The 57,671-nt window shown below is 48.9% G+C and carries 52 protein-coding genes and 1 riboswitch (2 of these 53 cut by a window edge); of the genes, 31 read left to right on the top strand and 21 right to left on the bottom strand.

Annotated elements, in window-relative coordinates; all coding sequences use genetic code 11:
- Positions 1–224 carry the end of a BON domain-containing protein gene (locus Q0V82_RS00270; RefSeq protein ID WP_297571725.1) on the top strand. It extends 361 nt beyond the left edge of the window, so 224 of the gene's 585 nt are visible here — the last part of the coding sequence; the start codon falls outside the window, past its left edge; the stop codon is at positions 222–224.
- A 57-nt stretch (positions 225–281) separates the two neighbouring features.
- On the opposite strand, the gene Q0V82_RS00275 is transcribed toward Q0V82_RS00270, so the two are convergent.
- Positions 282–983: an arylesterase gene (locus Q0V82_RS00275; protein WP_297571726.1), complete on the bottom strand. Its 702-nt coding sequence runs from the start codon at positions 981–983 to the stop codon at positions 282–284.
- On the opposite strand from Q0V82_RS00275, the gene Q0V82_RS00280 reads away from it, so the two are divergent.
- The 3 genes from Q0V82_RS00280 (at position 982) to Q0V82_RS00290 (ending at position 5,214) form a co-directional block, all read left to right on the top strand.
- Complete coding sequence (locus Q0V82_RS00280; RefSeq protein WP_297571727.1) at positions 982–1,692, top strand: ABC transporter ATP-binding protein; 711 nt, start codon at positions 982–984, stop codon at positions 1,690–1,692. The genes Q0V82_RS00275 and Q0V82_RS00280 overlap by 2 nt on opposite strands.
- An 8-nt stretch (positions 1,693–1,700) precedes the next feature.
- Positions 1,701–4,211, top strand: coding sequence for an ABC transporter permease (locus tag Q0V82_RS00285; protein ID WP_297571728.1), 2,511 nt, complete (start codon positions 1,701–1,703; stop codon positions 4,209–4,211).
- An 88-nt stretch (positions 4,212–4,299) separates the two neighbouring features.
- Positions 4,300–5,214, top strand: coding sequence for a phosphotransferase (locus Q0V82_RS00290; protein ID WP_297571729.1), 915 nt, complete (start codon positions 4,300–4,302; stop codon positions 5,212–5,214).
- 80 nt (positions 5,215–5,294) lie between these two features.
- Here Q0V82_RS00290 and Q0V82_RS00295 read toward each other — a convergent pair whose 3' ends face one another.
- From Q0V82_RS00295 to Q0V82_RS00310, 4 genes are all read right to left on the bottom strand, one after another.
- On the bottom strand, positions 5,295–5,768 hold the full coding sequence (locus Q0V82_RS00295; protein ID WP_297571730.1) for a universal stress protein: 474 nt from the start codon (positions 5,766–5,768) through the stop codon (positions 5,295–5,297).
- A 262-nt stretch (positions 5,769–6,030) separates the two neighbouring features.
- Entirely contained in the window at positions 6,031–7,821 is a 1,791-nt protein-coding gene (gene recQ / locus Q0V82_RS00300) for a DNA helicase RecQ (protein ID WP_297571731.1), read from the bottom strand.
- A 305-nt stretch (positions 7,822–8,126) separates the two neighbouring features.
- Positions 8,127–9,035 (bottom strand): 50S ribosomal protein L3 N(5)-glutamine methyltransferase, encoded by a 909-nt coding sequence (prmB, locus tag Q0V82_RS00305; RefSeq protein WP_297571733.1) that lies wholly within the window; start codon positions 9,033–9,035, stop codon positions 8,127–8,129.
- A 355-nt stretch (positions 9,036–9,390) separates the two neighbouring features.
- Positions 9,391–9,603 (bottom strand): hypothetical protein, encoded by a 213-nt coding sequence (locus Q0V82_RS00310; RefSeq protein WP_297571735.1) that lies wholly within the window; start codon positions 9,601–9,603, stop codon positions 9,391–9,393.
- Here Q0V82_RS00310 and Q0V82_RS00315 point away from each other — a divergent pair.
- Positions 9,593–10,954, top strand: coding sequence for a DEAD/DEAH box helicase (locus tag Q0V82_RS00315; RefSeq protein WP_308445208.1), 1,362 nt, complete (start codon positions 9,593–9,595; stop codon positions 10,952–10,954). The two genes, Q0V82_RS00310 and Q0V82_RS00315, sit on opposite strands and share 11 nt — an antisense overlap.
- A 234-nt stretch (positions 10,955–11,188) precedes the next feature.
- Here Q0V82_RS00315 and Q0V82_RS00320 read toward each other — a convergent pair whose 3' ends face one another.
- Both Q0V82_RS00320 and Q0V82_RS00325 read right to left on the bottom strand, forming a co-directional pair.
- On the bottom strand, positions 11,189–12,001 hold the full coding sequence (locus Q0V82_RS00320; RefSeq protein ID WP_297571736.1) for a MipA/OmpV family protein: 813 nt from the start codon (positions 11,999–12,001) through the stop codon (positions 11,189–11,191).
- A 26-nt stretch (positions 12,002–12,027) separates the two neighbouring features.
- Positions 12,028–12,339: a DUF2322 family protein gene (locus Q0V82_RS00325; protein ID WP_297571738.1), complete on the bottom strand. Its 312-nt coding sequence runs from the start codon at positions 12,337–12,339 to the stop codon at positions 12,028–12,030.
- Between the two features lie 94 nt (positions 12,340–12,433).
- Between Q0V82_RS00325 and Q0V82_RS00330 the strand changes: the two genes are divergently transcribed.
- Positions 12,434–12,754: a hypothetical protein gene (locus tag Q0V82_RS00330; protein WP_297571739.1), complete on the top strand. Its 321-nt coding sequence runs from the start codon at positions 12,434–12,436 to the stop codon at positions 12,752–12,754.
- Positions 12,755–12,824: 70 nt separating this feature from the next.
- On the opposite strand, the gene Q0V82_RS00335 is transcribed toward Q0V82_RS00330, so the two are convergent.
- The 11 genes from Q0V82_RS00335 to Q0V82_RS00385 all read right to left on the bottom strand — a co-directional run bounded on the left by Q0V82_RS00335 (position 12,825) and on the right by Q0V82_RS00385 (position 23,118).
- Positions 12,825–13,760: an HD-GYP domain-containing protein gene (locus Q0V82_RS00335; RefSeq protein WP_297571741.1), complete on the bottom strand. Its 936-nt coding sequence runs from the start codon at positions 13,758–13,760 to the stop codon at positions 12,825–12,827.
- 192 nt (positions 13,761–13,952) lie between these two features.
- Complete coding sequence (gene iscX / locus Q0V82_RS00340; protein WP_297571742.1) at positions 13,953–14,147, bottom strand: Fe-S cluster assembly protein IscX; 195 nt, start codon at positions 14,145–14,147, stop codon at positions 13,953–13,955.
- A gap of 289 nt (positions 14,148–14,436) precedes the next feature.
- Positions 14,437–14,775, bottom strand: a complete 339-nt coding sequence (gene fdx / locus Q0V82_RS00345; protein WP_297571743.1) for an ISC system 2Fe-2S type ferredoxin — start codon at positions 14,773–14,775, stop codon at positions 14,437–14,439.
- Positions 14,776–14,861: 86 nt separating this feature from the next.
- Positions 14,862–16,718: a Fe-S protein assembly chaperone HscA gene (gene hscA, locus Q0V82_RS00350; RefSeq protein WP_297571745.1), complete on the bottom strand. Its 1,857-nt coding sequence runs from the start codon at positions 16,716–16,718 to the stop codon at positions 14,862–14,864.
- 234 nt (positions 16,719–16,952) lie between these two features.
- Entirely contained in the window at positions 16,953–17,483 is a 531-nt protein-coding gene (gene hscB / locus Q0V82_RS00355; RefSeq protein ID WP_297571746.1) for a Fe-S protein assembly co-chaperone HscB, read from the bottom strand.
- A 135-nt stretch (positions 17,484–17,618) separates the two neighbouring features.
- On the bottom strand, positions 17,619–17,942 hold the full coding sequence (iscA, locus tag Q0V82_RS00360; protein WP_226763921.1) for an iron-sulfur cluster assembly protein IscA: 324 nt from the start codon (positions 17,940–17,942) through the stop codon (positions 17,619–17,621).
- 68 nt (positions 17,943–18,010) lie between these two features.
- The gene (gene iscU, locus Q0V82_RS00365) at positions 18,011–18,391 is read right to left on the bottom strand and encodes a Fe-S cluster assembly scaffold IscU (RefSeq protein WP_297571750.1); all 381 of its coding nucleotides are present in this window, start codon (positions 18,389–18,391) and stop codon (positions 18,011–18,013) included.
- Positions 18,392–18,650: 259 nt separating this feature from the next.
- Positions 18,651–19,865 (bottom strand): IscS subfamily cysteine desulfurase, encoded by a 1,215-nt coding sequence (locus Q0V82_RS00370; RefSeq protein ID WP_297571751.1) that lies wholly within the window; start codon positions 19,863–19,865, stop codon positions 18,651–18,653.
- Between the two features lie 56 nt (positions 19,866–19,921).
- Positions 19,922–20,398 carry a Fe-S cluster assembly transcriptional regulator IscR gene (gene iscR, locus Q0V82_RS00375; protein WP_297571752.1) on the bottom strand — a complete coding sequence of 159 codons (477 nt, stop codon included), beginning with the start codon at positions 20,396–20,398 and terminating at the stop codon, positions 19,922–19,924.
- Positions 20,399–20,597: 199 nt separating this feature from the next.
- Positions 20,598–21,356 carry a serine O-acetyltransferase gene (gene cysE, locus Q0V82_RS00380; protein WP_297571754.1) on the bottom strand — a complete coding sequence of 253 codons (759 nt, stop codon included), beginning with the start codon at positions 21,354–21,356 and terminating at the stop codon, positions 20,598–20,600.
- A gap of 133 nt (positions 21,357–21,489) precedes the next feature.
- Entirely contained in the window at positions 21,490–23,118 is a 1,629-nt protein-coding gene (locus Q0V82_RS00385) for an alpha-glucosidase (RefSeq protein WP_297571756.1), read from the bottom strand.
- Positions 23,119–23,284: 166 nt separating this feature from the next.
- Between Q0V82_RS00385 and glgB the strand changes: the two genes are divergently transcribed.
- The 7 genes from glgB (at position 23,285) to Q0V82_RS00420 (ending at position 35,302) form a co-directional block, all read left to right on the top strand.
- The gene (gene glgB / locus Q0V82_RS00390) at positions 23,285–25,477 is read left to right on the top strand and encodes a 1,4-alpha-glucan branching protein GlgB (RefSeq protein WP_297571757.1); all 2,193 of its coding nucleotides are present in this window, start codon (positions 23,285–23,287) and stop codon (positions 25,475–25,477) included.
- Positions 25,471–27,516 carry a glycogen debranching protein GlgX gene (glgX, locus tag Q0V82_RS00395; RefSeq protein WP_297571759.1) on the top strand — a complete coding sequence of 682 codons (2,046 nt, stop codon included), beginning with the start codon at positions 25,471–25,473 and terminating at the stop codon, positions 27,514–27,516. Before glgB ends, glgX begins: the two co-directional genes overlap by 7 nt.
- Before the next feature lie 10 nt (positions 27,517–27,526).
- Positions 27,527–29,167 carry an alpha-D-glucose phosphate-specific phosphoglucomutase gene (locus Q0V82_RS00400; RefSeq protein WP_297571760.1) on the top strand — a complete coding sequence of 547 codons (1,641 nt, stop codon included), beginning with the start codon at positions 27,527–27,529 and terminating at the stop codon, positions 29,165–29,167.
- Between the two features lie 88 nt (positions 29,168–29,255).
- A complete protein-coding gene (gene glgC / locus Q0V82_RS00405; RefSeq protein ID WP_297571763.1) occupies positions 29,256–30,530 on the top strand; it encodes a glucose-1-phosphate adenylyltransferase in 1,275 nt (424 codons plus the stop codon).
- Positions 30,531–30,685: 155 nt separating this feature from the next.
- Entirely contained in the window at positions 30,686–32,119 is a 1,434-nt protein-coding gene (gene glgA, locus Q0V82_RS00410) for a glycogen synthase GlgA (RefSeq protein WP_297571764.1), read from the top strand.
- 59 nt (positions 32,120–32,178) lie between these two features.
- Positions 32,179–34,632 (top strand): glycogen/starch/alpha-glucan phosphorylase, encoded by a 2,454-nt coding sequence (locus Q0V82_RS00415; RefSeq protein WP_297571765.1) that lies wholly within the window; start codon positions 32,179–32,181, stop codon positions 34,630–34,632.
- A 121-nt stretch (positions 34,633–34,753) separates the two neighbouring features.
- The gene (locus tag Q0V82_RS00420) at positions 34,754–35,302 is read left to right on the top strand and encodes an NUDIX domain-containing protein (protein ID WP_297571767.1); all 549 of its coding nucleotides are present in this window, start codon (positions 34,754–34,756) and stop codon (positions 35,300–35,302) included.
- Between the two features lie 63 nt (positions 35,303–35,365).
- Here the strand turns inward: Q0V82_RS00420 and Q0V82_RS00425 are convergent, their stop codons facing one another.
- On the bottom strand, positions 35,366–35,836 hold the full coding sequence (locus tag Q0V82_RS00425) for a DMT family transporter (RefSeq protein WP_297571769.1): 471 nt from the start codon (positions 35,834–35,836) through the stop codon (positions 35,366–35,368).
- 285 nt (positions 35,837–36,121) lie between these two features.
- Between Q0V82_RS00425 and Q0V82_RS00430 the strand changes: the two genes are divergently transcribed.
- Together Q0V82_RS00430 and Q0V82_RS00435 are read left to right on the top strand one after the other, a co-directional pair.
- Positions 36,122–36,445, top strand: a complete 324-nt coding sequence (locus tag Q0V82_RS00430) for a rhodanese-like domain-containing protein (RefSeq protein ID WP_226763908.1) — start codon at positions 36,122–36,124, stop codon at positions 36,443–36,445.
- A gap of 329 nt (positions 36,446–36,774) precedes the next feature.
- Positions 36,775–37,104, top strand: a complete 330-nt coding sequence (locus Q0V82_RS00435) for an antitoxin Xre/MbcA/ParS toxin-binding domain-containing protein (protein WP_297571770.1) — start codon at positions 36,775–36,777, stop codon at positions 37,102–37,104.
- 247 nt (positions 37,105–37,351) lie between these two features.
- On the opposite strand, the gene Q0V82_RS00440 is transcribed toward Q0V82_RS00435, so the two are convergent.
- On the bottom strand, positions 37,352–39,361 hold the full coding sequence (locus tag Q0V82_RS00440) for a U32 family peptidase (RefSeq protein ID WP_297571772.1): 2,010 nt from the start codon (positions 39,359–39,361) through the stop codon (positions 37,352–37,354).
- A 231-nt stretch (positions 39,362–39,592) separates the two neighbouring features.
- Here Q0V82_RS00440 and Q0V82_RS00445 point away from each other — a divergent pair, with 231 nt between their 5' ends.
- On the top strand, positions 39,593–40,471 hold the full coding sequence (locus tag Q0V82_RS00445) for a transporter (RefSeq protein WP_297571773.1): 879 nt from the start codon (positions 39,593–39,595) through the stop codon (positions 40,469–40,471).
- Between the two features lie 331 nt (positions 40,472–40,802).
- On the opposite strand, the gene thiC is transcribed toward Q0V82_RS00445, so the two are convergent.
- The gene (gene thiC / locus Q0V82_RS00450; RefSeq protein ID WP_297571774.1) at positions 40,803–42,728 is read right to left on the bottom strand and encodes a phosphomethylpyrimidine synthase ThiC; all 1,926 of its coding nucleotides are present in this window, start codon (positions 42,726–42,728) and stop codon (positions 40,803–40,805) included.
- Between the two features lie 96 nt (positions 42,729–42,824).
- Positions 42,825–42,980: riboswitch (TPP riboswitch) on the bottom strand.
- Positions 42,981–43,070: 90 nt separating this feature from the next.
- On the opposite strand from thiC, the gene Q0V82_RS00455 reads away from it, so the two are divergent.
- From Q0V82_RS00455 to Q0V82_RS00525, 15 genes are all read left to right on the top strand, one after another.
- Positions 43,071–43,712, top strand: coding sequence for a protein-L-isoaspartate O-methyltransferase (locus tag Q0V82_RS00455; RefSeq protein WP_297571775.1), 642 nt, complete (start codon positions 43,071–43,073; stop codon positions 43,710–43,712).
- A gap of 250 nt (positions 43,713–43,962) precedes the next feature.
- Positions 43,963–44,469 carry a Wzz/FepE/Etk N-terminal domain-containing protein gene (locus tag Q0V82_RS00460; protein WP_297571776.1) on the top strand — a complete coding sequence of 169 codons (507 nt, stop codon included), beginning with the start codon at positions 43,963–43,965 and terminating at the stop codon, positions 44,467–44,469.
- Between the two features lie 3 nt (positions 44,470–44,472).
- On the top strand, positions 44,473–45,033 hold the full coding sequence (locus Q0V82_RS00465) for a hypothetical protein (RefSeq protein WP_297571777.1): 561 nt from the start codon (positions 44,473–44,475) through the stop codon (positions 45,031–45,033).
- Between the two features lie 290 nt (positions 45,034–45,323).
- On the top strand, positions 45,324–46,457 hold the full coding sequence (gene rfbB / locus Q0V82_RS00470) for a dTDP-glucose 4,6-dehydratase (RefSeq protein WP_297571779.1): 1,134 nt from the start codon (positions 45,324–45,326) through the stop codon (positions 46,455–46,457).
- Positions 46,458–46,464: 7 nt separating this feature from the next.
- Positions 46,465–47,178 carry an HI0074 family nucleotidyltransferase substrate-binding subunit gene (locus Q0V82_RS00475; RefSeq protein ID WP_297571781.1) on the top strand — a complete coding sequence of 238 codons (714 nt, stop codon included), beginning with the start codon at positions 46,465–46,467 and terminating at the stop codon, positions 47,176–47,178.
- Positions 47,179–47,185: 7 nt separating this feature from the next.
- On the top strand, positions 47,186–47,542 hold the full coding sequence (locus Q0V82_RS00480; RefSeq protein WP_297571783.1) for a four helix bundle protein: 357 nt from the start codon (positions 47,186–47,188) through the stop codon (positions 47,540–47,542).
- Complete coding sequence (rfbD, locus tag Q0V82_RS00485) at positions 47,539–48,612, top strand: dTDP-4-dehydrorhamnose reductase (RefSeq protein ID WP_297571784.1); 1,074 nt, start codon at positions 47,539–47,541, stop codon at positions 48,610–48,612. Before Q0V82_RS00480 ends, rfbD begins: the two co-directional genes overlap by 4 nt.
- A 35-nt stretch (positions 48,613–48,647) precedes the next feature.
- Positions 48,648–49,529, top strand: a complete 882-nt coding sequence (gene rfbA / locus Q0V82_RS00490) for a glucose-1-phosphate thymidylyltransferase RfbA (protein ID WP_297571786.1) — start codon at positions 48,648–48,650, stop codon at positions 49,527–49,529.
- A 5-nt stretch (positions 49,530–49,534) separates the two neighbouring features.
- A complete protein-coding gene (gene rfbC, locus Q0V82_RS00495) occupies positions 49,535–50,077 on the top strand; it encodes a dTDP-4-dehydrorhamnose 3,5-epimerase (RefSeq protein ID WP_297571787.1) in 543 nt (180 codons plus the stop codon).
- Between the two features lie 85 nt (positions 50,078–50,162).
- On the top strand, positions 50,163–51,575 hold the full coding sequence (locus Q0V82_RS00500) for a hypothetical protein (RefSeq protein WP_297571788.1): 1,413 nt from the start codon (positions 50,163–50,165) through the stop codon (positions 51,573–51,575).
- Positions 51,553–52,989 carry an O-antigen ligase gene (locus Q0V82_RS00505; RefSeq protein ID WP_297571789.1) on the top strand — a complete coding sequence of 479 codons (1,437 nt, stop codon included), beginning with the start codon at positions 51,553–51,555 and terminating at the stop codon, positions 52,987–52,989. Before Q0V82_RS00500 ends, Q0V82_RS00505 begins: the two co-directional genes overlap by 23 nt.
- 5 nt (positions 52,990–52,994) lie before the next feature.
- Positions 52,995–54,956, top strand: coding sequence for an asparagine synthase (glutamine-hydrolyzing) (asnB, locus tag Q0V82_RS00510; protein ID WP_297571790.1), 1,962 nt, complete (start codon positions 52,995–52,997; stop codon positions 54,954–54,956).
- A gap of 37 nt (positions 54,957–54,993) precedes the next feature.
- Positions 54,994–56,280, top strand: a complete 1,287-nt coding sequence (locus Q0V82_RS00515; RefSeq protein ID WP_297571791.1) for a nucleotide sugar dehydrogenase — start codon at positions 54,994–54,996, stop codon at positions 56,278–56,280.
- Positions 56,281–56,308: 28 nt separating this feature from the next.
- Entirely contained in the window at positions 56,309–57,346 is a 1,038-nt protein-coding gene (locus Q0V82_RS00520) for an NAD-dependent epimerase/dehydratase family protein (RefSeq protein WP_297571793.1), read from the top strand.
- Positions 57,339–57,671, top strand: partial view of a glycosyltransferase family 4 protein gene (locus Q0V82_RS00525; protein WP_297571795.1) — the 5' end (the start) only. Its footprint extends 792 nt past the window's final position; only the first 333 of its 1,125 coding nucleotides appear in the window; the start codon lies at positions 57,339–57,341; its stop codon lies beyond the right edge, outside the window. The genes Q0V82_RS00520 and Q0V82_RS00525 overlap by 8 nt, the downstream gene beginning before the upstream one ends.

The raw sequence follows: 57,671 nt of genomic DNA on the forward strand, positions 1-57,671 counted from the left end.
TAAATGACAGCCAGCTAACGGCCAGAGTAAAAAGCGCTGTGATGTTGCAAGTGCCGGATGGCGCCAGCGTGCATGTGCAAATTGTGACTGAACGCAAAGTGGTGTATTTATTGGGCTTGGCGTCACCGCAAATTGCCGATCAAATCGCCAATATTGCCGCTTCGGTTTCGGGGGTGGCGCAGGTGGTGAAATTAATCGAGCCTAGCTTAGTCGCAACGCCATAGATCGATAGATGGTTTTTTGAAAAACAGCGCTCTCAATGAGCGCTGTTTTTGTTTGCACTATTTAAATAAGGCCGCTTGTTGCTTGAGTAAATCTTGCAGCACCCCTTGCATAATCAGCGGTTGCGCTGGCGCGGTGGGGTGTAATTGATCGGCTTGAAATAGCGCATTATTGTGAACAATCGGCGCTAATAAAAACGGCGTAAAACTCAGTTGAAACTCTTTGGCCAGTTTTTGATAACTCGCGGTAAATGCGCGGGTGTATTGCGGGCCAAAATTGGGCGGAATCTGTATGCCAACCAAATGTACCGCAGTGCCCTTGCTTTGTGCGCTGCGAATGATTTTTGCCAGATTGTCTTGCATGGTTTGCGTGGGCAGACCACGTAAACCATCGTTAGCACCCAGCGCCAAAATCAGTAATTGCGCGGGGTATTTATTTTGGATCGCAGCAAAGCGCGTTAGCCCACCGGCCGTGGTTTCTCCTGATACACTGGCGTTGATAATTTGAAAGCTTTTACCGCGCCGCTGTAATTCAGTTTCTAGCAAGCGTGGCCAAGCTTGCTCGGCTTTTAGACCGTATCCAGCCGAAAGACTATCACCAAAGACCAAAATAGTCGGCGTCTTGGCGGCAAATACCCCTTGGCTGGCGATGAGTAAGGCAGCAAGTAGCCAGGGTTTGGCCTTGCAAGATTTTTCACTGCGCCTTGTTATTTTGGCGCAAGCAGTACTGATTAACCATTTCAAACGGATTACTAGATTCATGACGATTCCTTTGCCTGTCGATACATTGGCGATATTGCAAGTGCAGCAATTGACTAAAACCGTTGCCAGTGGCAAATCGACGCTGACTATTTTGCACGATTTAAGCTTGAGTGTCGCTCATGGCGCCAGTTTAGCCATTGTCGGTAGCTCAGGCTCGGGCAAATCAACTTTATTGGGTTTGCTGGCCGGTTTAGATGTGGCTAGTTCAGGTGAAATCTACTTGGCGGGCAACGCTTTAAGTGGCTTGAGTGAAGATGGTCGGGCCTTATTACGCGCCAAAACAGCCGGTTTTGTATTTCAGTCTTTTCAGCTTTTGCCGGATTTAACCGCCTTAGAAAATGTCATGTTGCCGCTCGAACTCAGTGATCGTGTCGATGCGCGACATCTCGCCGAACAATGGCTGACTAAAGTCGGTTTAAGCGAGCGCATGCAGCATACGCCACGGCAACTGTCTGGCGGCGAGCAGCAGCGGGTGGCGCTGGCGCGCGCTTTTGCGCCGGGCCCAGCGATTTTATTTGCCGATGAACCCACCGGCAGTTTGGATTCGGCCACGGGGCTAGTGATTGCCGATTTATTGTTTACGCTTAATCGTGAAGCGGGTACCACGCTGGTGCTGGTGACGCATGATGAAACATTGGCGGCGCGCTGCCAATCGCAGCTGCGTTTAGCCGCTGGCCGAGTGGTGAGCCAGCAAGGTTTAGCAGCATGAAGTGGTCGATGAATTGGATGTTATTTCGCCGCAGTTTAGCCGCCGGTGAGTTTCGAACTTTGCTGTTGGCGCTGACGATTGCGATTGCTGCTTTAAGCAGTGTGGGGTCGATTACTGAGCGGGTGCAGCATTTATTGCTAGGGCAAGCAAACGAGACTTTAGGCGCTGATTTGGTATTGCGCTCAGATCATGAGATTGCCGCGCCGCTGAGCAATGCCGCGCAAGTTCAGGGTTTGCGCGTGGCCAAGACCGCCACATTTCCTTCTATGGTCGGCGTTCATCCGCAGGCTAGCGCGCCGGTCGCTGGCGAGATGCCCGCTGCCGCATCGTCAATCTCAGCCGAAACCGAGCCGGCAGCGCTGACTTTGGCCTCGGTCAAGGCGGTGAGCGGCTTATATCCTTTGCGTGGCGATTTGCGTTTACAAGATGGCTCGCGCATCAGTGCGCCGCAGGCAGGGCAGGCGCTGATTGATCAACGCTTGCAATCTATGCTGGGTATTGAAGTCGGTGCCATATTGGATGTAGGTTTGCTGCAATTACGGGTGGTGGGTATCTTAGGGCAAGAGCCGGATGCGGCGTTTGATTTCTCGAGTTTACAGCCGCGCTTGATGATGAATGACGCCGATTTAGCCGCCAGTGGTTTATTGGGTTTTGGTAGTCGGGTGAAATACCGATTAATGCTGGCTGGCGATGCCTTGGCGTTGGCGGAGTGGCGTTTGCAAGCCACGCCCCAATTAGAGCGCGGGCAAAAGCTAGAAAGCGTTAGCGACGCCAGACCCGAGCTGAAAGACGCCTTAGATCGAGCCAGCCGATTTTTAAAATTAGCCGCCTTATTGGCCGCTTGTTTGGCGGCGGTGGCGATGATTTTGGCGGCACGCCGCTTTGCACTACGCCATTACGATATGGTGGCGTTGCTGCGCACCTTTGGCGCAACGCGCCGCCAAGTGCAGCAGATTTTATTGGCGCAATTGGCTTTAGTGGCGGCGATGGCGGCGCTACTGGGTGGCGTTCTGGGCTGGTTGGCGCAAAGCGCTTTAGTGGCCTTATTAAAATCAAGTTTGCCCGCGTCTTTGCCAGCGGGCAGTAGCATCCCGTGGCTATTGGCGAGTGTGTTGGGCGTGGTGTTATTGATCGGTTGCGCAGGGCCGATGTTAATGGCGCTGGCACAAACGCCACCACTGCGCGTATTGCGGCGCGAGATTGAGCCCAGTACCCGTGTCGGTGTGCAATGGTTGGTGACGGCGGTATTGATGCTGGGCTTACTGTATTGGATTGCCAATGACATTCAACTGGCGTTAATGGTCGGGACTGGCGTGGTGCTGGCACTGGCTTTAGCAGGTGGTTTAGGCTTGTTATTGCTGCGCGGTTTGCAGCGGATATTGCCGGGGGCAACGGTGAAAATTGCTTTGCGCCAATTGCAGCGCCAGCGTGTGTTGGTGGCCGCCCAATTGGGGGCATTATCGTTGGGCTTGATGGGCATTGCGCTGTTAACCGTGGTGCAAAGTGATTTATTAAGCGCGTGGCAGCGGCAAATTCCAGCGCATGCGCCGAATCATTTTGCGATCAATATTCAGCCGGAACAAGCAAGTGCGGTGGCCCAGCAATTTAGCCAACAAGGTTTAGCTGCGCCGACTTTATTGCCGATGATCCGTGGGCGTTGGCTGGCGCTCAATCAGCAGCCGGTAGAGCCTGAGCGCTATGGCGAAGCGCGCGCGCAGCGTTTGGCTGAGCGTGAATTTAACCTGAGCGTGGCACCAAGTGCAGTCAGCGAACAAGGCAAAATTGTGGCCGGTCAGCCTTTACAAGCCAATATTCCGGCGTGGTCGGTGGAGGAGGGCTTGGCAAAAACCTTGGGTATTGCCGTTGGGGACACGCTCACCTTTGATGTCGGCGGCATACCCATCAGTGCACCTGTGGCTAATTTACGTCAGGTGGCTTGGGAATCGTTCCAAGTGAATTTTTTTGTCATGGGCAGTGCCAGCTTATTGCAAGCGCAGACCGGTAGTTGGATTAGCAGTTTTTATTTGCCACCTAATCAAACGCAATGGATCGCCAGCTGGGTGCGGGCCATGCCCAATATCACCGTGATTGATGTCGGGCAGGTACTCAATGAAGTGCAAAGAGTCATTACTTTAGCTAGCTCGGTGCTGCGTTTAGTGTTGATTTTATGCGTGCTGGCGGGCTTAACCGTGTTGATTGCCGCTTTGGATACCACTGAGAGTGAACGACGACGTGAGGCGGCGATTATGCGTGCTTTAGGCGCAACGTCAAAGCGGCTGGCAGCCGTGTGGTGGGTAGAAAGTCTCTTGCTCGGCGCAGTGGCCGGTTTGATTGCGGGGGTGTGTGCTAGTGTCTTAGGTTGGTGTTTGGCCACGCAACTACTGAATATCCCGATGGCGCTTAATCTTTTATTGCCGTTATATACCATACTGCTGGGCATGTTTTTGGCGGCATTAACGGTGTGGCGACGCTTGCGCGTTTTTGCACAAACCACCCCGATGGTGTTGCTTAAAGATTAAACCGCTGCATTGTTTGCGCCAAAGCAAAACCGTGTAAGTTTGTCTGGTGCATGCTGTGATGAAATAGGGTATTGAATGAGGTGGGGCAATGCTGATTTTGGATCAAGGACCCGTGGTTCGGCTGTGCCAAACTTATCTGGGTGGCACACCGCATCAGGTTGAAAAAGTCACCGGCTTTTATGCCGATGTGTATATGGTGACCGTAGGATCGGTACGAGCCGTGCTGAAATATTATCGCCTGCCGGGGCAGGCGCAGCTAGAGGCGGCAGGTTTGGACTTTTTGCGGCAGTATAGCCATGGCATCAAGATCCCAGAAGTGATTGCGCTGCATACCCCGGGTGACATCGGTGAAGCACTGATTATGACCTATGTCGCTGGGATTCCCGCCAGTCATGCGCTGGAATCGCCGGTGATGATCGATCGCTTTGCCGATGAATGTACTGATTTATTGCTGAGCTGGCATTCTGTTACCCGGCCCAGCGGTTTTAGCGGTTTGGATGGCTGCCAATACGCTGATTTTGCCAGCAGCTATCGAGTCTTTTTGCAGCAGCGTGTGCAATGGCTAAAAAGCAATTGGGCAACTCAGCATCTGGGCGTGCATTTGCGTGAAAGGCTGATTATGTTGGCTGAGCAATTTGACGCGCTGCCTGTGTCGATCGCCGGTTTGCCCACATTGATTCACGATGATTGCCATGCGGCCAATTTTTTAGTGGATCCGGATACTCAGCGTTTATGTGGCGTGATCGATCCATGTCATGCGCGATTTGCGCATAAGGATTTGGATTTATTTCACTTGCAGGATGTGCGGCCGGACTTTAATTTATTGCCAACCTATCTGGCCAAATCGCCACAAGACGCGGGCTTACGCACCCGATTGGCGTATTTCAGTTTGTTCGACGACATCAAGCACGCCGCCGCAACGCATTGGGAAGATGAAGAATGGCTGTGGCGCAAAGTCGATAAGCTCGACGTTTTGATGACACAACTGCCGCTGGTGGCTTGAGCGTGTAGATTGAAATAAAAAAAGCCGGTTCGTGATGAACCGGCTTTTTTATGCCCATTTTAAATCGCAATGATTGCAATCTAATCGTCATCCTCTTCATTTAAACGCACGAGTAACACCGGAATCGTGGTGCGGTGTAATAAGCTTTCGGCCATGCTGCCAAAGATTAAATTCATAAACCCAGAGTAGCCGTGCGTGCCCATTACAATCAAATCGGCATGAACCAGCGCAGCTGCTTTCAGTAGCGCATCAGCGGCATGGCCGCCGCGTTGCTCGATCAAGCGGTTGCTACATGCAACACCTTGGTTTTGCGCTTGCTGGCAAAAGCGATCAAGCATGGCTTGAATTTCGCCTTCAACGCGATCGCGTTGCGCGTCATAGCTCGGTAGATCCAGGCCGGGCATTACGCTACTGGCAATGGTGGCACGCGAAATATCGCTCACATGCAGCAAAATCAGCTGGCTTTTTGCCAGTTGGGCTAGGGCTAAAGCATGTTCAAATGCGGCGGCAGCCGTGTCGCTGTTATCGATGGGTACCACAATTTTTTGATACATATCGCGCTCCAAAAGTGACTAAATAGGCGAGGAACATCGTTTTGATCGTCGCTCGTCTAAGCTGCCAACGAGTCAATCAAACCCATTGGCAGGGGGGCTTTTTGATGTGATTCATTGTACAGAAAATGTCCATTTCAGGGGCAAACTGAGCGTGGTTTGCGGCGACGGTGTCGCACCGATAGCAGACGATGCCGCATTACTACGCCTTGATTCGCCGCGAAAAGCGCGTAAGCAGCGGCGACAAACCCAGCGCCAACAGAGCTTAGGGATAGGGGGCGTTTAAAACCGTCAAAAATGCATCGCCGTATTTATCCAGTTTGCGATCGCCAACGCCCGAAATGCGCGATAGCTCGTAATGATCGCGTGGGTGCAGTCGAATCATTTCTTTGAGCGTCGCGTCGCCAAATACCACATACGCCGGCACGTCTTGCTCGTCGGCGAGCTGTTTTCTGAGTCGGCGTAATGCTTGCCAGAGCGCCAATTCTTGCGGGTTGGCAAAATCGCTGTCTTTGTCGGTGTAATTAAATTTCTCGGTGCGCGCGCGTAAATACAGCGGTGTTTCGCCTTTTAAATACGGCCGGGCCAGATCAGTCAGTTGCAAACCGCCGTGGCCTTCGGGCGCCAGTTGCAAAGCGCCGCGCACGATAAGTTGGCGAAATACGGCGCGCCAACTTGATTCGTCTACGTCTTTACCAATACCAAAGGTGCTGAGTTTGTCGTGCAAAAATTCTTTGACTTTGGGCGTGGTTTTACCGCGTAACACATCCACCAAATGGCCAACGCCAAAGCGATTGCCGGTGCGATACACGCAAGACAAAGCTTTTTGCGCTGCCGCGCTCATTTCGACTAGTTTGGGCGGATTTAAGCAATTGTCGCAATTGCCGCAAGGGGTAATGGTTTCGCCAAAATAGGCCAGCAAGGTTTGTCGCCGGCAATCGGTGGATTCAACCAGACCGAGCATGGCATCGAGTTTACGGCGCTCGATGTGTTTTTGCTCATCGCTGCTACCGCCTTGCTCTATCATTTGCGCTAGCAAAATCACGTCGTTTAAGCCATACGCCAGCCAAGTATTGGCGGGTAAACCATCGCGGCCGGCGCGCCCGGTTTCTTGGTAGTAGTTTTCTATGCTTTTTGGCATATCCAAATGCGCGACAAAGCGCACATCGGGCTTATTAATTCCCATGCCAAAAGCGATGGTGGCCACCATGACTACGCCTTCTTCGCGCAGAAACGTTTGTTGATTTTTGGCGCGCACACTGGCGTCGAGCCCGGCGTGATACGGCAGCGCGCGAATTTCTTTTTCTCTAAGCCAAGCGGCAGTGTCTTCGACTTTTTTGCGCGATAGACAATACACAATGCCAGAATCTCGCTCGTGTTCCCGGCGCAAAAAAGTCAGTAATTGATCGCGGGCGGTTTTTTTCTCGACAATGGCGTAGCGCAAATTGGGGCGATCAAAGCTGGAGATATATTGCGCAGCGCCTTCTAGGCGCAAGCGCATGACCATCTCAGTTCGCGTGGCATGATCGGCCGTGGCGGTGAGCGCAATGCGTGGCACTTGCGGAAAATCATCAGCCAATACCGATAAGGCCAGATATTCGGGGCGGAAATCATGGCCCCATTGCGAAACGCAATGCGCTTCATCAATCGCAAACAGGGCGATATGCGCTTGGCGCAGCAAGGATTGAAAGCGAATCGTCGTCAGTCGCTCCGGCGCAACATACAGCAGCTTGAGTTCGCCAGCGACAAAAGCGCGCTCAACTTCACGCGCCGCATTGGCGTCTAGCGTTGAGTTTAAAAAAGCCGCCGCCACGCCCAATTCTTTGAGCGCATCGACTTGATCTTGCATCAGCGCAATCAGCGGCGAGACCACCACCGCGCAACCGTTTCGCACCAAGGCGGGGATTTGGTAACACAGCGATTTTCCGCCACCCGTGGGCATCAGGACGAGCGCATCACCACCGGCGCAAATATGGTCGACGACTTCACCTTGTTGGCCACGAAAAGCGTGATAACCAAAGGTGTGTTCAAGAATGTGCAGCGGAGTATTAGGCATATGGGCGTGAATTGTACTCTGTTCTCTCGCAATAGATGGTTTTTACCCCCGTTGTACTGGGCTGCTTTGCTTGAGTTGCGTAAGATTTACATCACTAGAGCATGCTGATGAAGCATGAAATAAATGTGAATACAGAGTCCAAAAGACGTTTTAAAAATAGCTTTGATTGAACGTGCTGATGCGGCTTTATATCGGGTAAAAGCGGCAGGGCGCAATGGTGTTGAAGTGGGTTAAGATAACTTGATTGATAGGTATATCGATCTAGACTTTATAAATAATTGCCTAGATCGATATACCCTTATTGATTACAAGCCGGCTTCAACTAGCATTTCCCGCGTGAGCAAGAATACAAAGCCGTCACCCGATTCGGTGCTTAGCCATACAAATGGCAGTGTTGGGAATTGCGCTTCGAGCTCGTCGCGGTTATGGCCGATTTCAACAACCAATACACCGCGTGGATTTAAGTGCTTGGTCGCTTGAGCTAAGATTTCGCGAGTGATATCGAGCCCATCTTCGCCGCTACCTAAGGCCATTTCTGGCTCATGCAGATATTCTGGTGGCAACTCGGTCACGCTGTGCGCATCCACATACGGTGGATTGGAAATAATCAAGTCGTAGCATTCATCTGGAATCGCTGCGAATAAATTCGAGTCGAGCAAATCAATTCGATCCCCCAAGCCGTATTCCAGGATATTGATTTCAGCCACATCGAGCGCATCGGGCGAGAGATCAATGGCATCAATGGCCGCATCGGGGAAGGCGTGCGACATTAAAATCGCCAAGCAAGCCGATCCGGTACACATGTCCAGCGCGCGGTGGATGAGTTCTGGATGTTCTACATACGGCTCTAAGCCATCGTTAAACAAAATCTCGGCGATAAATGAGCGCGGCACAATCACGCGTTCATCGACATAAAATTTAAAATCGCCCAAATACGCTTCTTTGGTTAAATACGCTGCAGGCTTACGCGTAACCACGCGTTCTTGAATCACATCGAGCACTTGGGCGATTTCTTCTGGCAGCAAATGCGCGTCAAACACCGGCTCGAGGCGGTCAATCGGTAATTTGAGCGTAGCTAAAATCAAATAAGCGGCTTCGTCCCACGCTTCAGTGGTGCCGTGACCATAAAATAACTCAGCGGTATTAAAACGGCTGACGGCAAAGCGGTGCAGATCACGCACGGTGCGTAAATGTTCACGGGCGATATCGTACATACGTTGGGCTCCAAAGTGGGGTAGTGACAGTGTGCTAGGGTCTGTTGGCATTTGGTTTTCCGCCGCGCTGGAGCGATTTTCGCGGCGAATCAAGGCGTAGTAAGCGATGCATAGTCATTCTATGTGAGCTTGCTACAACGCTGAGTCGCAGCGAAAAGCGCCCAGCCCCTTGGGTTTGGCGGCTTTTGGCCTGATGCTGCGTTACAAAGCGCTGGCGTAGAATGACTACGCTGCGCGCTTCGTGCCTTGCCTCAGGCCAAAATCCGCATAAACGCGGCTGGCAAACCAAGCGTCAACAGACCCTAGTTTACTGTGATTGGCTGAGCTTGCCGTCATTTCAACAGAATAATTTGATCTACCCCGTATTCGCTGAATAAATGGGTGTGCTCGATGGATGGGCCTTGGCTGGCCGACGATAGGGGGCAATCAGCGTTAAATCCTTGGTTTTAAGCTGGATTTTATCGCTGATCGGCGCCATTGGCTGCAGACGAAGGTAGGCATATTGCTGCGCTTGGTGTAAAGTGCTGCCTTTGTTTTGTCGCGTGTATTGGAGTGTAATGAGTATCACATTTGCATCATTAGGCTTGGCGCCTGAAGTATTAAAGGCGGTCGTTGCACAAGGCTATGAAACTCCTACTGCGATTCAAGCTGAAGCGATTCCAGTGATTTTGGCCGGCAAAGACGTGTTGGGCGCAGCCCAAACCGGTACCGGTAAAACCGCCGCGTTTACTTTGCCGATTTTGACGCGAATTATCCGTCACGCCAATCACAGCGCTTCTCCGGCACGTCACCCGATCCGCGCTTTGATTCTCACGCCAACACGTGAATTGGCCGATCAGGTGTACGCCAATGTGGCCACTTACAGCAAGGGCACGGGTTTACGTAGCCATGTGGTGTATGGCGGTGTGGATGTGAAAGCGCAAATTCCGGCGCTGCGTGAAGGGATCGAAATCTTGGTCGCCACGCCCGGTCGTTTGCTCGATCATATCCAGCAAAAATCAATTAATTTATCGCAAGTTGAAATTTTGGTACTCGATGAAGCCGATCGCATGCTCGATATGGGTTTCATTTTGGATATTCAAAATATTTTCAATTTGTGTACCAGTCGTAAGCAAACGCTATTGTTTTCGGCGACTTTTGCGCCAGAAATTATCAAGCTGTCTAAGCAATTTATGCATGAGCCAGTGAAAATTGAAATTTCACGCCAAAACTCAGCTAATGAATCGGTTAAACAAGAATTGCATCCGGTTGAAACGGCGCGCAAACGCGCTTTGCTGGCGCATTTGATTCGTGTGCATCAAATGACGCAAGTGATTGTGTTTTGCCGTACCAAGATTGGTGCCGATCAAGTGGCACGTGATTTGAAACGCGCTGGCTTTAATTGCGAAGCGATTCATGGCGACCGCGATCAACGCGCGCGCACTGAAGCGCTGACTAAATTCAAAGCGGGTGAAACGCAAGTCTTGGTCGCCACCGACGTGGCGGCGCGTGGTTTGGATATTTCTGATTTGCCGTATGTGGTGAATTACGAATTGCCGACCAATGCCGAAGATTACGTGCATCGTATTGGCCGTACCGGTCGTGCTGGTGCCACCGGTGTTGCGATTTCTCTGGTTGCGCCCGAAGAAGGCAAGGCTTATGAAGGCATCAAAAAGCTACTCAATCGCGAAATGCCGTTGATTCCAGTGCATGGCTTCTCGCCGGGTACGATTCAAGTGATCGACGAGCGACCAGCACGCGCTGAGCGCCGTCATCATGTTGATCCAACGACCGATAAAGGCGTAAAAGAATACCAACGCATGCCATCGCGCGCGCAGCGTGATGCCAGCGATGTGCCGGCTTTCCCAAGTAATTTGCCTAAATTACCCAAGCGTACCGCGCAAATTGCTGCGTTGTTCTTGCCAAAAAAACACGGTTAATTGTTGAATGGTTTAATGCTGTTTAAGCCAGCATTAAACCCGCCAACTTAGCAACGCAGAGCATATCGCCGCTTAAATCGTCTAATGGTTTGAGTTTTGAATTGGTTTTACTCTGCGTCTTTGCGTCAAAAAAATGTTCTTCAGTGACCGGCGTTACGATTTAATGTGGATTGAATGCAAAAGGGCCGAAAGGCCCTTTTTATTTGTTCGAAATCGGCAGAATAGCGCTTTAGGCTACCAGATATAACCCAGACCCAATCCGGCATACAACTCACCGCGATGCTGCACAATCGGGCTGTTTTGGATGTTTTTATCGTATAGCTCGTAATTGACTGCGGCCATGCCGATCCAGCTTTTATTGATTCGGTAGCTGCTAATGATGGCCAGCATCGGAGAGACTGTGCTGCCGGTATCCCAGCTTGGGCGGCTACTGCTCGCTTCTTGCGCTGAAACCCCACCAAAATAATAATTGGCCATTTTACTGCTGCGCACCATAACGCCCATACCGGGCATGATCAGTAGATTGTCACGAACAATCGGGAAATCAGTCCAAAATAGCGCTTCTTGCCCACGACTATTACCGGTGATATCGCTCGACACCCGCATACTCAGTAGCGCATAAGGCAACGCGTAATTGAGCCCCACACCGGCCTCAAATTGGCCTTTACGTTTGAGCATGCCGGCGAACGCCGCATTGTCCTCTGGGTCTAGATTGCCAAAGCGAACTCGGCCGTAAGCGTACAGCCCGAGCTTATTTTCTTTATAAAAATAATAGCGGGCTCGATCGCCCAGATACATCAAGCGATCGCCAAAATAAATCAGCCCCGGGATGGCATACCCCGTTGCATCTTGTGCCTGATAACGTGCTTGGCCACCGAATACAACAGCACCGACAATCAGTCCGCTGGGAATCGGACTCTGTGGATTGTCACTGGCTAAAAAATCCAAAGAACCTAAATCAATTTCAGCTTGAGCAGGTATTGCGCTCAAAGCCATGATGGATAATGCAAGGCGAGCAATACATCGATTAAATAAGGCAGAAGGCATAAGACGCTCGGATGGTGTCAGCAAGTTTAGGCGGCAATCAGGCGCACAGCTAAAGGCTGGCCACTGTCGGCGATCAGCAATAAACGGTCGATATTGGGGTGTTTACCGGGAAAAAGCTGTGCATCAGCAGTATGCTCGGCATACAGGCGTAAGCCTTTTTGCGCGGCGATATCGCTGATAGCGCCAAATTCTTGATACAAAGCGTGGTACAGCCGCACGCTACCCGCTTGGCCGGGGCGATTTTCAATACTGGCGATCACGGTTTCACCATCGAGTAATTCAATGGCGGATAAATGATCAATGGTGGGCATGAGGGCTAATTGTTCAGCAAAAGTCATTTTTTTATCCTAGTCGTCAACCGAATTGAAGGTTGCGACGTTATATCACACAGAACATGCTGCATAGTGCAGTTTGCTGGTTTGGAGAAATAAAATGCGCACCTCAATGAAAGCTTTGTTATTAGCGGCGACTGTTTTCACTACTTCGATGGCTTTTGCGGCCACGCCAACTTGCCCAAAAATGCCAAAAGGCGATATCACTAAGGCTGAGCATCAAAAAATGTCGGATGCCCGTTTTGAGCAAATGGATGCCAATAAAGATGGTACCGTGACTGTCGCTGAACGCCGTGCAGCACGCGAAGCCATGCGCGCCAATTGCTCAAGTAAAAAAGGTCATCGCGGAATGGGGCATGGCTCAATGCCAGCCCATGCGTCGATGCCAGCAAACGCTTCAATGCCAATGCATCACCAATAAGCGGGTTATTCAGCGTGCAAAAAAACGCCAAGTCAGCTTGGCGTTTTTTTATGCGGTAAAGATTAGCGCCTTAAATTTGCGCGTCAGGACCCCAGATTTGGCTCAGCGGCATGGCGCCAGCGATGATGCGGCTATCGAGTACTTTCAAAATTCTAAATTCAGCCAGTTGACCATTACGACGGATGGCTTGCGGATAGAGCTGATCGTCACGATCAAATAGCGCCAGAATATGCGGTGCAGCGGTGCCAATCGCTTGCTCCAGCACCACGCCAGATTCGCCATTATTGAGCAACACCACCGAGCCCGGTGGATAGCTACCAATCGTTTGGCTAAATAAATTCACCAGTTTTTGATCCAAACTACCGCCAGCGCTATTGAGTGAAGTTTGTAAGGCCACGTCGGCCGATTGGCTGGTGCGATAGGTGCTGTTCGAGAGCAAAGCGCAATAGCGATCAGCCAGACCAATCAAGCGGGCGGCGAATAACACCGTATCCCCAGCGAGTTGCTGCGGATAGCCGCTGCCATCGGGCGCTTCATGATGCTGTAAGACGCAATCGAGCCACATCGAGTCGGCCACGCCTAAGTTGCGTAGCGTTTCGCGACCTTGCGCGGGGTGGAGTTTAATTTGGCCGAGCTGTTCGGGGGTGAGGGCGCTACTTTGCTGGGATAATTCATTTTGCAGCGCATACATGCCGATATTCATCGTTAGTGCCGCAGCGATAAAATGCCAGCGCTCAGTCTCGCTATGCCCTAAGTTTTTGAGCGCTAAATTGACGACAATGGCGACATTGATCGGATGGCGTACGGTATAGGGGTCATTTAGATCAAGCTGTATCATCGCCAAGGCGACATGGCTATTTTGCTCGCAAGCGGCCAATAGATGCGTGATGACCACGTTGATTTGCGCAATAAAACTCGCCGGATTGGGCGTTTGCGCCAAGCAGGGGGCGAGTTGCTGACGAGCAGCCAAGATATGCTGCGCGCTAGAAAGTAAGTCTGTAGACATACACCATCATCAATTAGGACAATGGTGTTAGTTTAGCTGATTCTATTCTTGCATGACAGCTTAGGTTTTGTTGACGCTTGGTTTACCAACCACGTTTGGGTGGATTTTAGCCTGAGCCAAGACACAAAGCGCGTCATCGCGGCGGAAAACCTAAGGTCAACCTATTTTAGATTGGCTGAACGTGTTGTTGCTTTACTCTGCTTCGTCGATCCACGTCATTTGAATCGCTTCAAGGATTTTTTCACCGCAATGCTGGGGGTCATCGTTAAAGCAATCTAGCGCCAGCACCCAGTCGCGTAAATCAGTGAAACGAATGGTGCTTGGATCGGTATCAGGGAATTTTTCGCTCAATTGAATGGCGATTTCGCGGCTATCAGTCCATTTCATGATTTGCTCCTTGGGTATAGTTGGCTAGGCTTTTATTTTATTTGGCTGGATGCTTATACCCAGACTAATTAGGTGTTATTCAGATTACGTGTTGATGGTGATGAAAGCTTCGCGGTATTCCCTCTCCCTTGATGGGAGAGGGTTAGGGTGAGGGTGATACGCCGGCGTATATTTTAAGCTCAACACCCCCATCCCAACCTTCCCCCGTCGAGGGGGAAGGCGTTGAAGTCGATCTGCTCAAGCACTTGTGATACAAGCCATCAACATCAAATCTGAACAAAGCCGCGGATTAGTGTTGCTCACGCGCATGGTTGATGGTGTATTTAGGTAATTCAACCACCAATTCAGTGTCGGCCACTTCGGCTTGGCATGACAAACGTGAGCAAGATTCTAGCCCCCAAGCTTTATCCAGTTGGTCTTCTTCGAGCTCATCGGCTTCATTTAGGCTACTAAAACCTTCACGAATTAATACGTGGCAGGTGGTGCAGGCACAGGATTTTTCGCAAGCGTGTTCGATTTCGATGTCGTTCGCGAGTAGTGCATCACAAATCGTGGTGCCGGGCTCGACTTCAAGTACCGCCCCTTCTGGGCAGAGCGTCGGGTGGGGTAATACAACGATTTGAGTCATGGTCAATCCTTCATTCAAACAGCGCAATCTTTGCGGCTGGTTTTAGCAATAGCAAAAACAATCATTGAGCGCAGCGCGCGATGTCGTTAAATATCAGTAATTTTTTGGCCGCTTAAACCGCGTTTGACGGCGGCATTCATACGGCGGCTGGCAAATTCATCGCTGGCGGTATTCAATTGCTCGGTGCCGGCGATTAAGGCGTTGGCATCGTCGCCAGCAATCAGCGTTTGTAAGTGGGCCAGTGCTGCATCAATCGGCGCACGCTCACTTGGATTGAGTAAATGGCCGTCGCTCTCGAGTGCAATCAATACGGCGGCGACAATGCTGCTGGCTTCAACACGCGCTTCGGCGAGCTTTCTGGCTTGCAGATCCATATTGGCATGGGTCATTGATTCGGTGAGCATACGGCTGATTTCATTGTCGCTTAAGCCATACGACGGTTTGACCGCGATGCTCGCTTCAATGCCGCTCGATTGCTCACGCGCAGATACCGACAGCAAACCATCGGCGTCGACTTGGAAAGTCACGCGAATTCGCGCTGCACCGGCGACCATTGCAGGAATACCGCGCAGCTCGAACCGCGCCAAGCTACGGCAATCGCTAACGAGTTCGCGCTCGCCTTGCAATACATGAATCGCCATCGCAGTTTGTCCGTCTTTATACGTGGTGAATTCTTGTGCGCGGGCCGTTGGGATGGTGCTATTGCGTGGAATGATTTTTTCGACCAAACCGCCCATGGTTTCTAGCCCCAAAGACAGTGGAATCACATCGAGCAGCAACCAATCGTCGTCCCCTTTATTGCCCGCCAAGACATCAGCTTGAATCGCTGCGCCAATGGCAACGACTTTATCTGGGTCCAGATTGGTTAACGGCTCTTGGCCAAATAATTCACGCACCGCTTTACGGACATGCGGCATCCGCGTAGCGCCGCCGACCAGTACCACGCCCTTGACGTCTTCAATTTTAAGCTTGGCATCGCGCAGCGCTTTTTTGACTGGCAGTAGCGTTTTGCTGACTTGATGCGCGCTCATGGTATGGAATTGTTCGGCGCTCAGTTCCAAGTCAACAATGCTGCCATCGCTTAGCACCGCGGTAATCCGTGTGCTCAGGTGATCGGTCAGCGCTTCTTTGGCTTCGCGAGCTCGCGTTAGTAGCAGGCGGGTATCGTGTGGATTGGGGCCGTGAATGCCGGCCTGCTCTAAAATCCAGCAATAAATTCGGTGGTCAAAATCGTCGCCACCGAGTTGCGAATCACCCGAAGTGGCGCGCACTTCAAACACGCCGCGCGTGAGTTCGAGCACCGACACGTCAAATGTGCCGCCACCCAAGTCGTAAATCACATAGGTGCCTTCAGATGCGTTGTCCAAACCATAGGCAATCGCTGCAGCTGTCGGCTCATTCAAGAGCCGTAACACATTGATGCCAGCGAGGGTCGCGGCGTCTTTGGTCGCTTGGCGCTGTGCGTCATCAAAATACGCTGGAACGGTAATTACCGCACCGACGAGCTCGCCGCCGAGGCTTTCGATCGCGCGTGCTTTGAGGTTTTTGAGAATTTCGCTCGACACTTCAACCGGGCTTTTAATCCCCGCACGCGTCACAATTTTGAGCATGCCCGGCTCATCAACAAAGCGATACGGCGTGGCTAAATCGGCGATGTCATTGATGCCACGGCCCATAAAGCGCTTCACCGACAGCAGCGTATTGCTGGGGTCGACATTTTGCTGCGCTTGCGCCGCATGGCCAACCAGTATTTGTCCTGATTGGCTGTAATGCACTACCGATGGCAGTAGCGTGCGACCATCATGGTCGGGCAGGCAGACCGCGCTGCCACTTTTTACCGTTGCCACTAAAGAATTGGTCGTGCCCAAGTCGATGCCCACCGCCAAGCGATGTTGGTGTGGTGCAGCGGAAAGGCCGGGTTCGGAGATTTGCAACAAAGCCATTGGCTTAAATCCTAAAAATCTAATCGATTAAAATGCTTTAAGGTATATGCCTGAAGCGATTTGTATATAAAGGCTTTAGGAATATACCCTGATGTAGGGCGGGTCATGACCCGCCAAACTGGCTGGAAATAAAATTGAGCACCGTAGATACGATTAGCGCAGCGTAATCGTACGTAAGCCATTCCTCCGATTTCGCTACGCTCTATCGGAGCTACGATACTGCTCGCCTAGCGATTAATACAAAATCGCTTCAATCGCATCGCCAATTTCTTGGTCGAGCTTTTCCATAAAGCGTAATTTTCTCACGCTCAGCGCAGCATGGATATAGTCTTTTTGCCCATCGATTTGCATTGCTAATTTGTCTTCAAGCGCTTGCATTTCGGCGCGCATCTCGCTGGCTAGGTTTTCTAGCGCGCTTAGGTTTTGGCTGGCTTTAGCCTCCGCAATGCTTTCGCGCCATTCCATTTGCGCCAGCAAAAAATCGATCGGCATTGCGGTATTGGTTTCTTCTTGGGTATCGATGTCGGCCAATTTGAGTAAATACCGTGCTCGAGCCAGACCTGATTTCAAGGTCTGATACGCTTCGTTGATGTGCGTGGTCGCTTGCAAACTTTGGCGTCGCTCTGCATCGCTCGCCGTCGCAAAACGATCAGGATGAAACTGAGCCACGGCTTCGCGATAGCGGGTATCGAGCAGTTTGGCATCAATCGCAAAGGCGACGGGCAGATCGAATAGGGCGAAATGGGATTGATTGAAATTAATCATTGGGGATATAGGGAGTTGGGAATGGGGAATAGTAAAAACGTACTTTCTTGCTGCTACGTTGGATCAGTATGTTGATAAGAATGGGAGGGGGCTTACTACTGCCCACTCTCCAGTCCCCATTCACGGTTTCTTCGCTTACACACCAAAGCTTTCGCCACAGCCGCATTCGTTTTTAACGTTGGGATTATTAAATTTAAACCCTTCGTTCAGGCCTTCCTTGGTGTAATCCAATTCAGTACCGTCCAAATAAGCGAGTGATTTAGCGTCGGTGTAAATCTTGGCGCCATGGCTTTCAAAGACCAAATCAGTGTCGCTTGCCGCGTCAACAAATTCGAGCTTGTACGCCATGCCTGAGCAGCCCGAGGTTTTGACTGCCAGACGAATCCCAAGGCCTTTACCGCGTTTTTTAATAAAGTTTGCGACGTGATTTGCTGCCGCTTCGCTCAATGTCAGTGCCATGATTTGCTCCATGTAAGGCGTTGGGCGTGGTGATTAGGCGTTGCTACTGCCCTAATCTGATTCCCGACTCACAGATGTTTTTTCTTGTAATCTTCGACTGCGGCCTTGATGGCGTCTTCTGCCAAAATTGAGCAGTGAATTTTAACTGGTGGTAAGGCGAGTTCTTCGGCGATGTGGGTATTTTTGATCGCCAAGGCTTGGTCTAGCGTTTTGCCTTTCACCCATTCAGTCACCAGCGACGACGATGCAATCGCTGAGCCACAGCCGTAGGTTTTGAACTTTGCGTCTTCAATCAGGCCATCAGCGCCGACTTTGATCTGCAATTTCATCACGTCGCCACACGCTGGCGCGCCGACCATGCCGGTACCCACGGTGTCGTCGCCTTTTTCAAAAGCGCCCACATTGCGTGGATTTTCGTAATGATCGAGTACTTGTTCGCTATATGCCATTTTATGTGCCTCTTGGGTCGTAAGACAAAAATCCTCACGCTGCGTTGCTTCGCCTTGCCGTACTCTGTGTACTGTCTGCGGCTGTGCGCCTTGCGTGAAAATTTTTGTGTTGTTTTCTAATCTGTTGTCTTAATCCGAATTTGGCCAATCTAAATTGGCGTGGATCGTGATGTCAGACAAGGCGCGGAACTGCGCCGTTTACGTCATGTAAACAAGCGGTTTCGCAACGCAGTATGGCGTCGCGAGCCGCAGTCAATTTTTAGTGGGCGGCCCATTCGATGGTGCTGATATCGATGCCTTCTTTATACATATCCCACAATGGCGACAAAGCACGTAGCTTGTCGATCTTGCCTTTGATCAATTCAATCGCAAAGTCGATTTCAGCTTCAGTCGTAAAGCGGCCAATGGTGAAACGAATCGAGCTGTGTGCCAACTCGTCCGAGCGGCCCAAGGCGCGCAAGACGTACGATGGCTCTAGCGAAGCAGAGGTACAGGCCGAACCTGACGAAACTGCCAAATCTTTGAGCGCCATAATCAGCGACTCGCCTTCGACATAATTGAAACTCACGTTCAAGTTATGTGGAACACGTTGCTCCATATCGCCGTTCAAATGCGTTTCTTCGATACCGTTCAAGCCCGCCCACAAACGATCACGCAGTGCGCCGATGCGTTGGTTTTCGGTGGCCATGTCTTCCCGCGCAATGCGAAACGCTTCGCCCATGCCGACGATTTGATGCGTTGCCAAGGTGCCTGAACGAAAACCACGTTCATGGCCGCCACCATGCATTTGGGCTTCTAGACGAATACGTGGTTTACGGCGAACGTAGAGTGCACCCATGCCTTTCGGGCCGTAGGTTTTGTGTGCCGAAAAACTCATTAAATCGACTTTCAAAGTCGACAAATCAAGGTCGATTTTACCGGTGGCTTGGGCGCTATCAACATGGAATACGATGCCGCGTTCGCGGCAGATTTCGCCAATGGTGGCGATGTCTTGAATCACGCCGATTTCGTTATTGACCGACATCACCGAAATCAAAATCGTGTCTGGACGGATCGCGGCTTTGAGCGCTTCTAAATCGAGTAGACCGTTGTCTTGTACATCAAGGTAAGTCGCTTCAAAACCTTCGCGCTCAAGTTCACGCACGGTGTCTAGTGTGGCTTTGTGCTCGGTTTTTACTGTGATGATGTGTTGACCCTTGGCTTTATAAAAGTGCGCCGCACCTTTGAGTGCCAAGTTAATTGATTCTGTCGCACCCGAGGTCCAAACGATTTCTTTGGGGTCGCAATTAACCAAAGCCGCTACTTGTTCACGCGCTTCTTCGACCGCCGCTTCAGCTTCCCAGCCAAAGGGATGCGAGCGGCTCGCTGGGTTGCCAAACATTTCGGTCAGATAAGGAATCATCTTGGCCGCAACGCGTGGATCAACAGGCGTTGTCGCCGAGTAATCAAGATAGATCGGATGTGACAGATTCATAGGTCTTGCTCCAATTTCAAAATCGATGGGGTTGGCCCCGTGTAGTCTTTTGTCGCTCAGTGGCTAGCGGTATTGCTGGCGCGCTTGTCTTGTAAAACACCGGTTTTATCACTGCAGCGCTTAAGTTTATTGTTTTGCTTATCGATTAAATCACCCAAGGTAATCCCAGATAAATAATCAAAAATGGTGCTGCTTAAATCGCTCCACAAATCGTGGGTCATACAGCGGCCTTCGTCGCGGCAGTTTTCTTTGCCGCCGCATTGCGTGGCATCGATCGGTTCGTCAACCGCCTGAATGATTTCGGCGATATTGATTTTGGCTGCAGGTCGAGCAAGGCAATAACCGCCGCCCGGACCACGCACGCTTTCAACTAATTCGCGGCGGCGTAATTTACCGAATAATTGTTCTAAATAAGACAGTGAGATATGTTGCCGCTCGCTAATTCCAGCAAGCGTAACAGGACCACCGGCTTGGCGTAGTGCCAGATCAAGCATCGCGGTAACGGCGAAGCGGCCTTTGGTGGTCAAGCGCATGAGGTTTCTCTACTGATTTATCTTGTTTTGATGGTATCAAATCCCGACTATTTTAGTCAAGTAAAAGTCCGACTAAAATAGTCGGGATTAGACTTGGCTTTCGAGCGTGCTTTTTTGCTTGGTGGCAGGTCTTTGATTTCACTTAAAAAATACAATTTGGCCGCATTTATGCCGTCAAATCGAGCCGTCAAATCTGTATTTAATCGACAATTTGATTCAGATGCTTGGGATCAAATTGATCCACGCTGGCTCTTTCTTGGCTGCAGTCTACGCCGAGTTGTTCTAAGCGTTGTAACACCATTTCCAGGCGTTGATCGGTAGTGACTGAATGATCAAGTAGTGCATGAATCGCTTTCACCATCGGATCATTCATATCACTGCCCACGCCATAAGCTGAAAAGCCCAATTGCTCAGCTTTTTCGGCGCGTTGTTGATCGAGCGATTTGTCGACCTTACGCGCTAAATTGGCCACCATCGTCGCGCCCGCTGGCACGTCTTTAATCACCACCGCATTGGGGCCGATTTTGGCATCGTCGCCGATGTCAATCGGGCCAATGATTTTGGCGCCAGCGCCAATCACCACGCCTTGACCGAGCGTAGGGTGGCGTTTACCGGGTTTGGAGGCCAGCCCTAAGCCGCCCAAAGTGATGCCTTGATAGAGCGAGCAATCATCGCCAATGATGGCGTGCTCGCCAATCACCGTACCCATGCCGTGATCGATAAAGACCCGACGACCAATGGTTGCACCCGGATGGATTTCGATACCGGTCAGAAAACGCGAAGTGTGCGAGACGATGCGCCCGAGCAGTTTCCAATCGCGGCGCCATAAGCTATGGGCGATTAAATGCAAAGTGAGCGCATGAAATCCCGGGTAACACGTAATGACTTCCAGTGTTGAACGGGCAGCAGGATCGCGGTCAAAAACCACGCGGATATTTTCACGCAAACGCTCAAGCATGGGATTGATTTCAATGGGAGCTGAAAAGCTGACTATTTTACTCGGTTTTATACCCTACAGCGAGTGCTCTACCGCCCTTATCGGTAAGACTCGCTAAGGTTTGTGCTGCAGCAGGCTCAGTAGAGCCCATGCATTACTCAATTTTGCCGAAATAACCGCCCCAAGCTTGCAGCACGATGTATTGCTTGACGATGGCGCCGCCCATTAGGCCGTGGCCATCCATGGTGGCGATGTTTTGCCATTGTTTAGGCAGTTTGATGCGGTGTTCGCCATCGCTGAGGTTAAACGCGATTAACATTTTTTCGCCATTGCTGCTGCGCTCAAACAGCAAAATCGGCTCAGGCGCGGGCAAAAAGGTGATGTCGCCGAGCACTAATAATCGATTTTTCCGTCGCCAAGCGAAAAATCGCCGAGTGAAATTTAAAATTGAATCGCGCGGTTTATCTTGCACATCAACACTGAGTGCTTGCTGCTCAGGCGAGATCGGCAACCACGGCGTAGTGCCGCTAAAGCCAGCAAAGGGCGCGTCAATATGCCAAGGCATGGGCGTGCGGCAACCATCGCGGCCTTTAAATTCGGGCCAGAAGGTCTTGCCATACGGGTCTTGCAATAATTCAAAAGGGATGTCGGCCTCGGGCAGACCCAGCTCGTCGCCTTGATATAAGCACACCGAACCGCGCAAGCTGCCCTGCAAGGCAATCATGAGTTTAGAAAATTGCGCGCCGCCGCGGTCTTTGCCCCAGCGCGTGGCAACGCGGGGTACATCGTGATTGCCCAGCGACCAACACGTCCAGCCGGGGTTGGCCAATGCGGCAAATTGGCTTTCCATAATTTGTACGCGCTGGCGAATATGCGTGGCGCTAAAGGTTTCGGTGAGTAAATCAAAGCTATACGCTTGATGGAATTTGTCGCCGCCCTCGGTATATTCAGCAATGCGTTTGGGCGAATCATCGTCGCCAATTTCACCGATGCTGGTGGCGCGATAGCGATTGAGTCGTTTGCGGATTTTTTTTAAAAAAGCCAGATTTTCGGGCTGCGATTTATCGTACAGATGTTGCTGCATACCATAAGGATTACTCGCCGCCACACTGGTAGTGTCGGCGACCAGCGCTGGCGGGTTGTTGCGCAGCAGCGCATCATGAAAATGAAAAATACACGCATCAAATCGAAAACCGTCCACACCGCGTAGCAACCAAAATTCTAGCTCGGCAAGCAGCGCTTTTTGCACCGCTTTGCAGTGAAAATTGAGATCCGGCTGGCTGCTTAAAAAATTGTGCAAATAATATTGGCAGCGGCGTGCATCCCACTGCCAAGCGCTACCACCAAACACCGACAGCCAATTATTCGGTGGCGTGCCGTCCGCTTGTGGATCAGCCCAAACATACCAATCGGCTTTGGCATTGTTTCGTGAACTGCGGCTCTCAATAAACCAAGCGTGTTGATCGGACGTATGCGATAGCACTTGGTCGATGATGATTTTGAGCTTGGCTTGGTGCGCCGCTTTAATCAGCGCATCAAAATCGGCTAAGTCGCCAAATAGCGGATCAACCGCGCAATAATCGCTGACATCGTAGCCAAAATCAGCCATTGGCGATTTAAAAAACGGCGAAATCCACAAGGCATCGACATTGAGCGATTGTAAATACGGTAAACGCTGCAAAATGCCGCGCAAATCGCCCACGCCGTCATTATTGCTATCCATAAAACTGCGTGGATAGATTTGATAAATCACCGCGCCACGCCACCAATCGGACTTTTTCATGGTTGATATTCCTTACTGTGTGTCGGCAATATAGAACGGCGCTGTATTTCGTCTTGCGTAAGTTCGTTGCAAACACATAAGATCGATAAGCCCTGCTAACTCAGCAGTTAGTCTTAGGTTTGACTATAAACAATCATTGCGCAAGCTACCGCCGATCGAGGTTTCGATGATTTCAGTTGATTTAGCCCGCGTTGCCGCCGTTTGTTCTGGTCAGGAAGCGGACCCATTTTCTTTCTTGGGTATGCATATCGTTGACAACACGGTGCAAGTGCGAGCCTGGCTACCTACGGCGAAGCACTGCAGTTTAATCGAAAGTAAAACCGGTAAAAAGCTAGCGGATTTTGACTGTATCGATGAGCGCGGTTTTTTTGCTGTGGTTGTGCCACGGCGGGTGCATTGCTTTGCGTATCATTTACGCGTGCAATGGCAAGAAGGCCCGCTCGAGATTGAAGACCCATACCGCTTTGCGCCGATTTTAGGCGAAATGGATTTATGGCTCTTGGCCGAAGGCAATCAATTACGTCCTTACGAGCGATTGGGAACGCATTTTTGTTCGCAAGATGGTGTTGCTGGCGTGAGTTTTGCAGTATGGGCGCCCAATGCGCGGCGGGTGGCGGTGGTTGGCGATTTTAATTGCTGGGATGGTCGACGCCATGCCATGCGCTTACGCAAAGAATGCGGCGTATGGGAGATTTTCTTGCCGCAAGTGGCAGCGGGCCAAGCCTACAAATATCAAATTACCGAGCAGCAAGGGCAGGTGGAGTGTAAGGCCGACCCGTATGCTTTTTCAGCCGAATTACGCCCAGCCACGGCGTCACGAGTAGCGCAATTACCGGCATGGATTGAAGGCACGGCAAGTCGAAAGGCGGCCAATGCCCTCAATGCCCCGATCTCGATTTATGAAGTGCATTTAGGCTCTTGGCGGCGCCGCCCAGAAGACGCTAATCGCTGGCTCACTTATCGCGAACTCGCTACTGAATTACTCGCCTATGTGCTCGATATGGGCTTTACCCATATTGAATTGCTACCGATTAGCGAGCACCCATTTGATGGTTCATGGGGGTATCAGCCGCTAGGTCTTTATGCGCCGACATCCCGATATGGTACCCCTGATGATTTTCGCTTTATGGTGGCCACGTTCCAAGCCGCTGGCATTGGGGTGATTTTAGATTGGGTGCCGGGGCATTTTCCGGCGGATCGGCATGGTTTGGCGCAATTTGATGGCACGCCTTTGTACGAGCATAGCGATCCACGTGAAGGCTTTCATCCCGATTGGAATACGCTGATTTACAACTTTGGCCGCAATGAAGTACGCAATTTTTTGATCGGTAATGCACTGTATTGGCTGGAACGCTACGGCATTGATGGGCTGCGAGTGGATGCGGTGGCCTCGATGCTGTACCGCGATTATTCGCGCAAAGACGGGGAATGGATTCCCAACCAATTTGGTGGCCGAGAAAACCTTGAGGCGATTGATTTTTTACGCCGGATGAATGAAGTGGTTGGCGTTGAGCGGCCATCAGCGGTGACTTTGGCCGAGGAATCAACGTCATTTCCTGCGGTATCGCGCCCACCAGCGATGGGCGGTTTGGGCTTTCATTACAAATGGAATATGGGTTGGATGAACGACACGCTGTCGTATATGCAAGAAGACCCGATTAACCGTCAATATCATCATCACAAAATGACGTTTGGTTTGGTGTACGCCTTTACCGAGAACTTTGTGTTGCCTTTGTCGCACGATGAAGTGGTGCATGGTAAGGGCTCGCTATTGAGCAAAATGCCGGGGGATGACTGGCAAAAATTTGCCAACTTGCGCGCGTATTACGCCTTTATGTGGGGTCATCCAGGGAAAAAATTACTGTTTATGGGTTGCGAGCTGGCGCAAGTGGCGGAGTGGCAACACGAAACGAGTTTGGATTGGCATTTGCTGGATGCCGAGCACGGCCATCATCGTGGCGTTCAGCAATTGGTGAAGGATTTAAACCGCACTTACCGCAGCCAAGCCGCGCTGTATCAGCTCGATTTTGAACCGCGTGGTTTTGAGTGGATTGCGCATGATGAGGGCGAGCAATCGATTTTTAGTTTTATTCGCCACGGCGATGTGGCCGATGAGTTTGTGCTGGTGGTGAGTAATTTCACGCCAGTGCCCAGACATGGTTATCGCCTTGGCGTGCCCAAAGCGGGTTTTTACCAAGAAATACTCAATAGCGATTCGTATTTTTATGGTGGCAGTAATCTGGGGAATGTGCTGCTCTTAAGTGAGGGTATTTCAGCGCATGGCAGGATGAATTCTATCTGCATGACGATACCCCCATTAGCAACGCTGTATTTACGCTGGAGTGAAACCGCATGCTAAGCAAAGGAACGCCTTATCCTTTGGGGGCGACATTTGATGGTGACGGGGTCAATTTTGCGCTCTTTAGCGAAAACGCCAGCGCCGTGAGCTTGTGTTTATTTGATGAAACGGGACAAATTCAAACCGCCAGCTTGTCCGTTGAACATTGCAGTCATGGTATTTGGCACGGCTATTTACCCGATGCCCAGCCAGGTCTGGTGTATGGCTATCGGGTGAGTGGGCCTTATCGTCCAGCGGAAGGGCAGTATTTTAATCCGCATAAAATCGTGCTTGATCCGTATGCCAAAGCGGTGGTTGGCCAGTGGCGTGATAGCCCATTGAACTTTGGGTATCAGCCTGCCAGCCCCGAATTAGCTAGTGTTGATGACAATACTACCGTGGCTTTGAAAGGGCGTGTGATTCACGAAGCCTATGATTGGGGCGATGATGAGCTGCCCAATACCGATTGGGCAAAAACGGTGATTTACGAAACGCATGTGCGCGGTTTGACGCAATTGCATCCGGAGATCCCGGCCGAGATTCGCGGCTCATACGCGGGCATTGGCCATCCGGTGATGTTGGCGCATTTTAAAAAGCTCGGCATTAGCGCCATTGAATTGCTGCCGGTGCATTGCCATTTGGATGAGCCGCGCTTAATGCAGCTCGAGCTGCAAAATTACTGGGGTTATAACAGCATTAATTTTTTTAGCCCTGAAGCCAGTTATTGGTCGCAGCGCGCTGGCACTACGCCGTTGTCAGAATTTCGCGATATGGTTAAAGCCTTGCACTCAGCCGGCATCGAAGTGATTTTAGACGTGGTGTTTAACCATACCGCCGAGCAAGACCATCGCGGGCCAACGCTATCTTTTCGCGGCATTGATAACGTCAATTACTACGTGCTTAACCATGGCAATGCCGCACATTACGAAAACTGGAGTGGTTGCGGCAATGTGCTCAATGTCTCGCATCCACGGGTGTTGCAATTGGTGATGGATAGCCTGCGCTATTGGGTAAACGAATGCCATGTCGATGGTTTTCGCTTTGATTTAGCGCCGATTATGGGGCGATTAGACGGACACTTTACTGCCAATGCGCCATTTTTTGTCGCCATCGCGCAAGACCCGCAGTTATCTACGGTAAAAATGATTGCCGAACCTTGGGATATTGGCGCGGGCGGTTATCAAGTCGGGCATTTTCCGCAAACTTGGGCCGAATGGAACGATCAATACCGCGATGCCATGCGTAAGTTTTGGCTACATGACGGCGTGAATCGCGCCTTGTTTGCGCGGCGTTTTGCGGCCTCAAGCGATATCTTTCACAAGCAACGCCGTGGCCCGAAATCGTCGCTTAATTTTGTTACCGCGCACGACGGCTTTAATTTGCGCGATTTAGTCTCGTATAACCACAAGCATAATTTGGCCAATAAAGAACATAACCGCGATGGGCATAGCCACAATTACAGTTGGAATTGCGGCTTGGAAGGGGCTAGTGAAGATCCGGGGATTTTGCTGCTCAGAATGCGGGCGACCAAGGCGATTTTAGCCACTTTATTACTCAGCCAAGGCACGCCAATGCTGCTGGCTGGGGACGAAATCGGCCACACTCAGCAGGGCAATAATAATGCGTATTGTCAAAATAACGCCATTTCTTGGCTTAATTGGTCACAAGCTGATCACAAACTGACCGATTATGTCGCCGAACTGATTAAAATTCGTCGAGAATGCCCGGTGTTGCAAAACAGCCGTTGGTGGACGGGTCAGCCCGATGAAGATGAGATTCAAGATGTGGTGTGGCTCAATCCATCGGGGCAACCGTTGCAAGCGCATGATTGGGAAGACGCAGCAGGGCGCGCGCTAATGGTGTGTTTAGCCAAAAATCTATTGGTGTTGATGAATGCTTCTGCGCATCAGATTCATTTTCATTTACCCGCCGGGATTTGGGCCATGCGCTTAGCCAGTACGGGCGACCCACAATCAGACTTTAGTGGCAAAGACTGCCGCGTTGCGGCGCGTAGCGTCACGATTTTACAAAGAGATTTAAGCCGTAATCAAGGCGATTAAAGAGGATCGAATGAGTGTTTTAACCGTAGCAAGCCAGCCTTATGCTGGTCAACGTCCTGGTACTTCAGGTTTACGCAAAAAAGTAACGGTATTTCAGCAAACGCATTATTTAGAAAACTTCGTACAAGCGATCTTTGATGTGGTGCCCGAATTAAACGGCGCAACGCTGGTGCTGGGCGGCGATGGTCGCTTTTATAACCGTGTCGCAGTGCAGACCATCTTAAAAATGGCTGCCGCCAATGGTGTTGCCAAGGTGTTGGTGGGTCAAGCAGGTCTGCTTTCTACGCCGGCAGTGAGCTGCATCATTCGCAAATACGCTGCTGTTGGCGGGATTGTGTTATCGGCTTCGCATAATCCAGGCGGACCGGATGGCGATTTCGGCATTAAATACAACGTCAGCAATGGCGGACCAGCGCCAGAAAAGATCACCGAAGCGATTTATACCCGCACGACAACTATCAAGCAATACCAGACGTATACATCGCCAGACCTTGATATTGATGTTGTTGGTGAATATACCCTTGGCAATATGCAGGTGGTGGTGCTCGACTCGGTTGCCGATTATGCCGAACTGATGGCTGATTTATTTGATTTTGACGCGATTCGCGCTTGGTTTGCCGCTGGGCATCAGATGCGATTTGACGCGATGTCAGCAGCGTCTGGCCCGTACGCCACGTGCATTCTTGAGGATTTACTTGGCGCGCCGCAAGGCACCGTGGTCAATGGCATTCCGCTTCCCGATTTTGGCGGTTTACATCCAGACCCCAATCCAGTGTATGCCAATGATTTGGTGGCGCATTTATTTGGCGAGCGCGGCAGCGTCGTGCCTGATTTTGGCGCGGCCAGTGATGGCGACGCCGATCGCAATATGATTTTAGGCCGGCATTTTATTGTTACCCCATCTGATAGTTTGGCGGTGATGGCGGCTAATGCCGAGAAAATCAAGGGCTATGCGCGCGGTCTTGCTGGCGTGGCACGTTCAATGCCCACGTCGTGCGCGGTGGATGCGGTGGCCAAAAAGCGTGGCATTGCCTGCTTTGAAACGCCAACTGGTTGGAAGTTTTTTGGCAATTTGCTCGACGCAGGCCAAGTGACGTTGTGTGGCGAAGAAAGCTATGGCACGGGCTCAGACCATGTGCGCGAAAAAGACGGCGTGTGGGCGGTGTTGTTTTGGCTTAATTTACTCGCGGTGACTGGGCAGTCGGTTCAAACCCTTGTGACGCAGCATTGGCAAGAATATGGTCGGCATTTTTATTCGCGGCATGATTATGAAGCGCTCGATACGGCAGCAGCGAACGACTTGATGGCGCATTTACGCAGTCAGCTAGCGACTTTGGCGGGGCAAACCCTCGGTGAATTTACCGTGCAACTGGCCGATGATTTTGCCTATGACGACCCGATTGATGGTTCACGCAGCGAGCAGCAAGGCATACGCGTGGTGATGACCGATGGCAGCCGTGTGGTGTTTCGCTTGTCGGGCACCGGTACCGATGGGGCAACGCTGCGCGTTTACCTTGAAAAATTCGTCGCCGATGCTGCTGGGCATGCTGAGCCAACGCAAACCGCTTTGGCCGGATTAATTGCCATTGCCGAGCAATTGGCACAAATCAAAGCGCGCACAGGCCGCGAAGTGGCCACCGTTGTGACTTAAGCGGATACGTTTTACGGACTGATGTTTGGGGTGCCTGCAGGCAGGTGCTTCAAACTGCGCAGCGCCTCAATAATACGGAGCAAGACCCATGGAAATGCAATTGATAGATAAAGCCACTTTAGCGCGTCAATTACCTAGCCGTGCGGTGGCGCTGGTGTTGGCGGGAGGGCGTGGTTCTCGGCTTAAGCAATTGACCGATCATCGCGCCAAGCCCGGGGTTTATTTTGGCGGCAAGTTTCGCATTATTGATTTTGCTTTATCCAATTGCATTAATTCGGGTGTGCGCCGAATTGGCGTGATTACGCAATATAAATCGCATTCTTTAATGCGTCATTTGCAGCGCGGCTGGTCTTTTTTACGTAATGAAATGAATGAATTTGTCGATGTGCTGCCCGCGCAGCAGCGGGTGGACGAAGCGCATTGGTATCGCGGCACCGCCGATGCGATTTATCAAAATTTGGATATTTTGCGCACCTATCGTTCGGAATACGTGGTGATTTTAGCGGGTGATCACATTTATAAAATGGATTACTCACGCATGCTGGTGGACCATGTCTTGCTCGGCGCTGAAGTCACCGTCGCTTGTATCGAAGTGCCACGCGCCGAGGCGAGTGCTTTTGGCGTGATGGCGGTTGATGAGTCGCGAAAAATCATTGATTTCATCGAAAAACCCGAGTCACCACCGGCGATGCCGGGCAATGACAATGTCTCTTTGGCCTCAATGGGCGTGTATATTTTTAATACCCCGTATTTAGAGCGCTTACTTGAAGAAGATATTGTGCTCGCTGGTTCTAGCCATGATTTTGGCAAAGATTTAATTCCCAAATGTGTTTTAGAAGGCAAGGCGTTTGCGCATCCGTTTAGCCTGTCGTGCGTGATGACCGAGTCCAGCGGTGAGCCGTATTGGCGCGACGTCGGTACCGTGGACGCGTATTGGGCGGCTAATTTAGATTTGGCTTCGGTCACGCCAGAACTCGATGTGTATGACACCAATTGGCCGATCTGGACGCTGCAAGAGCAATTGCCGCCGGCCAAATTTGTGCAAGATCGCAATGGCAGCCACGGCATGACGCTCAATTCTTTGGTTGCGGGCGGCTGTATTGTTTCGGGCTCGCTGGTGATTAATTCGGTGCTGTTTTCGCAAGTACGAATTCATTCATTTTGCACCATTGATTCAACAGTGATTTTGCCGCAAGTGGTGATTGGCCGCGGCTCGCGCATTCGGCGCTGCATTATTGACCGTGCCTGCGAAATCCCCGAAAACACCATTATTGGCGAAAACGCCGAAGACGACGAGCGCCGCTTTCACCGCACCGAAACCGGCGTCGTTTTGGTGACGCGGGATATGCTGGCTAAGTTGTAGGGAGTGGGGAGTGGGGAATAGGGAATAGGGAATAGGGAAATGGAGTATTTTTCCAAATCACCAATCCCAAATCCCAGATCTCAGATCTCAGATCTCAGATCTCAGATTCCAGTCCTTCAAGCGCCAACGATTAACTTTCGACAAGGTTTTAAATCATGCGAGTGCTTCATGTTTGTGCCGAAATGTTTCCATTACTTAAAACCGGTGGTTTGGCGGATGTCTCGGGGGCGCTGCCTTTGGCTTTAGCGCCTCTGGCTTGCGATGTTCGGGTGTTATTGCCGGGTTTTCCATCGATAGTGGCGGGCTTAACGGCGGTGAGTGATGTCGCCACGTTGGAGACGTTTGCTGGCAAGGTCTGTTTGAAATTTGGCCGCACACCCGATGATATTGGGGTGTATGTCATCGACGCGCCGCATTTATACGCTCGTGGCGGTAATCCGTATCAAGATGGCAATCATCATCCGTATCCGGATAATCATCTGCGGTTTGCGCTACTGGGCTGGGTGGCAACGCGCATTGCCGAAGGGATCGATACCTATTGGCGACCCGCCATTGTGCATGCGCATGACTGGCATGCTGGTTTAGTGCCAGCGTATTTGGCTGCGGCGGGGCGTCCGGCCCAAAGCGTGTTTACGATTCATAATTTAGCGTATCAGGGGATTTTTCCTGCCAATCAATTTGCGCAACTTGAGCTACCCGCGCATTTTTTTGCATTAAATGGTCTGGAATTTCATGGGCAACTGTCGTTTATGAAAGCCGGTATTTATTACGCCGACCGCATCACGACGGTATCGCCAACGTACGCCCAAGAAATTAGCACACCAGAGCAAGGCTGCGGCTTAGACGGCTTATTGCGCGCGCGGCAAGACGTGTTGTCGGGCATTTTAAATGGCGTGGATGAGGCGGTTTGGCATCCGGCCAATGACGCCTTGATTGCCGCGAGCTATAGCGCGGATAAATTAGCCGGCAAAGCTAAGTGTAAAGCAGCATTGCAGGCGATGATGGGTTTAGAAAACGCCACAGAAAAACCATTATTTGCCGTGGTAAGTCGTTTAACCGAGCAAAAAGGCTTGCACTTGGTGTTAGCTGCGCTCAATGAAATCACCGATCGCGGTGGACAGTTTGTGTTGCTGGGCAGTGGCGATGCGGCAATGGAAGCGGCTTTTGTCGCCGCTGCCGCTGACAATCCGCTGCAAGTAGCGGTCAAAATCGGTTACGACGAAGCGTTTTCGCATCAAATCATGGCCGGTAGCGACGTGATGATGGTGCCAAGTCGCTTTGAGCCATGCGGCTTAACGCAGTTATACGGCTTGAAATACGGCGCGCTACCCTTGGTGCGCCGGGTGGGGGGCTTGGCCGACACGGTGCTGGATTGTTCTTTAGAAAATTTAGAGGACGGTATTGCCACCGGCGCGGTATTTAATGGCTTCTCCAAAGAAGAACTCACCCAGGGTATTCGCCGCATTTTTGCTTTGTGGGCTAGACCTAAAGATTGGAAAGCGGTGCGGCAAGAAGCAATGCGTACTGACTTTGGCTGGCATAGCGCAGCCTTGCAATACCACGACTTGTATCGCAGCTTAGGCGCTTAATTGTTCGTTCAAAACCGATGGCGCGGCTTTGCCATTGCATTTGTTTGGGAGTGTTGCTGATGAATTTGCCTTTCCAGTATGACTCGGCAGAATTGCAGGATGCCGAGCTAATGAAAAAAGCCATTGCCAATAAATTAATGTACTCCATTGGCAAAGACCCACGTGCTGCGCAGCCCAAAGACTGGATGGAGGCAACGTTTTTAGCGGTGCGTGATCAAATGGTCGAGCGCTGGATGGAAACTACCCGAGCGCAATATTCGCAAGACTTAAAGCGGGTGTATTACTTATCGATGGAGTTTTTGATTGGCCGCGCCTTATCCAATGCCTTATTGGCGCTGGATATGGAAGACGTGGTGCGAACGGCACTCGATGAAATGGGCGTTGATTACGATGAATTAGTCGGCTTAGAGCCCGATGCGGCTTTGGGCAATGGCGGCTTAGGGCGTTTGGCGGCGTGTTTTCTAGATTCGATGGCGACCTTGGGTATTCCGGGTATGGGCTACGGCATTCGCTATCAATTTGGCATGTTTAAGCAGCGTATTATTGAAGGCCGCCAAGTTGAAGTACCGGATACTTGGTTGGGATCGGTCAATATTGTTGATTTTCCGCGCGATGAAGTGTGCTATCGCGTGCGTTTTGGCGGGCGACTCGAGCAAGAAGGCGCGAGTGTGCGCTGGCTTGATAGCCAGCACGATGTTTTGGCGGTAGCGCACGATATTATTATTCCGGGTTTTGCCACTAAATCGACCAATACCTTGCGGCTGTGGACGGCGCGCTCGACGCGTGAAATTAATTTATCTAAGTTTAATCAGGGCGATTATTTCTCGGCAGTAGAAGAGAAAAATCTCTCTGAAAACGTATCTCGAGTGTTATATCCCGATGATTCCACCTTAGTCGGTAAAGAATTGCGTTTACGCCAAGAGTATTTTTTTGTTGCGGCCAGTTTGCAAGATATTATTCATCGCTATTTAACTAGCCATGAAAATTTGGATCATTTGGCCGATAAAGTGGCGATTCATTTAAATGATACTCATCCGGTGTTGGCGATTCCGGAATTAATGCGCTTATTGATTGATGATTATCATTATGAATGGCGAGAAGCTTGGGCCATTACCGGTAAGGTATTTAGCTATACCAATCATACTTTAATGTCTGAAGCATTAGAGACGTGGGAAGTGAATATGTTGGGGCGATTATTACCTCGGCATTTAAAAATCATTTTTGATTTAAATGAGGCTTTTTTAAAAGAAGTCGCTTTGATGATCCCGAATGATTTTGATTTTTTACGTCGCGTGTCGTTAATCGACGAGCATGGCGAGAGAAAAGTCAGAATGGCGTATTTGGCGGTGATTGCTAGCCATCAAGTGAATGGTGTTTCGGCACTGCACTCCGCGCTGATGGTGGAATCTATTTTTGCTGATTTTGCCCGTTTGTATCCAGATCGATTTACCAATGTGACTAATGGTGTGACACCGCGCCGTTGGTTGGCTTTGGCCAATCCTGAATTATCGCATTTAATCGATAAAACCATAGGCCAAACTTGGCGGGTGAATTTAAATGAACTGGTTGAACTCAAAGCCCACGCCGATTATCCCCTATTTGTGGCTGAGTTTCGCGCGGCTAAATTAGCCAATAAAAAACGCTTAGCCATGTATGTGGCGCGTACTTTAGGCGGCGTGATTAATCCAAATGCTTTATTTGATGTGCAGGTTAAACGAATCCATGAATACAAACGGCAATTACTCAATGTATTGCATGTGATTACGCGATATAAGCAAATCTTGGCCGAGCCCGATAAAAAATGGCAACCGCGCGTGGTGATTTTTGCTGGTAAAGCAGCGTCGGCCTACCATATGGCCAAATTGATTATTCAACTCATTAATGATATTGGGATTAAAATTAATAATGATGAGCGAATTGGTGATCGATTAAAGGTGGTGTTTTTACCCAATTACAGCGTGAGTTTGGCCGAAATGATTATTCCGGCTGCCGATTTATCCGAGCAAATCTCCACTGCCGGCACTGAAGCTTCGGGCACCGGCAATATGAAATTTGCCCTTAATGGCGCATTAACCATTGGCACATTGGATGGTGCCAATGTGGAAATGCAAGAGGCGATTGGTGGCGATAATCTATTTATCTTTGGCCATACCAGCGAAGAAGTTAGCGCATTACGCCGCGATGGCTACAATCCGCGCAGCATTTATGAAAGCAATAAAGCACTACGCGATACGCTTAATATGTTGGCGTCGGGTTTTTTTAGCCCGACTGAGCCAGAACGCTATCGAGTGATTTTTGATACCTTGGTCAATTGGGGCGATCATTATCAATTATTGGCCGATTTTGAAGCCTATGTCGCCATGCAGGCCAAAGTGGATGCGCTATTTGCTAAGCCCGATCTTTGGGCGCGAAAAGCCATTTTAAATGTGGCGGCAATGGGGTATTTTTCATCGGATCGAACGATTCAAGAATACGCTGATCGGATTTGGCATACGCAGGCGGTCAAGCTTTAAGCACTCATAAGCTGTTTTATGGCAAAGTCAGGTAAGGCTGACAGCCAACTTTTGCTTCATGACTTACAAAACGCGTTAAACTGGGCGGCCGCAAGGTCGCCTTTTTTTATGGATCCATATCATGTCAGCAGATCGCCATTTAATCGAAGAAACGCTCTCTAGCCAGCCTTTATTTAAAGGCAAATTGCTCAATGCTTTTTGCGATACCGTGCGTTTACCCGACGGCAGCACCGCAACGCGCGAATACATCAAGCATCCGGGCGCGGTGATGGTGATTCCACAATTGGCCGATGGCCGATTATTGCTTGAGCGGCAATTTCGTTATCCATTAGATCGGGTGTTTATCGAGTTTCCGGCCGGTAAACTCGACGCTGGCGAAGATCCTTTGGCTTGCGCGCAGCGTGAATTATTAGAAGAAACCGGTTATAGCGCGGCGTCTTGGGAATATCTGGGGGTGATTCACCCGATTATTTCGTATACCGACGAAGAAATTAAATTGTATTTGGCACGAGACTTAACCGCCGGTGAGCGCCAACTCGATGACGGTGAGTTTTTAGAAAGCATTACGATGAGTATGCCTGAGCTGATTGCAGGCGTACTCGATGGCCGCATTACCGATGCCAAAACCATTGCAGGCGTATTTTGGGCGCAGCAAAAAGGCTTGGTCTAGGCCCTGTCGACGTTTTGCCGCCGATCTATAAAAGCATGGCCATTGGGCGCGCTCGCTTGGGGCTTAAGTTTTGGCTTTTAGCCAATCATTGCCAAAGTTCACCAAGAGCACGCCGACAATAATCAAGGCCGCGCCGAGTAAGCGTGGCCAGCTCAAGTCTTTCGTCGGCATGGCAAACCAGCCAAAGCGATCAAATAACATTGAGGCAATAATTTGCCCAGTGATAATGAGCGACAACATCGTCGCTGCGCCGAGTTTAGGCGCGATTAATGTAGTGCCAAAAACAAAGACCGCGCCAAGCAAGCCCCCCAGCAGCATCCACGGCTCGGCTTTCGGTAGTTGCGCTAGGGCGCTGATTTTTTGCCCTGTCGCCAGACTGATGCAGAGTAGGGCCAGCGTACCGACCGAAAAAGACACTAAGGCGGCGAGTAAAGTGCTGTGGCCGATGACCGACTTGAGCTGGTTATTGATGGCGGCTTGCAAGGGAATAATCAGGCCAATGGTGAGTGCGAATAAGCTATAAAGATAAGTCATGACAACTCCAAAAAAGGCTTGCGAAAGCGAGCTGCGGCCATGGTAATCAATTAAATAGATTGCCTCTAGGCTGAAACTGATTTAATTTGCGCGCCATGCGCCAAATCGTTGAGCCAAAGTGGGTTTGCATCGTGGTCTGCTCGTCATTGATGTACTCGCTATTACGCTAAAGGATTGGTCAACCAACTTGGGGGTGAGTCGCGATCTCTGGCGCTCAAACTGAATCGATTTTCAATACGCAACGCAGTATTTTTGCGTTGTCGTAGTATGCAAAGGCCAATAAAAATGCAACACATTAGTCCGAATGATCTTTACCTCTGGCTGCAAGATTCAAGCCGTGCCGCGCCTCAATTATTAGACGTTCGCGAGCCTTGGGAAGTGGCTTTATGCCAAATTAACGGCAGTCAAAATCTGCCGATGAATCACATTCCCAGCGAGCAAACGCGCTTAGATCCGGATGCCACTTACGTGGTGATTTGCCATCACGGCGTGCGTAGCTATCAAGTGGCGGGATTTTTGGAACGGCAAGGTTTTGAAAATATGATTAATTTAGACGGCGGCATTGCGGCGTGGGCCAATGATGTTGAGCCGAATATGGCGCGATATTGAGGGTTTGGCTGGCTTGAGAATCGATGGCGTTGACGCCTGATGGTGTTCAGATTACGTGTTGATGCTCAGCGTCGCGGCATTCCCTCTCCCTTGATGCGAGAGGGTTAGGGTGAGGGTGATCCGCCGGCGTGTTTTGTAAGCTCAACACCCCCATCCCAACCGTCCCCCATCGAGGGGGAAGGGGCTGCAGTCGATCTGCTCAAGCGCTTGTGATGTAAGCAATTAACATCAAATCTGAACATTGCTTATTCATCGTCGGTATACGCCGCTAAGCACTGAATTTTATTCGTTTGCTCGCTATACCCAATTTAATATCGCCAGCAGAGGCCATGATGGATTTAACGCGAATTGGCATTTTTTTTGAATTGCTCGAACGAGAGCTCGCTGGCCAGCCTGATTTGCAGGCTGATTTAATGGCGGTAGTGCAATTTGAGCCGCAATTGCTCATGCCTTGGCTGCCGGTCATTGATATGGCTGAGCATAAATTAGGTGATTTACATACCGTGGTGCAGTGGATTACCTGCCCCCATCTGGAACTCAATGGCGTGTCGCCTGCATCACTGGTCGGCTCGGCCGATGGGGTGGCGCGAGTGCGTCAATTGTTGACGCAATATGCGCCTTTGCCGCCATGGCGCATGCCGCCGGATGCAGCGGCGTAACCTTAAGTTAAAGATTGACATCTTTCGGCAAAAAAAATGCCGCCCTAGGGCGAAAGACAGTTCACTTAACGACAAACCCTGAAAACCTGACGCAGAGACGCAGAGGAAAATCAGGGTTTTTCAGTTGATTTTCTCTGTACCTTTGCGTCAAAAGCGATACCTGCAATGAAATCGACGAAAAAAATGCCGTTCACTTGGCTTAAGTGAACGGCATTACCGCTAGGACGGCATTGTTTTGTGGCGTCGTTTAATGGCTATAGCCTTCAGGTTCTGGCTTGGCTTGGTGAAAGGTAATGGTTTGCACTGGAATAATCGATGGTGGTGGCGATTTTAAAATGTGCGGTTTCATTTTGCCCATCACGTGCATTTCGCACGGCTTGCAATCAAACACCAGCGTATAGCTTTCTTTATCGTTGGATAGTGTCATCGGCTCGGCCTTGATTTGACCTTTGACACCGATCACGCCTTTGGCTTGTTTCGGGCACAACTCAAACGAAAACCGCAGGCAATGCTTGGTAATCATTAACGGCACTTCGCCGGCTTCTTTATGCGCTTCATACGCGGCGGCGATGAGTTTTACGCCGTGCTGTTGATAAAACTCACGCGCTTTCTTGTTATACACATTGCCCAAAAACGACAGCGTTTCATCGGGATAAATCGCCGGTGGCTCAACCGGTACTTTACGTTCTTGCTTAGGCCAAGCGGCTACGCGGGCGATTTCAAGTTGCTCAACCGCTTCGCGGCGCAGTGCGTTAATCGCCGATGCGGCCACATGCCAAGGCTGGCTTAGATTGAGCGATACATCTTCCGCGTAAAACATCGTGTTGCCGAGTTTACCGAGGCCAGCAATTAAACCACTCCATGCTTTGTCGGTATTCTGGGAAATCTCTAGCGCCATCGGCGCGTCAACCGTCACGGCACAGCCGTCGGCATCGGTGATGGTGAGGGCGAGGCCAGCCGCAGTTTCAGACAAATTGAGCCACACGCCGATTTTGCGTTCAGCGGATTTTTTATTCAGTATCTGCTCCCAAGCATGATCCCGATTGCGGTTCATGCCAATACCTGCCTTAAGGCCAGCAAGCTCGCTCATGGCCTCATTGGGGAAGACGCGGAAAGTGTCAGGGAGTGGGGAGTGGGGAGTGGCGGATTGAATGGCCTCAACGATATTGGCTTGCACGCCGACTACTTCGCGTTTTTTCATGTAATTCAAACCATCGCCGTTCGCTAGCGGTTCATTCGGGTCGATCAGTGCGATTTCAAAGAATTTGTCCGTCACGCGAGTGACGGTGCCCACCGGCAGTCCGACGTATTTGGGCGAATCAAACGCGCCAATGTCGGTTTTGCGTTCCGTGGCGAAATAATCGGTATGGCCACGGTGGAAGGTTTTATCGACGTTGGGCGTAAAGAAAATCTCGCTGCGGCCACTTGATGCGGGGGCTAAATCAGGACGTTGTTCGAGAATTTCATCGAGATGGCGGCGGTAATGCGCAGTGATATTTTTAACGTATTGCGCGTCTTTGTAACGCCCTTCGATTTTGAACGAGCGCACGCCAGCGTCGACCAGCAGCGCCAAATTATCGGTTTGATCGTTGTCTTTCATCGACAGCAAATGCTTATCAAACGCCACCACTTGGCCTTTATGGTCGGTCAAGGTGTAGGGCAGGCGGCAAGCTTGCGAGCAATCGCCGCGATTGGCGCTGCGATTGGTTGCTGCATGGCTGATATTGCATTGGCCAGAAAACGCCACGCACAAAGCGCCGTGGATGAAGTATTCAATCGTCGCGGTATCGCCCACGGCGGCGCTGATGTCGCGGATTTGCTTCACACCCAATTCACGCGCCAACACGATTTGCGAGAAACCGGCGTCGGATAAAAATTTTGCTTTTTCAGGGCTACGAATATCGCATTGCGTACTGGCGTGCAGCTGGATCGGCGGAATGTCGAGTTTGAGTACGCCCATGTCTTGCACAATCAACGCATCCACACCGGCTTCATGCAGCTGAATAATTTGCTGGCGCGCGGGTTCCAGTTCGTTGTCGTGCAAGATGGTATTGAGCGTGACAAACACCCGTGAATGATAACGATGCGCGAATTGCACCAAGGCACTGATGTCTTCAATTGGATTGCTAGCATTGTGCCGCGCGCCAAAGCTTGGGCCGCCGATATACACCGCATCTGCGCCGTGCAAAATGGCTTCTCGGGCGATTTCGGCGGTTTTGGCTGGGGCAAGTAATTCAAGTTGGTGCGGCAAAAGCATAATGCAATCCAGAGCAAGTCAGGCGAAGGGGCAGAAGTATAACGTATTCAAAGGCTTAGCGGTGTGATTGGCTAGGCTGATTTTGTGGGGGTTGGCGTGTGGATTGACGAGTGTTGTTGGGCTTACTCAATTCATTGTTTATTTTGGTTTTGTTTGTAAGTGTTACCATCATATAAGGTAAAGTCCGTATCTTGTGTGCAGCCTCGCTGGATTTTGGGTTTTGATATGGCAATGAATAAAAAGTGGCTTGGGATTGTAGTAGGGGTATTCATCAGTTTGCCAACGCATGCGGTTGACCCACGGCAGTATGGTTTGGTGGCGGACGATACCAGCCGCACTTCATTGCGTTTTCGTCAGCAGCACATTGAATCGCCACGTGGCCCGCAAACTTTTGAAATCGTCGATAAGCAGAGCGTGAGCTTGCGGCAGGCGCAGTATTTTGATCTTGCGGGGCAATTGGCGTATATGGCGGTGCAATTACCATATGTCACTGTGGATCAATCATTTACCAATAGCCGCCGCGCGCCGGCGGAGGCCGATGGCGTGGGCGATGTGATGTTGGGCTTTGGTATGGGGGTTTATCGTCGGCCAGCCTTGGATCGAAATGCATTAAAAAACTACGACCGTAATGGACTCAGTAGCGCCTGCGGTGTACAGGTTAATATTCCGACGGCGACGTATCAAAAAGAGCAATCAGCCAATATCACCGCCAATCGCTGGATGCTATTGCCCGAATGCCAATTGGCTTGGACCATGAATCAATGGGTTTTGGAGGGGGTGGCAGGACTATCTTGGTTTGCCGATAATGCCGATTATAAAATCGGTCGATTTGAACAAAAAAATGTATATCACTTTAAAACCATGGCGAGTTTCAGCCCGATTCCTGAGATGTGGCTGGCGGCGACGTTAGAATACCAAACGGGTGGCATGGTGACGCGTGGCGGTAGAACGGCGAACGATAAAATCAATAATTGGCTCGCTGGCGGCGCGATTAATTTTCGTTTGCCGGGGGGCAATAGTGTGCGGCTAGTGGGCGAATGGCCGGTGAGCACCGCGCAGGGCGCAAGTAAAGAACGAGAAATCTCGGTGGTGCTGTCGCACGCATGGTAAATCAGATTTAATTCAGACTGGCAGCAAATAAAAAACGCAGCGACCAATGCTTTGGCGCTGCGTTTTTTTGATGCGGTTCAGATGATGTGATGGTAGCCAAAGTATCGCGGCATTCCCTCTCCCTTGATGGGTAAGGGGCGTAGGGTGAGGGTGATACGACGACGTGCAGCTCACCCCCATCCCAACCTTCCCCCATCAAGGGGGAAGGAGCAACAGTCGCGCTCATTTAGCGAATGAGATCGACTCAATATGGACCTCTTTTTACTGTATCAATACCCAATCTGAATAGCGCATGCTTTTATGGGTATATCACGCTAGCCAGCGGCTAGTATTATTGCTTGTGATATACCTCGGCACCGGTTTTGATGAATTCGATGGATTTGGTTTCCATGCCTTTTTTGAGCGCGTCGATTTCGCTGATGCCTTGTTTGGCGGCGAATTCGCGTACATCTTGGGTGATTTTCATCGAGCAGAAATGCGGGCCACACATTGAGCAGAAATGCGCCACTTTGGCGCTGTCTTTGGGCAGCGTTTCATCATGAAACTCACGCGCGCGGTCTGGATCAAGGCCGAGATTGAACTGATCTTCCCAACGGAATTCAAAACGCGCTTTAGAGAGTGCATTGTCGCGAATCTGCGCGCCCGGATGACCCTTGGCCAAATCGGCGGCGTGCGCGGCGAGTTTGTACGTGATGATGCCTTCTTTCACGTCGGCTTTGTTTGGCAAGCCCAAATGCTCTTTCGGCGTCACGTAACACAGCATTGCGCAGCCGTACCAGCCAATTTGCGCCGCGCCAATGGCGGACGTAATGTGGTCGTAACCCGGCGCAATATCGGTGGTCAATGGGCCAAGCGTGTAGAACGGCGCTTCATGGCACCAATCTAACTCTTTATCCATGTTTTCTTTGATCAATTGCATCGGCACGTGGCCTGGGCCTTCGATCATCACTTGCACGTCGTGTTTCCACGCGATTTGCGTGAGTTCACCGAGTGTTTTGAGTTCGCCCAATTGCGCTTCATCATTGGCATCCCAGATTGAGCCCGGGCGCAAGCCATCGCCCAAACTGAAGGCCACGTCGTATTCCTTCATGATTTGGCAGATGTCTTCAAAGTGCGTGTACAAGAAGTTTTCTTGGTGATGCGCCAAGCACCATTTGGCCATAATCGAGCCGCCGCGCGACACAATACCGGTCATGCGGCCAGCCGTCATCGGTACGTATTGCAACAATACGCCAGCATGAATGGTGAAGTAATCCACGCCTTGCTCAGCTTGCTCAATCAAGGTGTCGCGGAATAATTCCCAAGTCAGATCTTCTGCCTTGCCGTTGACTTTTTCCAGTGCTTGGTAGATCGGTACGGTGCCGATGGGTACGGGTGAATTACGCAAAATCCATTCGCGGGTTTCGTGGATGTTTTTGCCGGTCGACAAATCCATAATGGTATCGGCGCCCCAGCGGATACCCCAAGTCATTTTGTCGACTTCTTCGGTGATCGACGACGTTACCGCAGAGTTGCCGATATTGCCGTTGATTTTTACCAAGAAATTACGGCCAATAATCATCGGCTCGCATTCTGGGTGATTGATATTGTTGGGGATAATGGCGCGGCCACAGGCGATTTCGCTACGCACGAATTCTGGCGTAATTACGTCGGGCATATTCGCGCCGTAGTTTTCGCCTTTGTGCTGACGATTCATCATCGCCAACATTTTGTCGCCAGTTGGGCTGTCGGTTCTTAAGCTTTCTAAATACGCCGCGCGGTTCATGTTTTCACGAATCGATACAAATTCCATTTCAGGCGTGATGATGCCTAGTCTCGCGTAATGCATTTGCGATACGTTTTTGCCGGCAATGGCTTTACGCGGTTGGCGTTTGAGCTCAAAGCGCAATACATCCAAGCTTGTGTCGGCTTCGCGCATGCGGCCAAATTCACTGGTCAGGCCAGAGAGCACTTCGGTGTCGTTGCGCTCAGAAATCCACGCGGCACGAATAGGCTCTAAGCCTTTACGCACGTCGATTTTAGCCGCTGGATCGGTGTAAGGGCCAGAACAGTCATAGACGAAAATCGGTGGGTTTTTCTCAACCGCGCCACTGATGCTCATTTGCAATGGCGTATCGGCTTGGCTGATTTCGCGCATCGGCACTTGAATATCGCTGCGTGAACCGGCGACATAGATTTTGCGTGAATTAGGCAGTGGCTTGATGGCGGCTTGGTCGACGACGGCCGAATCGGCGGAAAATTCTGCTTTTGCGTTCATGGTGTTCTCCTGTGCACTGATTCAAACTCAGATGAGTGATTCAGTCGCGCTCGTTGGCGCGTGATTTAAAAAGACGGCATAGGAGTCAGGGCGCAAAAAGTCAGCGACTCGCTTTCCTACGCCGGTATTAACCGGGTCAGGTTCCAAGGGTATATCTCATCCGATTTACTGACGTTTTCTCAGCTCGCCGTTGGATAAAAAACGGTGCGAGAACAAGAAAAGTCGCTTAAATCGGAACCCCTAGCGATTCATGAATGTGAAATTAAAAGAGTTGTGGGATAATTGCAAGACAAATTGAATAATCTAATCGCCGTAGTCGGCTTGTCTTGAGGTGAAGCAAACATGGATTGGGAAAACGCACGTTATCTTTTAGTTGAGCAGCAAATTCGCCCGTGGAATGTGTTAAATCCTGTGATTCTAGCGCGGGTGCTCAATACCCGCCGTGAAGACTTTGTGCCAGCGGACAAAAAAGAATTGGCTTTTGTTGACGTTGAACTGCCATTGGCGCATGGCCAGCTGATGCTTGCACCTAAGGTTGAAGCGCGTTTATTACAAGAAATCGACTTAAAGCCCACTGATAAATTGCTGATTGCTGGCCCTGGCGCAGCTTACTTGGTGGCCTTGGCTGCGGGCTTATGCGCGCACGTGGTGGCGGTGGATGCCGATATTGAGTATGTGGCTTTTATCAATGCGCAGCTCAAAGCCGCCGGCATTAAAAACGCCCGCGCCGAAGTGGGCGATGCCTTGGCACCCAATGGGCAAGCGCCTTTCGATGCCATTATCGCCACCGCATCATTCGATCAAGCGCCAGCGAGCTTGTTGGCGCAATTAGCCAATAATGGCCGTTTGCTGGCGATTATTGGTGAAGAGCCGATGATGTATGCCACTTTATATCGTCAAGTAGGCGCAGTGCTCGAGCAAAAACAAGTCTTTGATTACAACTTGCCAAGAATGCGTGTGACGGCACCGGTATTTGAATTTTGATCGAAAGCATCCGCCTCTTTGACTCATTGCCGCTTTAGAAGTGAAGTAAAGGAAAGTTGCGGAGCTTATTGTTGTTAGTCTTACCATAATATTTTTTCATGCGTATTTATTTGTGTGGTTTAAGTCAAAGAGCCGGTAGAAATACTGGCTTTTTTCTTACAAAAAATAGAAAAATGCGGCTCATCGATTATAATGGTCGCCATTTTTATGGATGTTTTTGAATTATTAACTTTTTTATAGAACACACCCAATGACAGCTGCACACTCAAGCGAGTTATCTAATCGCAAGCCAGAAACAGAAGATGAGATTTCCTTGCTCGACTTGCTATTGGTACTCACCAAGCACAAAAAACTGATTATTGGCCTACCGATTTTGGCTGCGGTGATTGCGGCTGCGGTGGCCCTCGGTCTACCCAATCAGTACACAGCTACGCTAAAAATTGCGCCGTCGAAAAATGCGGCGGTTTACAACTGGGTGCTAAATAACGATCAAGTGAAAGAAACGATCGCCAAAGACATGAAGCTGGTAGAGCACTTTGATACTAAAGGCCGACAAGCAACGCGTAATGCAATGGGTAATGCAGTTAAAGTTACTTTAAACGCCAAAGATGGTTTTTTAGATATTAATGTGACCGACAAAAATCCGGAGTTTGCAGCTTTGCTGGCTAATAAAATGGGTTTAGCTTTGCAAAGCAATTTATATAGTCTGCGATTATTGGATAGTTCTAAGCTGCGTTATGAATTAGAAACTCGCTGAGAAATGGCGCAAAAAAATAAAAATAAATACGATGCCGAAATTAAACAAACCGATTTGGCGGCAATGATTAATCAATTGTCCGCAGCGGATCGTTATGGCATTACCAGCTTAGCGGCGATTCAAGCTGAATCGACCTTGCAAGGTGGTGTGAGCGATATGATGCAAAACGAATTGGTACGGATGCAAGATCAACTCTCGAGCTTGCAGCGATTGGTGGTGGATAGCATGAAAAAACAAGCCAATGCCAATAATACCGGTTTATGGATTGCCGCCGTCGGTGCTTTGCAACAGCAAGCGTATTGGGATGCTTTAATCGAGCGGCTGGATCGGCGAATTGAATTATTAAAAAAACAAGAACGCGATGAATTAAAAATGACCGCCGCCGAAGTGCCGGATGAAAAATCAGGGCCTAAACGGGCATTAATTATATTGTTGGCCACATTTGCGGCACTGTTTTTAAGTATTTTATGGGCATTTATTGCTGAAGCCATCACCAAATCAAGAGAAAATAGCCAATCATCAGCACTATTAGGCAAAATTGGCGCGGCTTGGCGCGCAAAGTAATTGATGTCTGTAGGCTGGGCTTGGCCGTGTCGTTGTGGCAAAAAAATAGCAAATTGGTCCTTAGCCAGCGTTCGGCTTTAGCTTTGAGATACCTAGTAAAATACATCGCTGTAGGGTCGACTTTAGTCGATCAGGCTAATTTCGATCCGGCCATGTGTTCGGTCGCTTGAAAGCGACCCTAAGGGTGATTTTTGAAGAAGACGCAAAATCAGGCGCCTAGGATTGACGAACTCAACCGACCTTACGACTTGATTGTGTATCAATGAATAAAAGTATTGGAAAAAACCTAAATGACGATTTTAGTAACCGGCGCAGCTGGGTTTATCGGTGGTAATTTTGTTTTAGATTGGCTCGCTGGCTGCGACGAGATGGTGATTAACGTCGATAAGCTGACGTATGCCGGTAACCTCGATACCCTCAAAGGGTTAGAAGGCGATACCCGTCATGTGTTTGTTCGTGCCGATATTGGTGATCGGGAAGTTGTTGGCAAATTGCTCGCTGAATACCAACCCCGCGCAGTGATTAATTTTGCCGCCGAATCGCATGTGGATCGCTCAATTACCGGGCCGGGCGAATTTATTCAAACCAATGTGGTTGGCACCTTTAATTTATTAGAAAGTGTGCGCGGTTATTGGACTGATTTGGCTGCGGAGCAAAAAGCCGCGTTTCGCTTTTTGCATGTGTCGACTGACGAAGTTTACGGCACGCTGGCAGCGGATGATCCAGCGTTTAGCGAAACCAAAGCGTTTGAGCCCAATAGCCCGTATTCGGCCAGCAAAGCGGCGTCAGATCATTTGGTTCGCGCTTGGCATCACACTTATGGCTTGCCGATCTTAACCACCAACTGCTCGAATAATTACGGCCCGTATCATTTCCCAGAAAAACTGATTCCGCTGGTGATTTTGAATGCACTCGCAGGTAAAGCATTGCCGATTTATGGTGATGGCCAGCAGATTCGCGATTGGTTGTATGTGAAAGATCACTGCTCAGCGATTCGCCGCGTGCTCGAAGCGGGCAAAGTCGGCGAGACGTATAACGTCGGCGGCTGGAATGAAAAAGCCAATCTGGATGTGGTGCATACGATTTGTGACTTGCTGGACGAGCTGGCTCCGATAGGGGGTAGGGAGTTGGGAGTAGGGAGTGAAGAGCGGGCAGTAGGGAATCAGCAGACGGGTACTACTCCCCATTCTCTACTCCCCACTTACCGCAGCCAAATCACCTATGTGACCGATCGCCCTGGGCATGATCGTCGCTACGCCATCGATGCGCGCAAACTCGAGCGCGAACTGGGCTGGAAACCGGCCGAGACGTTCGAATCGGGCATCCGTAAAACCGTAGAGTGGTATTTGACCAATCAAGACTGGGTGAGCAATGTAACCAGCGGCGCTTATCGTGAATGGCTTGATCAACAGTACGGGAAATAATAAAAGCATGGCTTCTTTGGATAAAAAGCTCATTGATGCAGTGGTGGGCATTATTTTACGCCATGCAAAACCAAGTCGTATCTGGTTATTTGGCTCGCGTGTGGATGGTGAGGCCAAAGCAACGAGTGATTATGACTTTGCATTTGCCGATGCGGATGCCGATTGGGATGTGCTAACACAAATTCGTAGTGCAGTTGATGAATTGCCGACGTTACTAAAAATAGATGTCGCTAATATTGCACATACCGAGCTACGATTTGCAAATCGAGTAAAGGAAACCGGTCGCGTTTTATTTAGTGCCAATAAGCAATTACGCGCCGAAGATGGTTTGCTGTATTTTTCTCGCGCATTGGCACGATTGAAGTTAATCCAGACCGAAAGTGTGCAATTGCGTGCAGAGGGTTTTGGTGATGTTGTGCTTGATTTGAATGTGCAACGATTTGAATTCACATTTGAAATGGCTTGGAAAGCATTAAAAAGATATTTAGATTTTGTGGGTATCGATAGCAAAAATCCGCGAGCGATTTTTAAAGATGCTTTCGCACAGGGTTTATTGCAAGATGATGCGCTATGGCTTGATATGATTGAAATGCGTAATTTATCGAGTCATGTTTATGACGAACGCGAGGTGTCGGTTTTGCTGGATAAAGTCGATCAATATGTAGCAGGTTTTATGCAATTAGAAAATAGTTTGCAAATGGCTTTGGATAGTGAACGGTGAGTGGGGAATGGATAAACCGCATAAGCAATTAGAAACATGGCGACAAGCCATGCTGTTAGTCAAAACGATCTATGAGTTAACCGCACTATTTCCAAGTGATGAACGTTTTGGCTTGACTAGCCAAATGCGGCGTGCTGCGGTTTCTATCCCATCAAACATTGCGGAAGGTGTGGCGCGAGGAACAAGCAAAGAATATTTGCATTTTTTAAACATCGCACGTGGTTCCTTGAGTGAGTTGGATACGCAAGCTGAAATTGCTTTAATGTTGGGTTATGTTCCTAAGGATTTAGCTCTTTTTGAACAAATGAATTTAGTCGGTCGCTTGTTGAGTGGCTTACATAAAAAAATTGGACAAAGCGTATGACCACTCCCCACTCCCCACTCTCCACTCCCCGCATTTTACTCACCGGTAAAAACGGCCAAGTTGGCTTTGAGTTGCAGCGTAGCCTTGCCATGCTCGGTGAGGTGTTTGCGGTAGATCGGGATGATTGCGATTTAGCCAATCCCGATGCGATCCGTGACTTAGTGCAACGCATTCGCCCCGATATCATCGTCAATCCTGCCGCGCATACTGCGGTCGATCGCGCCGAATCTGAAATTGAACTAGCGACCTTGCTCAATACCACTGCACCGCAGGTGTTTGCTGAAGAAGCCGCCAAGCTCGGCGCCTTGCTGGTGCATTATTCAACCGATTATGTATTTGATGGTCGTAAAAACGGTGCGTATTTGGAGGACGACGTAACAAATCCGCAATCGGTCTACGGCAAAACCAAGTTAGCCGGTGAAGACGCGATTCGCGCTAGTGGTTGCCGGCATTTGATTTTTCGCACCAGCTGGGTGTTTGGCGCGCATGGCGCTAATTTTTTAAAAACCATGCTGCGATTGATGCAGCAGCGCGATGCGCTGAGTGTGGTGGCCGATCAGATCGGCGCACCCACCTCAGCCAGCTTAATCGCAGATGTAACCGCACATGCGATACGGCAGGTGATGAGGAATGGGGAGTGGGGAGTAGGGAGTAGGGATTTGGATGTTGGGGAAGCAGGTAGTGCCATGCACTTACTTCCGAGCGCCGCAATCACGATGGTCGGTCAAAGTAGACTGGCAGGTGGCGAAGATGTGGTTGAGAACTTACTCCCAACTCCCCAATCCCAACTCCCTAGCCTCTATGGCACCTATCACCTCGTCGCTTCGGGTGAAACCTCATGGCATGGGTATGCATCGCTAGTTAATGATATTGCTGCACAGCAAGGCTATACCCTAAAAATTACTAGCGAAGCGATTAAAGCAATCCCCGCTAGCGACTACCCAGTTCCTGCACCACGCCCAGCTAATTCACGCTTGAGTACCCAAAAATTGCAAAGCACTTTTGGTTTAGTACTACCCGATTGGCAAGTTGGTGTGCAGCAAGTGATGACGCTGATTAAGCAGCCTTAATTTTATTTAAAATTTAAAGAACATTAGGAATTCTTATGGCAAACCGTAAAGGTATTATTTTAGCCGGTGGCTCAGGTACTCGACTTTATCCCGTCACAATCGCCGTATCGAAGCAATTGCTGCCAATTTACGATAAACCGATGATTTATTACCCGCTGAGCACGCTATTGCTCGCGGGTATTCGCGATATTTTAATTATCTCTACCCCACAAGACACCCCACGCTTTGAGCAATTGCTCGGTGACGGTAGCCAGTGGGGGATTAAATTGCAATACGCCGTACAGCCTAGCCCCGATGGCCTGGCGCAAGCGTTTATTATCGGTGAAGAATTTATTGGCCAAGATAATGTCGCACTGGTATTGGGCGATAATATTTTTTATGGTCATGAATTTGCCGATTTATTAAAAACCGCTGCCGATAAAGAAAATGGCGCCAGCGTTTTTGCCTATCACGTGAATGATCCAGAGCGCTATGGCGTCGTCGATTTTGATGCGAATGGCAAAGCGTTATCGATTGAAGAAAAGCCAGCTAAACCTAAATCGAACTACGCCGTGACGGGTCTATATTTTTACGATAATAGCGTCGTTGAAATTGCCAAAAACATCAAACCATCACTGCGGGGTGAATTAGAAATTACCGATGTAAACGGTGTATATCTTGCGCAAGGTAAATTGGACGTACAAACGATGGGTCGCGGCTATGCCTGGTTGGATACCGGTACCCATGAATCTATGCTCGAAGCCAGCCAATTCATCCAAACCATCGAAGCGCGCCAAGGGCTGAAAGTCTGTTGCCCTGAAGAGATTGCCTATCGGCAAGGGTGGATTGATGCGGAGCAAGTTAAAACTCTTGCCGCTACACTTAAAAAAACGGGTTACGGAAAATATCTTTTGTGCCTGATTCAGGATAGGAAATAATTAAGATGAAGATACTTGATACATCTATTCCTGAATTAAAAATAATTGTTCCAAACATATTTTATGATAGCCGTGGTTTTTTCTTTGAAAGCTTTAATGTGCAAACATTCAAAGATCAACTGGGGCAATCTGTTAATTTTGTTCAAGATAATCATTCACATTCGCTGCAAGGGGTTTTGCGTGGATTGCATTACCAGGTTGGTAGACCGCAATCTAAATTAGTGCGGGTTACACAAGGTGAAGTGTTTGATGTGGCTGTAGATTTAAGAATTGATTCACCTACATTTGGTCAATGGGTTGGCAGGATTTTATCTGCAGCTAATCATGAGCAATTTTGGATTCCAGAAGGTTTTGCGCATGGATTTTATGTCTTATCGGAAACCGCGGACGTGCACTATAAAACCACAGATTTTTGGTATCCTGAGGGTGAGAGAACAATTTTATGGAGTGATTCTGATTTGAAGATTGATTGGCCACTTCATGGTAAACCAGTACTTTCTGAAAAAGATGCAAAGGGAATGTTATTTAAAGACTGTATAGAATTTTAATTTTATTATGGAAATAGCCTTATGCTAGAGTCATTATTGTGATATGGGCTATGTTTAGTTTGGTTTTTTAAATACTGTGGGTTGTATGCCAAGCATTAAGAAAATTTTTTTTATGTATGGCGTGAATGGTGCTGGCTTTTTATTCGCACTTGCATTAATTCCAATTGTCACTTTAAGTTTTGGTGTCGAAGGTTATGGGGCTTATTCTGTTTATGTAATTCTTTCTAGTTTTCTTGTTTTTTTAGACTCTACAATTTCTCGAGTTTTTGTGGCTGAGCTGTTAAGTGATAAATGGTCTGAATGTAATGTTCCGAAGTGCATTGAGGGTGCTTACATTTGTATTTTTTTATGTCTTTTACTTCTTTTACCATTTTTAGTGTACTTGTTCGGAATGGTTTTTCCCGTTGTTATTTCTTCAAGGGACTTGACAGTAGTTGTTCTGCTTGCTGTCTTTCTTGAGTATATTTTTTCGTTACCAATTTCATATCTTCAGGTTTTAAATGTAGCAAATAAGAAGCATGAATGCTATTCAATAGTTCAATTTTTTTCTAATTTTAGTAGGTTTCTGTTTGTAGCTTTTGGGGCAGCTTTTTTGGGTGATATTTTCTATGTTTTCGTTCTTATTATAGTTAGGAAAGCTATTGATATTGCTTTTTGTTTTAGATATTCGCGTGGTGTGTATAAGTTAGGTGTTCCCTCTTTTAATGTGGTTTTTTTTCGTACATCGTTTTCGAGTTTTCGTCCATTAGTTGCTACAGTTAGTCTTCAGGTTTTGTTGACGGAAATGTTTTCTATTTACCTTAACAAAGTTTATGGTACGGAGATTTTTGGGCGGTATCGTCTTATTTATGATCTAGTTAACAAGATTTGGTTTATTTCAACACTTTATCCTGTTTTTGTATTTCCTCGTCTTTGTGAGTTATGGCGGGAAAAAACCGCTGGAGTCAAGAAATTAGTTGAGATATATTCTCCTGTTGTTTTGATTAGTGCCTATTTTTATTCTTTTTTTTGCCTGACTGTATTCTTATTGTTGTCCGTGTTGATTTATTCTAAGTATCTCGATGTTAGTTTGTATTATGTATTTGGTGTCGTTTTTGGCGTTTCTGTTTCTGCGCACAATAAGCTCCTATTTGAATTTGCTCAGGCAACTGGGGGTGCAGTTAAATTATTTAGAGCTACTTTTGTAATTGTGGTTTTTTCTGGGCTTTTATTGTATTTTTTTCGTGGTGTTTGGTTGGTTGGGTTTGTCTGGGTTGCTTCACAGTTTACGCTTATGTTGGTTCTTGAATGGTTGATTGCAAAACAGCTTAATGTTATATTTGTTGTTGGTATTAATAGGTATCTATTATTTTCACTGCTGGCCGCGCTTTATGTAATGGTATACTTTATTCACGTATTTTTTTATTTCTCCTTAATTATAATATGTTTAACCGTGATTTTATTGTTAATTATTCGCCAGTTGAGAGTGGTAAAATATGCTAACTTATTTAAGTTCTAATCGATTTTTTGGTATTGTATTTTTTTTAGTTTTGTTTTTTTCGAGTGCAACTAGCCTTAGGTTTTTTGGATCAGTTGGTGTTTCGGAGCTTGGATTGTTTGTGCTAATTTTTGGGTTGTTTTTTACAAACTCAATTTTTTTAGTAAAGAACCGACTTGCTTGGTTAGGTCTAGGTTTATTTTTTATTTCTGGATTGCTTGGTTATTTTTTTCATGAAGAGAAAAGTGCAGGTCTTTTACATACTTCACTTGCATACTTCTATGTTGTGGTTTTTGTTTTTGTAAGTTATTTTTATTTGGTAAAAGCTTATGGGCATGACGGCGGCTATATAGTATTTCAACGACATGTTAAAAAATTTGTCGAGTTTTCTGTGCTTTTGTATTTATTTGGTTTTTTTATTTTTTTCTTTGATGTCACGCCCTTATTGTCATTGTTTAAGGTCAACTTAGATTTTCCAGCTAGGTTTTCTGCATGGTCAACCAATCCAAATCAATTGGCTTTGTATCTTGCTCCAATACCTTTTCTTTATTTATGGTCAATACGTGATGATTCTTGGGGGCTGTTTCGCTGTTTTGTTATGGTATTGATTTTCTTTCTGTTTTTTGTTATGGCATTGTATGTGAGAAGTGACGCCTTGTTTTTTGCTTGGGTTTTTGTATTTATAGCCGTTAATTTTTTACTATTATTCCTGGTGCCGACTTCTTCAAATAGGTCTTTTTCGTTGCTATTTATGGCCGCTCTTTTTGCATTATGGGCTTTTAAGTGGCTAACAATGTATGGTGGAGGAGACGTTGTTGTTAAATATAGAGCGCAAGTGATTGAGCAGACTGAAAGCGTTGTTGTTGCTGTAAATGATATGCAAACGAGTATTAGCACGTTTATTTATACTTCCTTTGTATCTAGTACTACTCCAAGTTTCACTGGCAGTGCAAGTACCAATACCAGTGCAAGTACCAATACCAGTGTGACTGTAAAACCGATAACTGAAAAACTAGCCGTATCCATTGAGTCTGACACGGATATGGGGGTCGGCATGGATAAAAATAAAACGGGGGTCCGAAAGCAACTTTGGCAAAATGCGTTTCATGTCTGGCTGAAGGCTCCTATGTTTGGGCAGGGACCAGGGGCTTTTTCATATTTGGATGACCCAAAAGTTAAGCATGAGGCACATAATCTCTGGTTGGACTTATTGACACAGGTTGGAATTGTTGGGGTAATTCCATTTGCTTTGTTTGTAATGTTTCTTGCTTATAGAGCATTACAAACCAGAAACTGGTACGCACTAGCCGCATTATGTTCGATTGGTATTTTCTCCATGGCTCATTTTGTATTCCGTATGCCAATTTTCTGGTTTTATTTAATTGTTGTATACTTCATGACTCAAAAAACAGAAATTCATAAAGCTCAGGAATAATAAACATGTGTGGTTTTGTTGGCTATTGGCAATCAGTGGATTCGCCAGAAAATCCATCTACTTTAACTAAAATGATGGATGCTATAGCACATCGAGGCCCCGATGATTATGGTTCTTGGGTCTGCGATGGCATTTTTATGGGGCATCGACGACTCGCTGTTGTTGATTTATCTCCTGCTGGGCATCAGCCGATGAGGTCTGTTTCGCAGCGCTACATAATTATATTTAATGGTGAAATTTATAATCACCTATCATTACGGCGTGAGTTAGAGTCTTTCGGGTTGCGTTGGCAGGGCCATTCGGATACCGAAACACTATTGGCCGGATTTGAATATTGGGGTATTCGTGCCACGATTGAAAAAGCAGTCGGTATGTTTGCCATGGCTATTTGGGATACCCAATTACGTCAATTGCATTTGGTACGTGACCGAATTGGTGAAAAGCCGTTGTATTATGGATGGCAAAATGATGTGTTTATGTTTGGATCTGAGCTAAAGTCGCTAAAACAACATCCAGCATTTCGTGGGGAGATTAATCGTGACGCATTATCTTTGTTTATGCGTCACGCATATATTCCTGCACCGCATTCGATTTATCTGGATATTAAAAAACTGGAGCCGGGTACGATTTTGACCTTCTCAGAAGAAGGACGTTCAGTGACGTCTTTGTGCTATTGGTCAGGTAGTAAAACAGCTTTGGCAGGTAAGGCGCATCCGTTTGGAGGAACTGCCGAGCAGGCTGTAGATCATTTGGAGTCGGTGTTACTGAATGCAGTTGGTCAGCAAATGTTAGCAGATGTGCCGCTGGGTGCTTTTTTATCTGGCGGTGTCGATTCGTCGACTGTTGTTGCCTTGATGCAAGCCCAATCAACCCAACCAGTGAAAACGTTTTCGATTGGATTTCATGTTGAGCGTTACAACGAAGCCGAACATGCAGCAGCAGTTGCTCGTCATTTGGGTACAGAACATACCGAGCTGTATGTCACACCTCAGCAGGCGATGGACGTGATTCCAAATCTGGCGCAGCTTTATGATGAACCGTTTGCCGACTCTTCTCAAATACCGACGTTTCTTGTTAGTCAGATGGCGCGTTCGCATGTTACGGTTGCATTATCGGGTGATGCTGGGGATGAGTTGTTTGCTGGTTACAACCGATATGTTTTGACGCAAAAAACTTGGCATCAGCTATCTAAATTGCCCGTGAATGTTCGGCAGCTGCTTGCTAAGGGCATAAAATCTATACCTCCAGGTGCATGGAATAAGATTGCTGCACCTTTGATGGGAATATTACTAGGGCATAATCGCTTGGCATTGCCCGGTGACAAACTTCATAAGGCTGCATCAGTGTTATCATCTCGTAATGCTGCTGAAATTTATCGAGGTTTGGTTTCTACTTGGTCTGATCCCGCTTCATTGGTTCTAAATTCGACCGAGCCAATTACGGCATTAACCGATCCACAGATCGCAAAAGCACTGAAAGAATTGAATAACGATGTCGAGCAGATGATGGCGTATGACATGCTTAGTTATTTGCCAGATGATATTTTGGTGAAGGTCGATCGTGCCGCAATGGGCGTTTCGCTTGAAACTAGGGTTCCATTTCTTGATCATCGAGTTGTCGAGTTGGCTTGGCAAATTCCACTGGAATATAAATTGCGCGACGGTCAAAGCAAATGGGCTTTGCGACAAGTGTTGTACAAGCATGTTCCACGTGAACTGATTGAACGTCCCAAGATGGGCTTTGGAATTCCTATTGACGACTGGCTTCGTGGCCCTCTACGCGAATGGGCTGAAGAATTAATTAATCCCACACGTATCAAACAGGAAGGGTTTTTCAATTACGAAATGGTTGCTGAAAAATGGGATGAACATTTATCTGGCAAACGTAACTGGAGTCAGCATCTGTGGTGTGTATTGATGTTTCAGGCCTGGTTGGATAATGAAAAGCAGCCGTCGCAGTTAAATTAATTTGATTAAGCAATTTCTAGAGAGTTGAGAAAAAATAATGGTTCATCAACGCAAGATTTCAGTAGTTGGCCTTGGTTATGTTGGCTTGCCAGTGGCGGTCGCTTTTGGCAAAGTGGCTCCAGCCATCGGTTTTGATATTAATGAATTACGCTTGACTGAGTTACGTGCAGGGCATGATCGTACGAATGAAGTTGAAGATGGGGACCTTGCTGCTGCACAAATTGTTTTTACTAGTAGCACTACAGAACTAGCTCAAGCTGATTTTCACATTGTTGCAGTACCAACTCCAGTGGATGATGCGCATCAACCTGATTTAACTCCAGTTGTTAAAGCTTCCGAGACCGTCGGTAAGGCTTTGAAAAAGGGCGATATCGTCGTTTATGAATCAACGGTTTACCCTGGTGTTACAGAAGAAATCTGCGTGCCAATCCTTGAGCGTATTTCTGGCTTGATATGCGGAGTGGATTTTACTGTCGGCTATAGTCCTGAGCGAATTAATCCGGGAGATAAAGAGCATACATTTACTAAAATCAAAAAAGTAGTTTCAGGGCAAGATCAAGCAACGTTAGATATTGTGGCGGATGTATATGGATCGGTGGTCACTGCGGGTGTGTATAAAGCGGCAACAATCAAAGTGGCTGAAGCGGCTAAAGTTATTGAAAATACGCAGCGGGATTTGAATATTGCGCTGATGAATGAGTTAGCTTTGATTTTTGATCGGATGGGTATTGATACATTGGATGTGCTGGAAGCCGCTGGTACGAAGTGGAATTTTTTGAAGTTCAAGCCGGGCCTAGTGGGCGGTCATTGCATTGGTGTTGATCCTTATTATTTGACGCATAAAGCTGAAAAGCTGGGCTATATCCCACAAGTCATTTTATCTGGGCGGCGTATCAATGATGGAATGGGGGCGTATATTGCGCAACAAACGATCAAGCAAATGATTCATGCTGGTCACCCAATTGCTGGCAGTACCGTGACTGTGCTAGGGCTCACATTCAAAGAAAATTGCCCAGATTTACGTAACTCTCGCGTGATCGACATTATTCGTGAATTGCAGGATTTTGGTGTTAATGTGCAGGTATGCGATCCTGAGGCAGATAGTCATGAGGCTGTAGAGGAATACGGCGTGCCTTTGACGCCTGTTGCTGTGCTTAAAAAAGCCACTGCTATGGTCGTCGCCGTAGCACATCACGAATTTGCCGCTTGGCCAATGGCACAGTATTTGGCTCTAATGGAAAGCAATCCTGTCGTGATCGACGTGAAAGGGGTGTGTGATCGTCAAGCGATGGCTGACGCCGGTGTGCGTTTCTGGCGCCTGTAATTGTTGTTGCAATTAATTAGGATTCATTGTGTCGAAATTTGCTGAAGTAAAAACGGCGTTGCTTGCGCAACCCAAAGTCTGGCTGATCACTGGTGTGGCTGGCTTTATTGGTTCAAATTTGTTGGAGCAATTGCTCAAGCTCGGCCAAACCGTTGTGGGCTTGGATAATTTTTCCACCGGACATCGTCATAACCTAACTATGGTGCAAGCAATCGTTGGTGCGGATGCTTGGTCCCGTTTTACCCTGATGGAGGGTGATATCCGTGATTTAGCGACGTGCGAGCAAGCTGTTAATGATGTGAATTATGTTTTGCATCAGGCGGCCTTGGGTAGTGTACCGCGGTCACTCGAGAATCCGATTCACACCCACGAAAGCAATATTAATGGTTTTCTTAATATGCTGGTTGCAGCCCGCGATGCTAACGTAGCGCGCTTTGTTTACGCTGCTTCGAGCTCAACCTATGGCGATCACCCAGGTCTACCCAAGGTCGAAGATCGTATCGGCAAGCCGTTGTCGCCTTATGCGGTCACAAAGTATGTCAATGAGCTATATGCCGATGTCTTTGGCCGTTGCTATGGCATGCCAACGATTGGATTGCGATATTTCAATGTCTTTGGCCCACGCCAAGACCCCGATGGTGCCTATGCGGCAGTGATTCCTAAATGGTTTGGTAGCCTGCTACGCAATCAGGATATTTTCATCAATGGCGATGGTGAGACTAGCCGCGATTTTTGTTTTATCGACAACGTAGTGCAAATGAATCTGCTGGCGGCGACGACCAATAATTCTGAAGCGGTCAATCAGGTTTATAACGTCGCAGTAGGGGATCGCACAACTTTGAACCAGTTGTATGGTTGGATTCGCGAGCAGGTTGCTGTAATCCACCCAGAGAAATCTACGGTCGAGCCGATTTATCGTGATTTCCGTGTAGGCGATGTTCGTCATTCACAAGCGGATGTTGCTAAAGCTCAATTATTATTGGGCTATGCACCTACGCACTCGATCCAGCAAGGCTTGGATGTGGCTGCAGCTTATTATTTGAGAGCGATGACGGTACATGGCTAAGGTTTTGATTATTGCTGGGTTGGCCGAATCATTGCTAAATTTTCGAGGGCCTTTAGTCGACGCAATGTTGCAAGCAGGTCATCAGGTGTTTGCCTGTGCACCCGATTGTGATGCGGATTTTAAAGATCGACTACAAGCATTGGGAATTCAATTTTATCCAATTCCGATGAGTCGAGCCGGCTTAAATCCATTGGAAGATCTTGCAACGATAAATGCCATACGCCAACTTTGTCAGTTAGTTAGTCCAGACTTGGTTTTGGCCTATACGATCAAACCTGTGGTGTATGGATTGCTTGCAGCACGCCTTGCAGGAGTGAAACAACGC

It is taken from the genome of uncultured Deefgea sp., from assembly GCF_947072475.1.
Classification (GTDB): Bacteria; Pseudomonadota; Gammaproteobacteria; order Burkholderiales; family Chitinibacteraceae; genus Deefgea.

Bases quoted from the DNA above. Each gene is read 5' to 3' on its own strand.
- Q0V82_RS00280 (WP_297571727.1), top strand. From the start codon at position 982: ATGACGATTCCTTTGCCTGTCGATACATTGGCGATATTGCAAGTGCAG.
- Q0V82_RS00275 (WP_297571726.1), bottom strand. From the start codon at position 983: ATGAATCTAGTAATCCGTTTGAAATGGTTAATCAGTACTGCTTGCGCC.
- Q0V82_RS00285 (WP_297571728.1), top strand. From the start codon at position 1,701: ATGAATTGGATGTTATTTCGCCGCAGTTTAGCCGCCGGTGAGTTTCGA.
- Q0V82_RS00290 (WP_297571729.1), top strand. From the start codon at position 4,300: ATGCTGATTTTGGATCAAGGACCCGTGGTTCGGCTGTGCCAAACTTAT.
- Q0V82_RS00295 (WP_297571730.1), bottom strand. From the start codon at position 5,768: ATGTATCAAAAAATTGTGGTACCCATCGATAACAGCGACACGGCTGCC.
- recQ (WP_297571731.1), bottom strand. From the start codon at position 7,821: ATGCCTAATACTCCGCTGCACATTCTTGAACACACCTTTGGTTATCAC.
- prmB (WP_297571733.1), bottom strand. From the start codon at position 9,035: ATGTACGATATCGCCCGTGAACATTTACGCACCGTGCGTGATCTGCAC.
- Q0V82_RS00315 (WP_308445208.1), top strand. From the start codon at position 9,593: ATGAGTATCACATTTGCATCATTAGGCTTGGCGCCTGAAGTATTAAAG.
- Q0V82_RS00320 (WP_297571736.1), bottom strand. From the start codon at position 12,001: ATGCCTTCTGCCTTATTTAATCGATGTATTGCTCGCCTTGCATTATCC.
- Q0V82_RS00325 (WP_297571738.1), bottom strand. From the start codon at position 12,339: ATGACTTTTGCTGAACAATTAGCCCTCATGCCCACCATTGATCATTTA.
- Q0V82_RS00330 (WP_297571739.1), top strand. From the start codon at position 12,434: ATGCGCACCTCAATGAAAGCTTTGTTATTAGCGGCGACTGTTTTCACT.
- Q0V82_RS00335 (WP_297571741.1), bottom strand. From the start codon at position 13,760: ATGTCTACAGACTTACTTTCTAGCGCGCAGCATATCTTGGCTGCTCGT.
- iscX (WP_297571742.1), bottom strand. From the start codon at position 14,147: ATGAAATGGACTGATAGCCGCGAAATCGCCATTCAATTGAGCGAAAAA.
- fdx (WP_297571743.1), bottom strand. From the start codon at position 14,775: ATGACTCAAATCGTTGTATTACCCCACCCGACGCTCTGCCCAGAAGGG.
- hscA (WP_297571745.1), bottom strand. From the start codon at position 16,718: ATGGCTTTGTTGCAAATCTCCGAACCCGGCCTTTCCGCTGCACCACAC.
- hscB (WP_297571746.1), bottom strand. From the start codon at position 17,483: ATGATTAATTTCAATCAATCCCATTTCGCCCTATTCGATCTGCCCGTC.
- iscA (WP_226763921.1), bottom strand. From the start codon at position 17,942: ATGGCACTGACATTGAGCGAAGCGGCAGCAAATCACGTCGCAAACTTT.
- iscU (WP_297571750.1), bottom strand. From the start codon at position 18,391: ATGGCATATAGCGAACAAGTACTCGATCATTACGAAAATCCACGCAAT.
- Q0V82_RS00370 (WP_297571751.1), bottom strand. From the start codon at position 19,865: ATGAATCTGTCACATCCGATCTATCTTGATTACTCGGCGACAACGCCT.
- iscR (WP_297571752.1), bottom strand. From the start codon at position 20,398: ATGCGCTTGACCACCAAAGGCCGCTTCGCCGTTACCGCGATGCTTGAT.
- cysE (WP_297571754.1), bottom strand. From the start codon at position 21,356: ATGCTTGAGCGTTTGCGTGAAAATATCCGCGTGGTTTTTGACCGCGAT.
- Q0V82_RS00385 (WP_297571756.1), bottom strand. From the start codon at position 23,118: ATGAAAAAGTCCGATTGGTGGCGTGGCGCGGTGATTTATCAAATCTAT.
- glgB (WP_297571757.1), top strand. From the start codon at position 23,285: ATGATTTCAGTTGATTTAGCCCGCGTTGCCGCCGTTTGTTCTGGTCAG.
- glgX (WP_297571759.1), top strand. From the start codon at position 25,471: ATGCTAAGCAAAGGAACGCCTTATCCTTTGGGGGCGACATTTGATGGT.
- Q0V82_RS00400 (WP_297571760.1), top strand. From the start codon at position 27,527: ATGAGTGTTTTAACCGTAGCAAGCCAGCCTTATGCTGGTCAACGTCCT.
- glgC (WP_297571763.1), top strand. From the start codon at position 29,256: ATGGAAATGCAATTGATAGATAAAGCCACTTTAGCGCGTCAATTACCT.
- glgA (WP_297571764.1), top strand. From the start codon at position 30,686: ATGCGAGTGCTTCATGTTTGTGCCGAAATGTTTCCATTACTTAAAACC.
- Q0V82_RS00415 (WP_297571765.1), top strand. From the start codon at position 32,179: ATGAATTTGCCTTTCCAGTATGACTCGGCAGAATTGCAGGATGCCGAG.
- Q0V82_RS00420 (WP_297571767.1), top strand. From the start codon at position 34,754: ATGTCAGCAGATCGCCATTTAATCGAAGAAACGCTCTCTAGCCAGCCT.
- Q0V82_RS00425 (WP_297571769.1), bottom strand. From the start codon at position 35,836: ATGACTTATCTTTATAGCTTATTCGCACTCACCATTGGCCTGATTATT.
- Q0V82_RS00430 (WP_226763908.1), top strand. From the start codon at position 36,122: ATGCAACACATTAGTCCGAATGATCTTTACCTCTGGCTGCAAGATTCA.
- Q0V82_RS00435 (WP_297571770.1), top strand. From the start codon at position 36,775: ATGATGGATTTAACGCGAATTGGCATTTTTTTTGAATTGCTCGAACGA.
- Q0V82_RS00440 (WP_297571772.1), bottom strand. From the start codon at position 39,361: ATGCTTTTGCCGCACCAACTTGAATTACTTGCCCCAGCCAAAACCGCC.
- Q0V82_RS00445 (WP_297571773.1), top strand. From the start codon at position 39,593: ATGAATAAAAAGTGGCTTGGGATTGTAGTAGGGGTATTCATCAGTTTG.
- thiC (WP_297571774.1), bottom strand. From the start codon at position 42,728: ATGAACGCAAAAGCAGAATTTTCCGCCGATTCGGCCGTCGTCGACCAA.
- Q0V82_RS00455 (WP_297571775.1), top strand. From the start codon at position 43,071: ATGGATTGGGAAAACGCACGTTATCTTTTAGTTGAGCAGCAAATTCGC.
- Q0V82_RS00460 (WP_297571776.1), top strand. From the start codon at position 43,963: ATGACAGCTGCACACTCAAGCGAGTTATCTAATCGCAAGCCAGAAACA.
- Q0V82_RS00465 (WP_297571777.1), top strand. From the start codon at position 44,473: ATGGCGCAAAAAAATAAAAATAAATACGATGCCGAAATTAAACAAACC.
- rfbB (WP_297571779.1), top strand. From the start codon at position 45,324: ATGACGATTTTAGTAACCGGCGCAGCTGGGTTTATCGGTGGTAATTTT.
- Q0V82_RS00475 (WP_297571781.1), top strand. From the start codon at position 46,465: ATGGCTTCTTTGGATAAAAAGCTCATTGATGCAGTGGTGGGCATTATT.
- Q0V82_RS00480 (WP_297571783.1), top strand. From the start codon at position 47,186: ATGGATAAACCGCATAAGCAATTAGAAACATGGCGACAAGCCATGCTG.
- rfbD (WP_297571784.1), top strand. From the start codon at position 47,539: ATGACCACTCCCCACTCCCCACTCTCCACTCCCCGCATTTTACTCACC.
- rfbA (WP_297571786.1), top strand. From the start codon at position 48,648: ATGGCAAACCGTAAAGGTATTATTTTAGCCGGTGGCTCAGGTACTCGA.
- rfbC (WP_297571787.1), top strand. From the start codon at position 49,535: ATGAAGATACTTGATACATCTATTCCTGAATTAAAAATAATTGTTCCA.
- Q0V82_RS00500 (WP_297571788.1), top strand. From the start codon at position 50,163: ATGCCAAGCATTAAGAAAATTTTTTTTATGTATGGCGTGAATGGTGCT.
- Q0V82_RS00505 (WP_297571789.1), top strand. From the start codon at position 51,553: ATGCTAACTTATTTAAGTTCTAATCGATTTTTTGGTATTGTATTTTTT.
- asnB (WP_297571790.1), top strand. From the start codon at position 52,995: ATGTGTGGTTTTGTTGGCTATTGGCAATCAGTGGATTCGCCAGAAAAT.
- Q0V82_RS00515 (WP_297571791.1), top strand. From the start codon at position 54,994: ATGGTTCATCAACGCAAGATTTCAGTAGTTGGCCTTGGTTATGTTGGC.